Below are 50,678 nucleotides of genomic sequence, written 5' to 3'. Positions count from 1 at the left end.
ACCGGTGAGCCGACCGCGGACGGCCACCCCCCGGCGGTGCACCGACCAGGAACAGCCACCCCCCAGCGGCACGAGTCCCCGGGCTGGCGAAACCCCACCGGTGAGCCGATCGGGGACGGCCACCCCCGGCGGCACGGGTCCCCGGGCTGGCGAAATCCCACCGGCGACCCGGAGCGGTGGCTCCTCGGTCAGGGTTCCTCGTCGAGGGTGCCCTCGCGGCTGGCGAGGAGACGGCGCAGCGACCCCACGCGGTCGGCGTCCAGGCGGCCCGCGCCCAGGGCGGCGGTGATCGCGCAGTCCTCCTCCTCGGGCTGGTGAGTGCAGCCCGGTGGGCAGTCGCGCGCGACATCGTCGATGTCGGCGAAGCCCGCCACGATGTCGTCGGGTTCGATGTGCGCGAGACCGAAGCTGCGGACCCCCGGGGTGTCGATGAGCCAGCCGCCCTCGAAGGGCAGCGCGACGGCGGAGGTCGACGTGTGGCGTCCGCGGCCGGTCACGGCGTTCACGTGACCCACCGCCCGGTCGGTTCCCGGGATCAGGCGGTTGACGAGCGTCGACTTCCCGACGCCGGACGAGCCGACGAACACGCTGGTCCTGTTGGTCAGGCGGGATCTGAGCCGGGTCAGGTCCCCTTCGGGGCTGAGCACCTCGTAGGGCAGCCCGAGGGGCTCGTAGACCCGGACCAGGTCGTCGGGTCCGGCGAGGTCGGCCTTGGTCAGGCACAGCAGCGGTTCGAGGCCGGCGTCGTAGGCCGCCACCAGGCAGCGGTCGACGAAACGGGGCTGAGGCGCAGGGTCGGCCAGGGCGCACACGATCGCGAGCTGGTCGGCGTTGGCGACGATCACCCGCTCAACGGGGTCGGTGTCGTCGGCCGTGCGTCGCAGGACGCTCTCCCGCTGGCGGACGCGGACGACGCGGGCGAGCGTGTCGGGTCGGCCGGACAGGTCACCGACCACGTCGACGCGGTCGCCCACGACGATGGAGCCGCGGCCGAGTTCGCGGGCCTTCATCGCGATGACCGGAACGTCGTCGACCAGACACCGGTAGCGGCCCCGGTCGACGGCGGTGACCAGGCCCTCGGTGGCGTCCTCGTGCTTGGGCCGGTTCCTGGTGCGGGGTCGGGAACCGCCTCGGGCACGCACGCGGATGTCGTCCTCGTCCAGGTGGCGCCCCCCTCCCCGCGTGCGGCTCATGCGAGGGCCTCCGCCCACAGGCCGGGGAAGTCGGGCAGCGTCTTGCGCGTGGTGGCGATGTTCTCCACCTCCACCCCGGGCACCGACAGCCCGATCACGGCCCCGGACGTGGCCATCCGGTGGTCGTCGTAGGAGTGGAACACGCCTCCGTGGAGGGGCCGCGGCCGGATGACCAGGCCGTCCGGCAGCTCCTGGACGTCCCCTCCCAGGTGGTTGATCTCGGCGGCGAGCGCGGCGATGCGGTCGGTCTCGTGGCGGCGCAGGTGCGCGATCCCGGTGAGCCGGGAGGGCGAGTCGGCCAGGGCCGCCACCGCGGCGATGGTCGGTGTGAGCTCGCGACGTCACGCAGGTCGGCCGTGATGCCGTTGATCCCCCCGGTTCCGCGCAGGGTGAGGTCATCGCCTGACCGGGACACCTCGCCGCCCATCCGGGTGAAGAGGGAGCGCAGCTCGTCGCCGGGCTGGGTGGTGTGCTCGGGCCACCCCTCGACGGTGACCTCGCCGCCCGTGATCAGCGCGGCGGCCAGGAACGGCGCTGCGTTGGACAGGTCGGGCTCCACCGTGATCTCCGTGGCCTTGACCGGCCCCGGAGCCACCCTCCAGGAGTTCTCCCCGGTGGTCACGGACACGCCGACGGCGCGGAGCATCTCCACCGTCATGTCCAGGTGCGGCTGGGAGGGCACCGGCGGCCCCTCGTGCCGGACGTGCACGCCCTCGGTGAACCGGGCGCGCTGAGGAGGAGAGCGGACACGAACTGGGACGAACCGGAGGCGTCCAGGGTGACCTCACCGCCGGGAACGGCTCCGGCGCCGTGGATGGTCATGGGCAGGGCGCCGCGTCCGCCGTCGTCGATGTCCGTCCCGAGGGCGCGCAGCGCGTTGAGCAGCTCGTCGACGGGCCGCTCCCGGGCACGCGGGTCCCCGTCGAAGTGGACGTCGCCGGAGGCGAGGGCCGCGAGCGGCGGAACGAAGCGCATGACGGTCCCGGCGTTGCCGACGTCGACGGACGCCGGACCGCGCAGCGCGGCCGGGGCGACCGCGAGGTCCTCGCCCTGCGCGGTGATCCCCACGCCCAGGGCGCGCAGCGCGCCGATCATCAGTTCGCTGTCCCGGCTGGCGAGCGGACGGCGCACGAGGCACGGCGTCTCCGAGAGCGCGGCCAGCACGAGCGCCCGGTTGGTGACCGACTTGGAGCCGGGCAGGGACAGTCGCGCGCTCACCGGGCGCTGGACGGTCGGGGCGGGCCAGTGGGCGGCGGGCTGCGGGGACGCGGTGTCAGGCATGACTCAAGGTTATCGGGGTTGGGGGAGGAGGGGAGGGGGTGGATCGCGGCTGTGGACGACGGTGGCCGCGTATTCTGGGACCGCCATGGTGTATCTGGATCACGCAGCCACGACCGAGGTCCGTGCTGAGGTCGTCGCCGACCTCACGGACGAACTCGGCGCCCTCGGGAACCCGTCCTCCCTGCACGGTCACGGACGGGCCGCGCGCCGCACGGTCGAGGAGTCGCGCGAACGCCTCGCCCGGGCCGTGGGGTGCACCCCGCACGAGGTGGTCTTCACCGGGGGCGGCACCGAGTCGGACAACATCGCGATCAAGGGCCTGTACTGGGCCCGCAACGCGGAGGCGCCCGCGCGTCGGCGGATCCTCGTGAGCGCCGTCGAGCACCACGCGGCGCTGGACCCCGCGCACTGGATGGCGGAGCACCAGGCGCGGTCTTCGAGACGCTCGCCGTGGACGGACTCGGGCGCGTCGATCCGGGGACGCTGCGCGAGGCGATCGAGCGCGACCCCGAGAGCGTCGCCCTCGTCTCGGTCATGTGGGCCAACAACGAGGTCGGCACCGTACAGCCGGTGGCCGAGCTCGCCTCGGTCGCCGCCGAGTACGGCGTCCCCCTGCACACGGACGCCGTGCAGGCGGTGGGCGCCGAGCCGGTCGACTTCGCCGCCAGCGGCGTCAGCGCCCTCACGGTCAGCGGCCACAAGCTCGGCGGCCCGGTCGGCGCGGGCGCTTTGGTCGTCGCGCGGGGTCTGATCCCCGTGCCGGTCCTCCACGGTGGCGGGCAGGAGCGCGACATCCGCTCCGGCAGCCTGTCCACTCCGCTCCTGCGCGGCCTGGCCACAGCGGTCGATCTCGCCGCGGCCGAACGAGAGGAGCACGTCAAGCACCTGACGGCGCTGCGGGACGAGTTGGAGGAGCGCGTGCGCGCCGCGGTCCCGGACGTCGTGGTCAACGGCGACCCGGACGGGCGCCTGCCCGGCATCTCCCACCTGTCGTTCCCCGGCTGCGAGGGTGACGCCCTGCTCATGCTGCTGGACGCGAAGGGCATCTCGTGCTCGACCGGATCCGCCTGTTCGGCGGGGGTCGCCCAGCCCAGCCACGTCCTGCTGGCGATGGGGGCCGACCCGGACACCGCGCTGAGCAGCCTGCGGCTGTCGCTGGGGCGGGCCTCCACACCGGAGGACGTCGCGGCCCTGGCCGAGGCGATCGGGCCGGCCGTGGAGCGGGCCCGGGCCGCGCGGGCCAAGCGCCGACGCTGAACGCTCAGTCCCCGGCGCGCTGGATCGTGACGGTCCGCAGCGTCACGTCCTCCGCCGGACGGTCGCCCTGGTCGGTCGCGACCTGGGAGATCGCCTCCACGACCGCGTACGATTCCTCGTCCGCCACCTGGCCGAAGATCGTGTGGCGGTCGTCGAGGTGCTCGGTCGGCGCCACCGTGATGAAGAACTGGGAGCCGTTGGTGTCCGGGCCCGAGTTGGCCATGGCGAGGACACCCGGCTCCGCGAACGTGCGACCGGACCCGAACTCGTCCTCGAACGTGTATCCGGGGCCGCCACGGCCGGTTCCGTCGGGGTCGCCGCCCTGGATCATGAACCCGTCGATCACCCGGTGGAAGACTGTCCCGTCGTAGTACGCGGCCTCGCCGGTCACCGGGTTGGGCGCCCCCTCGCCCTCGGCGAGCCCGACGAAGTTGGCCACGGTCAGCGGGGCGTCCTCCGGGAAGAGGTCCACCTCGACGTCGCCCTCGCTGGTGCTCAGGATGGCGCCCTCCACGTCCGAGACGTCGATGTCGGCGGGACCGCCGGACGCCTCGGGGCTGGAGGTCGGGTCGCGCCCGCGGCGGTCTCTCGATCCGTCTCCTGTGCCGACGCCTGGCCGGTGTCGCTCTGACACGCGGTCGTGGCGAGCAGGACGGTGGAGGCCAGCAGGGCGGTCGCCGACAGGGTAGAGCGCTTCATCGGTTCACTTCCGAGGTGAGGTTCGCGGCTTGGCGGCACTCAGCGTACTGGGGTCGGACGGCTTACCCCACCTTGGGGCGGCCTGAAGGTGTCCCTGGTCACAAGCGTGTCGGGTCATGGGACGGCATGGTCAGTCCTTGTACGGACTTATCACCGATCGCCGCACCCGCCCGGTCGCTTGACCAGCCGCCCCGCCCCGGGAGAGGGTCGGATGGAGGGGGCGGGGAGTCGACTGGAGAGAGCGGCCCGCCCAGACCGGTGACGGGAGAGGAATCGGGAGTGAACACTGCGTTGCCTTCTGCGATGTGGCTCCCCTTCGGCGCGCGGGTGCTGCGCGCCAGGTCCGACAAGGGGCTCTCACGCGCCGAGCTGGCCAGGACCGTCGGAGTGACCGACGACAAGCTCCGCGAGGTGGAGTACGCGCACTGTCGACCGGCCCGGACGTTGGTCGAGAGGGTGGACACCGCGCTGGGAGCCGACCACCAGTTGGTCGACGCGTGGGCGATCACTCTCCAGGCCGAGGCGTTCCCCAACGAGTTCGGCGACATGCGGGAGGTCGGCGCGCACGCGGCCCGCCTCTGGGAGCACCAACCCATGGCCGTGCCCACGTACCTGCGCACCCGGGAGTACTCCAGGGCCATCCTGGGGCCCGCCCATCCCGACCTCGACGGGGACCAGGTCGAGGCGATGGTCGACGAGGAGATGGCGCACCGGGCGGCGATGACCGGTCCGGACGGCCCCGGTCTGCGGGTGGTGCTCAACGAACCCGCCCTGACGCGTCCCCAGGGGGGTGCGGCCGTGATCGACGCCCAGCGCGGATTCCTGGCCGACCTCATCGAGGCGGGCATCGTCACGATGGGCGTGATCCCCGAGCAGACGCCGCGCCACCCGGGTCTGGGCGGCGCGTTCCGTCTCATGGAGTTCGAGGACCGGCCGAGCATGGTGTACGCGTTCGCGACCCAGGGCGGGGAGCTCACGGCCGACCCCGCTCAGGTCAAGCGCTGCACGATGGTACGCGACGCCATCGAGCACGCCGCTGTCGAGCTGACGCCGAAGTCGCGGATCCTGACCTCGCGGTGGCCGGGGCGTTGATCTCAGACGCGGCGCCGAGCGCTTGGGGAACACCGGGGGTATGGGCTAGGTTGCCCGCCATGGATATCGCGATCACTTCCGGATACGTCGTCCCCGTCGACGGCGACCCCATCGACGGCGGCACGGTCCTCATCTCCGACGGCGCCATCGCGGCGGTCGGCGCGGACGCGGACGTCGCCGTTCCCGCGGGAGCCACGGTCATCGACGCGTCCGGCAGGTGGGTGCTCCCCGGATTCGTCGAGGCGCACGGCCACATCGGCATCGATGAGGAGGGCGTCGGCTGGGCCGGCGACGACACGAACGAGATGACCGACCCCAACGGTGCGCGCATGCGCGCCCTGGACGCGATCAACCCCGCCGACCGGGGGTTCGTCGACGCCCTGTCGGGCGGGGTGACCAGCTCCGTGGTCAAGCCGGGTTCCGGCAACCCGATCGGCGGCCAGACCGTCGCCGTCAAGTGCTGGGGACGCAGCATGGAGGACCGGCTGATCAAGCAGCCGACCAGTGTCAAGAGCGCGCTGGGGGAGAACCCCAAGCGCGTGTACGGGGAGAAGAAGCAGCTGCCCTCGACCCGGCAGGGCGTGGCGGCGGTGATCCGCGACGCGTTCACGAAGGCGCAGGACTACAAGGCCAAGCGCGACCACGCCGCCTCCGAGGGCACGCCGTTCGACCGGGACAACACGCTGGAGGTCCTGGTCAGGGTCCTGGACGGCGAACTGCCCTGGTGCCAGCACGTTCACCGCGCCGACGACATGCACACGGCGATGCGACTGGCCGACGAGTTCGGGTACCGACTGATCATCAACCACTGCACCGAGGGCCACCTGCTGGCCGACGAGATCGCGGAGCGCGCAATCCCGGTGATCACGGGGCCGCTGATGGTCGGCCGGTCCAAGGTCGAGGTCAAGAACAAGACGCTGGCCAACCCGGGCATCCTCGACCGTGCGGGCGTGAAGGTCGCGCTCACCACCGACCACCCGGTCGTGCCCATCGAGTTCCTGGTCCACCAGGCCACCCTGTGCGTGAAGGAGGGGTTGGACCGGGACAGCGCGATTCGGGCGATCACGCTCAATCCGGCCGAGATCATGGGGATCGACGACCGGGTGGGGGCGCTGCGCCCCGGTCTGGACGCCGACGTGGTGGTGTGGTCGGGCGACCCGCTGGACGTGATGAGCCGCGCGTTGCGCGTGTTCGTCGGCGGGCGCGAGGTGTACACCTACGACGAGGAGCGGCGTGAGGGCGTGGTCGCGGACGCCTACTACCGGGAGTCCTAGGGCGTGTCCGGTGGACGCCGTGTGTCGCGCGGCGGGGCGCCCGTCCGCTCGACGAGTCCTGGACGGACCCGCGCCCCGGTGGCGCGTTCCTCAGGAGGTCTCCGCGGCGCCTTAGTCGGCGCCTCCCGGTCCGCGGCGCGTGCCGGGGCCCGGAAATACGACGGATCTCCCATGGTGGGGGTTGCCTCCTTAGCGCGAGTCTGGTGGCGGTCGGGACGTTCGGTCCCGCCCCACCGGACTCACGGGAGGACGCCATGCACCCCGATCTGCACGCCCAGGCCGCCGATCTCTACCGCGCCGAGCGGGAGCGGGAGGCGCGTGACGCCAGGTTGGCGCGTGCGGCCCGCAAGGCGGCCAAGGAGCGCGCGGCCCGCAAGGCGGCCAAGGAGCGCGCGGCCCGCAAGGCGGCCAAGGAGCGCGCGGCCCGCAAGGCCGACGCCGATGGCGGATCAAACCAGGAGGCGCGTCCCCGCGGCCGCCGTGACACCGCTCCCAGCCAGGTCGAGGACGGCGGTGGCGCCTTCCGCCTTCAGGCGTGAGAGCAGGTCCGGCACGTCGCCGGGCCCGCCCTCGGCGAGGATGACGGGGGCGCCCGCGGCCACCGGCGCCAGCAGGGCCGAGGCGTCGTCGCCGAGCACGGAGAGCGGGGTGCCGGGGCCGAGCACGATCGCCACGCGGTCCTTCGCGGTCAGCGCCCACTCCCCGGCCCGGCGGCGGGCGGCGGCCACCAGTTCCGTGCCGGTCCACTCGCGGGTCGTGGCGTACGCGACGGCGTCGGCGTCGACCGCGTAGGGGGAGAAGTGGTCGCCGTGAGCCCGTGCCTCGGTGGTGTAGTCGAGGACCATCGGGGGCAGGTCGCGCAGAGGCAGTCCGAGCGGGTGCAGCGAGGCGCCCACGACCTCGTCCGCGCCGCTGTCGAGCGCCGCCTCCAGCCGGTCGGCGTCGGCCACCGCGATCTGCGCGCCGCCGGGGAACGCGTCGCCGTCGACGGGGACGGCCACCGCCCCGACCGACCAGGCCGACAACAACCAGACGAGCGACTGCCAGTGGAGCGCAAGAGCGATCGCGACCCGGTCGTCCGGCTGCGTCCCGAACCCGTCCACCATCAGGTTCGCGGTCTTGGACACCCAGTTGTCGAGGGTGGCGGGGGAGAGCTCGACCCGCCCTCCCGACGCGTCGTAGGAGGTCACGAACGGGCGGGCGGGGGCGCTGGCGACCAGGTCACGCCACAGCTGTGCTGGAGTCTGGGACATGCCGCCACTCTACGGCGCTCTCCCGGTCCCCGACCTGGCCGGTCGGAGCGGTACCGTCCCCGGTCGCCACGGCCACCGGCCGTCGACGAGGCTGGGGCGTGGCCCCGTCCCCCGAACTCCGTCCCCGTCCGCGAGCCAAGCGGGCCAATCCGTGCGGCGCCACATCCTCACCGGCGCCCTCGACGCGCTCCGGCGGGCGGTGAGCCGTCAGTGGTCCCCGTACTGACCGCGCACCTGGACAATCCCGTCCGACCCGCGCTCCCCGCGGACCCGAGATGTGCGCCACGTGGCGCGAGCTGCCACAGTGTCCCCATGCGCTTGCCTCCCGTGCCTCCCGGACGGCTCCTCGCCCGCGTCACCGCGCTCCCCGCCATCGCCGTCTCGGCCTGGCTCCTGGTGGCCTTCCCCCTCCTGGCCCTCGGCGTCCTCACACCCGTGGCCGGTCTCCTCGTCGGCGTTCCGGCGGTGTTCGCGGCATGCCTTCTGGTGGCGCGGCTCGTTCCGGACCCCGAAGAGGACGTGCCCTGGTGGCCGGTCGTCCTGGTGCTGCTGATCGTCGTGGCGTTCGCCGCGGTGCAGATCGCCTACCACGCGGAGGCACTGGTCATCCGGCGCGACCCGGCCTCCTACGCGATGTACACGGTCTGGATCGCGGAGAACGGGTCCCTTCCGATCCCCCTGCGCACCGACCTCATCGCCGGCGACGACCCCTCCCTCAGCTACCAGAGCCTCGCCCAGTACCAGAGCGGTGACGTCATCTGGCCGCAGTTCATGGCCGGAGCGCCCCTGCTCACGTCGATCGGCTACTGGGCGGGCGGCCTCACCGGCATGCTCGTGGCCACCCCGATCCTGGGCGCGTTGGGCGTGCTGACCCTCGCCGGGCTCACCGCACGCCTCGTCGGAGCCCGCTGGGCCCCGCTGGCGGCCCTGGTGCTGGCCGTGTGCCTGCCCCAGCAGTGGGTCAGCCGGTTCACCTACAGCGAGCCCGCCAGCCAAATCCTCCTGCTCGGCGGACTCGTCCTGGCCTACGACGCTCTCTCCCGGCGTTCGCTCCTGGGCGAGCGCTGGTCCGCCCAGCACGCCCTCGCGGCCGCGGCGGGGCTGTCGTTCGGGCTGGCGCTGGTGGTCCGGATCGACGTCCTGCGCGATCTGCTTCCGGTCGTCGGCTTCGTCGGGCTCCTGCTCCTCGCCCGCCGGGGCCAGGCACTCCCATTGCTGGGCGGCCTGGCCGTCGGAGGAGGGCTCGGACTGTACGCGGGCTACGGACTCTCCGAGCCCTACCTGGACTACCTGTCGGACTCACTGGACCCGCTGCTGATGATCAGCGCCGGGGTCATCGCGCTCACCGTCGTCGTCACGGCCGCGCTGTGGCGGTACGGCGTCCCCCGCGTGGAGCGGGTCCGCTGGCTGCCCGCCACCATGGCGGCGCTGGCGCTGATCGCGATGGTCGGCTTCGCGGTCCGGCCGCTGTTGTGGCCCGACTACGGCCACGGCAGCGACTTCACCGACCACTGGGTGGCGGCCGTCCAGGAGCGGGAGGGGCTCCCGGTCGAGGGCAGCCGCACCTACTACGACCTCAGTCTCTACTGGGTGGGGTGGTACGTGGGCCTGAGCACGGTCCTGTTCGCCGGGCTCGGTCTCGCCCTGGTCCTGCGCCGGATCGTCCAACGCCGCGAACCCCAGTGGGTCCTGCCCGCCATGTTGCTGGTGTGGACGGTGGGAACCACGCTCCTGCGCCCCGCCATCACCCCCGACCACCCGTGGGCCAGCAGACGCCTGATCGCCCTGGTGATCCCCGCGTTCATCCTCTTCGCCGTCTGGTTCGCGGCCTGGTTGACCCGCTACTGCGAGACCGCCGTCCGTGCCCGGGGCCACGGCCCCGTCGCGCGCTCCCTGCCCGTGGCGGTGGCCGGGGGCGCCGCCCTGGCGATGGTCGTGCCGACCGCGGCCACCGCGGCCGACGGCGTCATGGGCTACCGGCAGGACGTGGGCACGGTCGCGGCCACCGAGAACCTGTGCGCCCACCTGCCGGCAGACGGGTCGGTGATCGTCGTCGACCGGGGGATGGCCGGGAACTACATGCCGCTGTTCCGCAACGTCTGCGGCCTGCCCACCGCGGCGATGGACGATCCCACGCCGCAGGACGTGGAACGGGTGGTCGCAAGGATCCACGAGCGCGGCCGCGACGCCGTCCTCGCCGCGCCGGGCCGGGTCGCGCTGGACGCGTTGACCGGCGGGGACGCCGAGCCCGTCCGGCCCTTCCACGTCGTCGCCGACATGGACCCCAGTACGCTCATGGAACCGCCCACCGGCCACTGGACCTTCCGCGGGAACGTCTGGGTGGCCGTCATCCCCGCCTGACCGACCAGCCCCGACCGCCCCGACCAGCCCCGACCACACAGACGGAACACAGACGGACGCATGAGCGAGACCCCCGACCACACCCAGGACCGCAGCGCCGACGACCCGCCGGTGCGGGTCACCATCGTGCTCCCGTGCTACAACGAGCAGGACCACGTCCTCGACGAGGTCAAGCGGATCAGCTCGGCCATGGACGCCTCCGGGTACGGCTACGAACTGCTGGCCGTGGACGACGCCTCCACCGACGACACCCTCGCCCGGCTGCGCGACGCCGAGGTCCTGTACCCCCACCTGCGGGTGATCGCCTTCGGCCACAACGGCGGCTCCGGCACGGTGCGCCGGATCGGCAGCCAGCGGGCGCGCGGCGAGTTCGTCGTGTGGACCGACGCCGACATGAGCTACCCGAACGAGCGCATCCCGGAGCTGGTCGCCATGCTCGACCAGGACCCCGAGACCGACCAGGTCGTGGGGGCGCGCACCCAGGAGATGGGGTCGCACAAGGCGCTGCGGGTCCCCGCCAAGTGGGCGATCCGCAAGATCGCCGAACGCCTCACCGGAACCCGCATCCCGGACCTCAACTCCGGGCTGCGCGTGTTCCGCCGCGACGTCGCCCGCCCCTACCTGCGTCTCCTGCCCCCTGGCTTCTCCTGCGTCACGACGATCACCCTGGCCTTCCTGTCCAACCACCATCCGGTCCGGTACGTGCCGATCGAGTACGCCACGCGGGCGGGCACGTCGAAGTTCCACTTCGTCAAGGACGCCTACCGCTACATCCTCCAGGTGCTGCGGATGGTCATGTACTTCAACCCGCTCAAGGTGCTCATGCCGCCCGCGCTGGCCCTGCTGGGGATCGGCGCCGCCAAGTTCGTCTTCGACCAGGTGCGCAACCCGCTGTACATCCCCAACAACACGGTCATGATCCTCATGACCGGGCTGATCATCGCGGCCATCGCGCTCCTGGCCGACCTCATCGTCCGCTCGCGGGAGAGTGCGTGAGCGGCGGACCGGGCCCGGACGGCGGCCCCACCCGGGTCGCCCTGGTGGGGCCCGCCCATCCCTACAAGGGCGGCGGCGCCCGGCACACCACCGAACTGGCGCACCGGTTGCGCGCGCTCGGCCACCCGACGGTGATCGAGTCGTGGCGCGCGCAGTACCCCTCGGCCCTGTACCCGGGACGGCAGACCATCACCGACCCGGAGGGCGAGCCCTACCCGGGCACGCGCCGCGCCCTGGCCTGGTACCGGCCGGACGGCTGGTGGCACACCGGGCGCCGCCTCGCGGGCGAGGCCGACCTCGTGGTGCTCACGCTGTTCTCCCCGGTCCAGATCCCCGCCTACCTCGGCGTCCTCGCGGGCGTGCGGTCGCGGCGGGCGGGGACACGGGTGGTCGCGCTGTGCCACAACGTGCTGCCGCACGAGCGCGGTGCGGTGGACGTGTCCCTGACCCGGGCGCTGCTGAGGCGGGTCGACGGCGTGCTCACCCACGCGCCCGACCAGGCGCTCCTCGCCGAGGGGCTGCGTGCGCAGCGGGGGTCGCGGCCGGTGGTCGCGGAGATGCCGCCGCACCTGCCGGAGACGGGCGGCGCCCGGCCCGCCGTGCCCGGCGAGCGGCGGCGCCTGCTGTTCCTGGGCATCGTCCGCCCCTACAAGGGGGTGGACGTGCTGCTGCGGGCCCTGGCGGACGGGGCTCCGCGCGACGTCGCGCTCACCGTCGCCGGCGAGTTCTGGGGCGGGCCCGGCGAGCTGTCGGAGCTGGCGACGGAGCTGGGGATCGCCCACCGGGTCCGGTTCCGGGAGGGGTACGTGCCCGCTCCCGACCTGCCCGCGCTGTTCGCGGCGGCCGACGCTGTCGTCCTGCCGTACCGGACGGCGACGGCCAGCCAGAACGTGTGGCTCGCCCATGAGCACGGCGTGCCCGTGGTCGCCACTTCGGCCGGGACGCTGGCGGACCACGTCCGCGACGGCGTCGACGGTCTGCTGTGCGCGCCGGGCGACCCCGAGGACCTGGCACGGGCGCTGAAGCGGTTCTACGCCCCGGGTGAGCCCGAACGGCTGCGCGCCGGGGTCCGCCCGGTGGACGCGGAACCGTACTGGACGGCCTACACCGGGCGGTTGCTGGAGGCGTGAGAGCGCCGCTCCGCCCCGTCCCCGGAGCGGAGCGGTGGCGCTCCGCGTGACGTCACCCGCCGTAGGGATCCTGGACGTCGGGCCAGGCGTCGTTCCACTCGGAGGTCTGGTAGAGCCTGTAGTGCACCACGTCGCCGGGCCGGGCCCAGTCGGCCTCCCACTCCGGGGCCTCGACCACGATCCGCTCGACGGACCGGAGCAGACCGGTTCCGGGGTCGAAGAGGATCCGCTCCTCGTACCGTCCGTCCCCCAGCCCGTCGACGTCGTAGGCGACGCCCACGGCGGGCCGCCCGGACCGGTCCTCGGTCACCCCCTCGGCCTCCCGGACGCCGGGCAGGCCGGCCATGACCTCGTAGACGGCAGCCCTGACTTCCGGCGGAAGGGGGAGGCCCAGGTTGCCGGTGACGGCCACGATCGACGGTTCGTCCACGGACGGGAATCCCACCTCGGCCGTGTCGCCCTCGTATCCCTCATCCCCGTTGTCCTCGTCTCCCTCTAGCCGCAGCATCTCCCGCAGCCGATCCGGGTCGGAGGGCAGGTCCTGAAGGTCCTGGGGGTTCAGTGAGTCGCCGCCGATCGTGTAGGCCACCGAGTCCGTGGCAAACGGAACCACGTCGTTCACCTGGGCGGGGATCTCCAGTCGCCCGGTCTCCTCCGGCCAGAACGTGGGGGAGCCGTCGCGCTGCCACGCCTCCCGCACACGGTCGGTGACCAGCGACCAGTCCGTCGACACGCGCGCGTAGGCGGCCCGCCCGGTTTCGATGTCCGTCCACTCCCGCAACTCGTGGATGCCGTACACCCCGTACCGGTCGCCCTCGGGGCCCACGCCCCAGGCGTCGGCGGACGTGTAGCTCTTCTGCCAGACGGCGCCGTCGACCGGCTGGGACCGGGCGGCCTCGGCGATCGGGGCCATGACCTCCATCGCGCTTCCGTCGTTTCGGGCTCCTTCCGACGACGGGGAGAGCGGGTCCACAGCGACCGAGTCGGAGGCCAGGAATCCTCCCGGGCCCAGTGCCAGGAACGTGAACACGGCCGCGGCCACGAGCACGGCGGCACCGGAGAGGACCAGGGGGAGCCGTCCGGTCGCGCGGACGCGGCGAACGGGCCTTGCCCCTCCGGGGCGCCAGCCCGTGCGCACGGCCAGTACCTCCGCGGTGGGCTCGGGGACGTCCGCGCGTAGCCGGCTCAGGTGGTCGATCTCGTTCACTGGGAGTTCCCCTTCACGGCGGCGGCGGAGGTCAGGGCGGCGCGCACGCGGGTGCGGGCGCGGTGGAGTCGGGACCGGACGGTCCCCATCGGGACTCCGAGCACTCGGGCGGTCTCCTCGTAGGTCAGCCCTCCCCAGGCGATGAGCAGCAGCGTGTCCCGGTCGCCCCGGGACAGGCGCGCCAGGGCCGAGGCCAGGTCGCCGGAGAGGGCGGTCGCGTCCACGCGCTCGACGGCCCGTTCGGCGAAGCCTCCATGACCGGGTCCGTGCCGGTCCGGGCCAGGGCCCTGTACGCACGCGTCTCCGACCGGTGGCGGCGGCGCACCAGGTTGGTGGCGATCCGCCACAGCCACGGGCGGGAGTCGGGACGGTCGGCGTCGTACCGGTGGCGCTCGCGGAACGCGATGTGGAAGGCCTCGGCGACGATGTCGTCGGCGTCGGCCGTGCCCAGGCGCCGGGCGACGTACCGGTGCAACGCGGGCGCGTGGCGGCGGAAGATCTCGCCGAACACCGCGGGGTCGGCCAGGGAGCGTTGGACGACGACCGCGTCGGACTCCGCTCCGCCGAGTGCGGAGCCCCTGGGGACGGTCTCGGGCATGAGGGATCCGATCAGGTCGATGGACGGTGGTCTCACACCCGTGATAGCCCGGTCCCGGCGTCGCTGTTCGCGGTCAGCGAGCCTCCTGGCGTGTGACGGTCCTCACCTCGCGCCGGGCGGACCGGGACAGCGGGACGGACAATCCCGCCCACGCCGCGTCCGCGACCGTCATGACCAGACGGGAGAGCACCGCGACCACCAGCGCCGCTCCCGCGTCGACGACCGGGGCCAGTGCCACCACCAGCACCGCCTCACGTACTCCCAGACCGGCGGGCGCAAACACCACCAGCAGCCCCAGCGTCCACGCCAGGGCGTACGCGCCCACGGCCGGTCCGATCGAGCGCACCGGGTCGCCGCCCACCGCCCACGTCAACAGCCACACGTGCGCGCCCAACGGGGCCCACGCCAGCAGGGTCCACGCGACCGAAACGGCCATCGCACGCCCCGGCAGCCGGAGCGGGCCCGCCTCGGCCACCTCCCGGAACCGCGCGAACGGACGGGCGGCGATCCGTACGCCCAGCCCCACCACGCGCGGGTGCAGGACGGCCAGGAGCAGTGGCGCCAGGGCCAGGGCCCACCACCAGCGCCGGGCCGCCTCGGCGGAGGAAAGCGGGAGCGCGACCGCCGCGACGCACAGGCTCACCGCGACCGTCACCCCGACTGCGAGCAGGGTCGCGGCGGCCCCGCGCACGCGCGGCACCCGCCAGTCCCGCGCCAGCTCCACCTGGGCGACGAACGCCCACACCGACCCGGGCAGGTACTTGCCGAGTTGGCCGACGAACATCACGCGTGCCGCGACCACGCGCGGCAGCGGTGACCCGAGCCCCGTGAGCAGCGCCCGCCAGGCCATCATCTGCGCCGTCAGCCCCGCCATCCCCGACAGAACCGCCGTCGGAAGAACCCACAACGGCAGCGCCAGGGCGGCGTCCCGGGCCTGGTCCCAGTGCGCCCGCACCGCCAGGCCCGCACACGCCAGGAGCGCCAGCAGGACCGCCAGCCGCACCCACGGGTTGTCGCGCAGCCGACTCACCACGAGCCCTCCCTCCGCACGGCGCGATCCACCGATGATCGCAGATCACCTGGCCGGACTCCCGCGCCCCGGTCACTCCCGTCTCGTCCTCACAGCCGACTCCCGCGACACGGCGCCGACCCGCGCATCGTAGGGTGCGTCCATGAGTGGTGTGAACGACCTGGGAACCGACGCCTCCCCGACCCCCTCCGCGATGCGCCGCGCGCTGGCCCGCGCCCGCGACGGAAAGACCCTCGACGTCACCGAGGCCGAGATCCTCCTCCACGCCCGCGGCGACGACCTGGAGACCCTCCTCGGCCACGCCGGACGGGTCCGCGACGCCGGGCTGGAGGCCGCCGGGCGGCCCGGGGTGATCACCTACAGCCGCAAGGTCTTCATCCCGTTGACCCGGCTGTGCCGCGACCGCTGCCACTACTGCACGTTCGCCACCGTGCCGGGCCGCCTGGAGTCGCCCTTCCTCACGCCCGACGAGGTCCTGGAGATCGCGCGCCAGGGCGCGGCGCTCGGGTGCAAGGAGGCCCTGTTCACCCTCGGCGACCGCCCCGAGGACCGCTGGACGGCGGCGGCCGAGTGGCTGGACGCCCACGGCTACGACGACACCCTGTCGTACGTGCGCGCCATGGCCGTCATGGTGCTGGAGGAGACCGGTCTCCTGCCGCACCTCAACCCGGGTGTGCTCACCTGGTCGGATCTCCAACGGCTCAAGCCCGTCGCCCCGTCCATGGGCATGATGCTGGAGACCACCTCCACGCGCCTGTTCACGGAGAGGGGCCAGGCCCACTACGGCAGCCCGGACAAGGATCCGGCGGTGCGGCTGCGGGTCCTGGAGGACGCGGGGCGGTCCAGCGTCCCGTTCACCACCGGCATCCTGCTGGGGATCGGCGAGAACCACCGCGAACGGGCCGAGTCGGTCTTCGCCATGCGCGCCGTGGCCCGCCGCTACGGCGGGGTCCAGGAGGTGATCGTCCAGAACTTCCGCGCCAAACCGGCGACCGCGATGATGCACCGGCCCGACGCCGAGCGCGAGGAGATGGCCGCCGCGATCGCCGTCACCCGCCTCGTCATGGGGCCGAAGGCGCACGTGCAGGCGCCGCCCAACCTCATCGGCGCCGAGAACGGGGGCGTGGACGAGTACGCGCTCATGGTCCGCGCGGGCATCGACGACTGGGGCGGCGTCTCCCCGCTCACCCCCGACCACGTCAATCCCGAGCGCCCGTGGCCGCAGATCGACGACCTGGCCGCGCGCACCGCAGCCCTCGGCTTCACCCTGCGCGAACGGCTCACCGTCTACCCGGAGTACGTCCGGATGGGCGAACCGTGGCTCGACCCGAGGGTGGCCGGGCACGTGGCCGCGCTCGCCGATCCGGAGACCGGGTTGGCCCGCGAGGACGCGCCGGTCGTGGGCCGTCCGTGGCAGGAGCCCGATGCCGTGCTGGTCTCCTCGGGCCGCACCGACCTGCACACCGAGATCGACGCGCGGGGTCGGAGCGAGGACCGCCGCGGCGACTTCGACTCGGTCTACGGCGACTGGGACGAGCTGCGGGCCGGAGTCGACCGGGAGGGGGCCGTGCCGCGCCGGTTCGACCCGGAGATCGCCGCCGCCCTGCGCAGCGCCGAGTCCGACCCCGCCGGACTCTCCGACGACGAGGCGCTCGCCCTGCTGCACGCCGACGGTCCCGAACTGGAGGCGCTGGCCGGCCTGGCGGACCGGGTCCGGCGCGACGCCGTCGGTGACGAGGTCACGTTCGTGGTCACCAGGAACATCAACTTCACCAACGTCTGCTACACCGGCTGCCGGTTCTGCGCCTTCGCCCAGCGCCGGACCGACGCCGACGCCTACACCCTCTCCCTCGACCAGGTCGCCGACCGCGCCGAGGAGGCGTGGAACGCGGGGGCCACGGAGGTGTGCATGCAGGGCGGGATCCACCCAGACCTGCCCGGAACCGCCTACTTCGACATCGCCGCGGCCGTCCGTGACCGGGTGCCGGACATGCACGTCCACGCGTTCAGCCCGATGGAGGTGGTCAACGGGGCGTCGCGCACCGACCTGCCGATCCGCGAGTGGCTGACGCGTGCGCGCGAGTCGGGGCTCGGCTCGATCCCCGGAACCGCCGCGGAGATCCTCGACGACGAGGTCCGCTGGATCCTCACCAAGGGCAAGCTGCCCGCCAGCGCGTGGGTCGAGGTGATCACGACCGCGCACGACCTGGGCATCCCCACCACGTCCACGATGATGTACGGGCACGTGGACTCACCGCACCACTGGGTCGCCCACCTCAGACTCCTGCGGTCGCTCCAGGAACGCTCCGAGGAACGCAACGGCCGCCCGGGCTTCACCGAGTTCGTGCCGCTGCCGTTCGTGCACACCAACGCCCCGATCTATTTGGCGGGCCTGGCCAGGACGGGGCCGACGGTTCGCGAGAACCGGGCGGTGCACGCCCTGGCCCGGCTGCTGTTGCACGGCAGCATCGACAACATCCAGTGCTCGTGGGTCAAGCTCGCCGAGGACACGTGCCGCCAGTTGCTGGCGGGCGGGGTCAACGACGTGGGCGGCACGCTCATGGAGGAGACGATCAGCCGGATGGCGGGCTCGGGGCAGGGGTCGTACAAGACGATCAGCGACATCCGCGCCCTGGTCGCGCCGACGGGCCGCCCCGTGCGCCAGAGGACGACGCTTTACGGGGAGGTCGCGAAGGACCGGCGCCGGGTGGCGGAGGCCAGCGACGGGGTCGCCCCCAGCGTCCGGCGGACGTCCCTGCCGCTCGTGTGAACCCGGCCCCGCGGGATGCCGGGACCAGGGCGACGCTCGACGCACTGGAAGCCGAGGTCGCTGAAGCCTCGGAGAGGACTGAGCGCACACCGCGCCGAACACACGCGAACGGCCGGCGCCCCGCCCCTCGGAGCACCGGCCGTCGGTCGCCCACCGCGTCACCTCACGGTGACGAAGTCCTCCGGATCGCGTGGCGGTCGCTCCCTCGGAGGGGCGGCCGCGTGGCCGACCGCCACCGCTCCCATCGGCTGCCAGTCCTCGGGCACGTCGAGCACCTCGCGCACGACGTCGGGGCAGAACATGGTCGAGGAGATCCAGGCCGAACCCAGCCCCTCCATCGCCAGCCCCACCAGCAGGCTCTGCACCCCCGCGCCCATGGCGACCAGGAACATCGACCGCTCGGCGTCCGCACGGCGCCGATCCGGGTAGGGGTGCGCGCCCTCGGCGACCAGGAACGGGACCACCAGGTACGGTGCGTCACGCAGCACGTCGCCCCGCCGGGTCCGCCGCGCGATCGCCTCCTCGGAGAAGCCGTCGCCGCGCAGGTCGGCCACCCACGCGTTCACCATGGCGTCCAGCAGCCGTTTGCGGGTGCGCTCCGACTCCACCAGGACGTACCGCCACGGGGTCGTGTGGTGGGGCGCGGGCGCGGTCAGCGCCGTGCCCACCGCGCGCCGCACCGCGGCCGGGTCCACCGGTGCGTCGGTGAACGCGCGCACCGTGCGCCGGGCCGGCACGACGTCACGCGATCCGTAGCGGAACAGGTCGGCGTCGGCTGGGCGTACGAGCGCGGACGCCCCGGGGCCGTCCTCCTCGGTGACCAGGGCGCTCAGACCGCTGACCACGGCGACCGGCACGCCGTCGGCCTTGCCCTTGACCAACTCGCCCGCGCCCGCGACCTCGTCGGCGACCGCGTTCACGGTCACCTCCATGACGTTGCCGTGGGTGTCCGTGCCGCCCCGCAGGTCCTGGAGCACAGACAGTCCCGCCGCGCCGATCGCCACGTCCGTCTGGCCCACCCGCCACGGGCGGCCGAAGGTGTCGGAGACGACCACGGCCACGTCCACGCCCAGACGCTCTCGCAGCCCCGCGCGCAGGGCACGGGCGGAGGCGTCGGGGTCCTCGGGCAGCAGGAGGACCGTCCCGGGCTCGACGTTCGAGGCGTCCACCCCGGCGGCGGCCATGACCAGTCCGTGCCGCGTCTGCACGATCCGCGTACGCCCGGCCCGCGCCACCACGCGCACGGTCTCGGCGTCGATCGCCGCGTCGCGGCCCATCCTCCTGGCACGGCCCTCGGCCTTGCTGACGATCTTCGAGGTCACCACGAGCACGTCGCCGTCGACCAGGGGCGTGCCCGAGGCGGTCACGGCGTCGTCGACCAGGGCCGCGAGGTCGTCGCCCGGCCGCACTTCGGGCATTCCGGCGAGCCCGCGCACACGCACGTCGTCGGTCATCGCCGCTCCTTCGACAACTCGACCGCCAGGTCCACCGCCGCGCGGGCGATCGCCTCGGTCGCCGCGGGGTCGCTCATGTACAGCGGCCGGGAGCGCACCTCGATCCCCTCGACCCTCGTGTCCGCGTCGGCCTCGTCCACCAGCCAGCCGTCCAGCAGGTCCGCTCCCAGGTGCTCGGCGACTGCGGCGGCGCTGGTCTGCACGCCGATCGCGGTCAGGCAGGCGTCGGCCATCCCGCGCACGGGCGCGCCGCCGATGATCGGCGAGACGCCGACCACGGTCTTGTCGACCAAGGCCTCACGGATGCCGGGCACCCCCAGCACGGACCCGACGCTGACGACCGGGTTGGACGGCGGCAGGATCACGGCGTCCGCCTCGGCGATGGCGTCCAGGACGCCCGGCGCGGGCTTGGCCGACTCGACGCCCACGCTGACGATCCGCTCGGCGGGCAGTGCCGCGCGGTGGCGGATCCACCACTCCTGGAAGTGGATCGCGCGACGTCCGTCGCCGTCGTCGACCACCACGTGCGTCTCCACCTGGTCGTCGGTCATGGGCAGCAGGCGTACGCCGGGCCTCCAGCGTTCGCACAGCGCCTCGGTGACCGCCGAGAGGGGGTACCCGGCGGCGAGCATCTGCGCGCGGACGATGTGCGTGGCGGTGTCCCGGTCGCCCAGTCCGAACCACGTGGGCCGCATCCCGTAGGCGGCGAGCTCCTCCTTGACGGTGAAGGTCTCGTCGGCCCTGCCCCAGCCCTGTTCCTCGTTGATGCCCCCGCCCAGGGTGTACATCACGGTGTCCAGATCCGGACAGATCCGGAGGCCGAACAGGGTGATGTCGTCGCCGGTGTTGCCGATGACGGTGATGGCGCTGTCTGTGGTCTGGTCTCCGGGGGTGGGAGCGTCGGTCCCGAGCGCCGCCCTCAGGCCGCGAAGGAACCGTGCTCCGCCGACACCGCCGGCCGGTACGACTATCCGCATGCGTCCAAGTCTGGCAGGCTGGGGGCGTGTATGAGTCGTCTGCCCCTCCGTGGGGCATGACCGCGGCGTGATCGCGCTCTGACAGGGATCGTCGAAACCCCGGGACCGCGTGCGCCGTCTCACCGGTCGGCTGTGTCCGATGTCCCCATTCCCCGTCGGGGCGCGGCCGACACCCGACGAAATGCCAGCCCTCCCCCGTCTCGGTGGGGGAACCAGCGGAGGGGATCCTCTCTTGAACAACGAATCACTCGAACGCCTGCGCCCACTGGGGGCCTGGGTGCTCCTCGGGGCCGTGGGGGCTTCCCTGCTGTCCGAGCTGATCCGTCTGATCGTGGTGGCCAGCGACTTCAGCGGGGGTTTCGCCGCGGAGGTGGAGTCGGCCGCGTCCGGCTTCTTCGGTCCGTGGAACGTCGTCCTCCTGGTGGCGGCCGTCGCCTGGTGCTCACGAGCCCGCGTGCGCGTGCGGTCGCGGCGCCGATCGTCGTCACCGCGATGATCATGGTCGGCGTTGGCTTGCTGTTCGCCGTGATCTCGCTCATCACCGGGTTCGTCGACGCCGGGAACGTCGGGCTCGGCTTCGCTCGCTTCTTCACCACGCTCGCCGAGGGCACGGTGCTCGGCGTGGCGGGCTTCGCCTTCCTCAAGTTCTACAACGACCCCGTCCTGGTGCCGCGCGCGACCCCGCAGGCCCAGTACAACCCGCAGCCGGGGTACGGCGCCGGCCAGGCCTACGGCCAGCCCGGGTACCCGGCCGCCGACCCGTCGCAGACCGGTTCCGGGCAGGTGTACGGGCAGGACCCGACCCAGACGGCGTCGGGCCAGCACCCCGCGTACGGGCAGGCGTACGGGCAGGACGCCGTGGGGGGCGCCTCCGGCCAGCAGCAGGCCTACTCCCAGTACGGGCAGGACGCCCAGGCCTACGATGCCGCCGCGCAGCAGCAGGCCGCGTACGGTAGTGGGGCCCAGCCGGCCTATGACGCCTCGGCCCAGCAGGCGTCGGGTTACGGCACGGGGGCCCAGCAGGCCTACGGACAGTACGGTGACGCGGCGGCCCAGCAGCAGGGGTACGCCTACGGCACGGGGGCCCAGCAGCCCTACGACCCCGCGCGGTACGCCCAGCAGTACGGCCAGCAGTACGCCCAGCAGCAGGACGCGGCCGCCCAGCACCAGGACGCCCCCCAGGCCTACGACCCCGCACAGTACGCGCCGCAGTCCTACGACCCCCAGCAGGCCGCCCAGCAGGCGGCGTCCACGGGCGAGCAGGCGGCCCAGGACGCCATCCAGTACGGGTGGTACCAGGGTGCCGAGCAGGGCCAGCAGACGCGGGACACACCGTCCGGTGACGGAGTTGACCCTTTCTTTAACTCCGGTGAGCAGGCTGGTACGGACACGACCGGCCAGGGCGGCGCCTCGTACGGAAGCCAGTATGAGGGTGGCTCCACCTACGGCTCTGACCAGCAGGGACAGGGCAACAGCGGTGGCCAGCAGGGCTGGTACGGCGGGGAGGACCAGCGCTGATCGCGCCTGGCGCCTCCGCGCCCCCGCCGCCCGGGTAGGTCGTGAATTGCGTGGTAATTCACAGATCGGACATGGCACGATCGTCGTTGGCGGTTCGTTACATGATATTCAGTGGATTACCACGTAGGGCGCTTGACTCCTGGTCACGGGCCCGCGTGTAATTTCAAGGTGGGATTCCACCCGGCCTTGGGGGACGAAAAGGGCTGGGACATCTATGGGGGGCAACAGGAGGTGCGCATGAGCGAGGTGATCCCGCTGGCGCACGGCTCGGACGAGGATCTGGGCTGGCAGGAACGTGCCTTGTGCGCGCAGACCGACCCGGAGGCGTTCTTCCCCGAGAAGGGCGGCTCGACCCGGGAGGCGAAGAAGGTCTGCCAGTCGTGCGAGGTGCGTGCGGAGTGTCTGGAATACGCGCTGGAGCACGACGAGCGCTTCGGCATCTGGGGTGGACTCTCCGAGCGTGAGCGCCGGAGGCTGAAGAAGGCCGCCGGAGGGGATTTCGATTTCCTGGCGGAGATGCTGTAGAGCGCACGCGCGAGGCGCGTCCGGACCACGAGTCCGGGCGCGCCTTTTTCATGTTTCATCCTGTTTGGGACTTTGGTGAGGATTGCACGACACATCCGTGCTGGTGGTGAATGCGGTTATTCTCCGTGTCGTCGTCGACGGGGACGAACAGCCCCGCGTCGCGCCGAGGTGGCGTATGGTGATGACCCGCGCCCACCGTGCCGGACCGGCCACGCCGGGCCTACCGTGCCGAAGTGGGCCCGGACGGGGCACACCGGCACCCGGCGCACACACGCGTTCGGCGGCGGGGCACCGTCCCCGCGACCCGGGCCCGCCCCTCTCCCGGAAGAGAACACACCACAGCCGTGCTCGACCACGACCCCGCCCGACACGTCGTCACCGCGGTCATCGTCTCCCACGACGGCGCGCGTTGGCTGCCGGAGACCCTCGCCGCCGTCCGCGGCCAGTCCCGGCCCGTCCAGCGCGTCGTCGCCGCCGACACCGGAAGCACCGACGGCAGCGCCGAGCTGCTCACCGAGTACCTTCCCGACGACGCCGTCCTCGACCTCCCGGCCACCACCGGCTACGGCGACGCCGTCCGCGGCGCGCTCGGACTCCCCCGCTCCACCGCCCCCGTTCCCCGCCACGCGGGAGGCACGGAGTGGATCTGGCTGATCCACGACGACCTCACCCCCGAGCGCGACGCCCTCGAACGCCTGCTCGCCGCCGCCGACCAGGACCCCCGTGCCGCCGTGCTCGGACCCAAGCTCCGCGACTGGTTCGACCGCCGACGCCTCGTCGAGGCGGGCGTCACCATCGACGGGGCGGGACGCCGTGAGACCGGCCTCGAACAGCGCGAGTTCGACCACGGACAGCACGACGGCACCCGCCAGGTCCTCGCCGTCTCCAGCGCGGGCATGCTCGTGCGCCGCGACGTGTGGGACCGGCTCGGCGGATTCGACCCCGCGCTCCCCCTCTTCCGCGACGACATCGACTTCTGCTGGCGTGTGGGCGGCGCCGGGCTCCGCGCGGTCCTGGTCACGGACGCGGTCGCCTACCACGCCGAGGCCTCGGCCCGCCGACGCCGCCGCATCACCGCGACGCGCAACCACCCGCGCCGGATCGACCGCAGGCACGCCGTGTTCGTCCTCCTGGCGAACCTGCCCGCGGGCGGCATGGTGGCCGCGCTCGTGCGCAACTCCGTCGCCTCGCTGCTGCGCGTGCTGACGTACCTGCTCATCAAGCAGCCAGGCAACGCCCTGGACGAGGCCGCGGCCATCACGCTCGTGTACCTGAGACCGCTCCGCCTGGCCCGGGCCAGGTTCCGGCGGCGTCGCGACCGGCGCCGCACCTACAGCGCGATCCGCCCGTTCCTCGCCCGGGGCGTGGCCCTGCGCCAGTTCGCCGACACCCTCACCGGCATCCTGAGCGGCGAGCCCGTGCTCAACACCCCCGGCCGCCACCAGGCGGTCACCGTCGCGCCCAGCCCCGACGACGAGGCCGCCGCGCTCGCCGACCAGACCAGCTTCCTGCGCCGGGTCGTCCTCCGCCCCGGCGTCCTGCTCGTCCTGGGCCTGACCGTCGTCGCCGTCGTCGCCGAGCGCTCCCTGCTGTTCGGCGACCTCCTCGCGGGCGGGGCACTGCTCCCGGTCACGGGCTCGGCGGCCGACCTGTGGTCGCTCTACCTGGCCGCGTGGCCCGAAACCGGGCTGGGGTCGAACGCGCCCGTCGCACCCTACGTCGGCTTCCTGGCGCTGGCTTCCACGCTCACTCTGGGCCAGCCGTGGATCGCCGTCTGCGTCGTCCTCCTCGGCTGCGTGCCGCTGTCCGGGCTGACCGCCTTCCTGCTCGCCCGCGAGGTGGTCGGTCCCCGTCCGGTCCGCCTGTGGACGGCCGCCGTCTACGCCCTGCTGCCGGTGGCCACCGGCGCGGTCGCCCAGGGACGGCTGGGGACGGCCCTCGTCCACGTCCTCATGCCCGTCATGGGGCTGCTCCTGGTCCGTCTCGTCACGCTGCCGCCCCGACGGTCCCGCCGCGCGGCGTGGGGGCTCGGCCTGGTCCTTGCGGCGGCCACCGCGTTCGTCCCCCTTGTGTGGGCGCTCGCCCTCTTCACGGGAATGCTGGTCGCTGCGGCGTTCGGGCACCTGGGGCGGCGGCTGTACGTGAGCGTCGCGCTGAGCCTGACCGTTCCCATCGTCCTGCTGCTGCCGTGGTCGCTCGAACTCCTGCGTCACCCCACGCTGTGGCTGCTGGAGGCCGGCCTGCGCCCGCCGACGACCGGCGCCACCGCCGCCCAGCTGCTCCTGCTGTCCCCCGGCGGCCCGGGGACCCCTCCGGCCTGGGTCACGGCCGGGTTCGCGGCCGCCGCGCTGTGCTCGCTCCTGCTCCTGCGCGACCGGAAGATCGTCGCGGCGGGGTGGACCCTCGCCCTGGTCGGGCTGCTCGTCGCCGTCGTGACCAGTCGCCTGGTCGTCGAACCCTACCCCGGCGGGCCCCCGATCCAGATCTGGCCCGGCACGGCCCTGTCCTTCGCCGCCACCGCCGTGCTGCTCTCCGCCGCCACCGGCGCGCGGTCGCTCGGCCCCATGCTGCGCCTCGGCGGGCTCCGCCGGGTGTTCGCGGTCGCCGTGTCCGCCCTCGCGCTGGTCACACCCCTGTCCGCCGCGGCCGTGTGGGTGGCGGGGGGCGTGGACGGGCCGCTCACCGGCCGGGCCGACATGGCGGTGTCCCGCGCGCTGGCGGTCATCGACGGGGGCGGCACCCGGCCCCGCACGCTGGTCGTCACCCCGGGCGAAGGCGGCGTCGACTACGCCGTCCTGCGCGGCGAGCAACCCCGGCTCGGGGACGAGGGCGTCCTGCCGACCGCTCCGACCAGGGAGGTCATGGACCGCGCGGTCGCCGAGTTGGTCGCCGGTCAGGGCGGAGAGCACCTGCACACCCTCGCCGACTTCGGCGTGCAGTACGTGCTCTACCCGCGCCCGGAGGTCGACGGCGCGCACGACACCTCGATGCTCACGACCCTGGACGGCACACCCGGACTGCTGCGGATGTCGCTGTCCGACCGTTACGGGCTCTGGCGCGTGGGCGAGTCCACCGGAGCGCTGCGCGTGGTCGAGGGGGCCGTCACCGGGGCCGACGAGATCGAGGCTGAGGTCCTCGCGGTCGGCGACGACCTGCCAGACGGGGAGGCCGGACGGCTGCTGTTCCTGGCCGAACCCGCCGACGACGGGTGGCGCGCGACACTCGACGGGGCCGCGCTGACCCCCGTCGACACGGAGACCGGAGTCCAGGCGTGGGAGCTGCCGGCGCGGGGCGGCGCGCTGGACGTCCGCCACGTCGACCCCGTCCACACCGCCTGGCTGGCCACCCAGGGAGTGGCGTTCCTGGCGGTCGCCGTCCTCGCCGTTCCCGGGGCGCGGACCGAGGAGGAGACCCGCCTGATCGAGGCGACGCCGACACCCCGACCCCGCCGACCGCGGTGGACCGGCCGCCGCTCCCGCAGGGGCGGGCGGCGGCGGGCGGTCCGGGGCACGACCACGGCCAAGGGGGAATGATGCGGCTCATCGTGCGGAACCGGTTCGCGCTGTTCGGCCTCGTGGCGGTGGCGCTGACGGCGCTGTTCGGCGCCGCCCTCGTCCCCGCGACGGAACCCCTGGGCGCCACCGATCCGGGCACGGTCCGGCCCGACCGCGCGGTTCGGGTGTGCCCGGCCCCGTACGACGGGTCGGACGGCGTCCTGGCCGCCTACGCGCCGCGGGTCGGCCGCGACGACGTCGGCGGGCTGTCGGCCGACGTCGGGGACGAGATCACCGAGCCCGGCAGTGTCTGGTTGGCCGAGACCGGAGGTTCGGACGACCCCGCCGTCCTGCGCGCCGAGGGCAGCCTGGCCTCCGGGCTCGACTCGGCGCAGACCACCGTGACGGACGACGGCGTGACCGAGGTACGCTGCGCGGCCCCCTCGACCAGCACCTGGTTCGCCCTCCCCGGCGGCAGCGAGCAGGGCGCGAGCGGTGAGCGGAACCCGCACCCGATGGACGCGGGGCAGACCGCGGAGGACTGGGTCGGGACCGAGACGCTCACCGTGCACCTCACCAATCCCGCCCAGACCGCGGCGACGGTGAGCGTGGACGTGTACACCGCGGGCGGACTGTCCTTCTCCGCCGACAGCCGCGGAATCTCGGTGCCCGCCGGGCGGTCGACCGAGCTCGACCTGACCGAGCTGATCCAGCAGTCAGCCGCCCTCGGCGTCCACGTCCGCACCAGCACCGGCCGGGTGGCCGCCGCGCTGCTCGCCGAGCACGCGGGCGGCGCCACGGGGTGGGTACCGCCCACGCGTGTCCCCGACGCACGGCACGTCATCCCCGGCGTGCCCGCCGGCGAGGGCGCGCGGCGGCTGTTCGTCACCGTTCCCGGAGACGAGTACACCGAGGTCCGGGTGCGGGTGCTGCCCGCCGAGGACGATCCCGAGGAGGAACTGGTCCTCGACGTGCCACCGTCCGCCTCCGGATGGGTCACCCTGACCCCGGCCCTGGCGGGTCGGGCGGGCACGGTCGTCGTGGAGGCCGACGCGCCCGTGGTCGCGGGCGTCCTCGCTGCGGACTCCGACACCGCCTACCCCGCCGCCGCGGAGCCGCTCGCCAGCCCCCTGGACACCAGCGCCGTCCTGCCGTTCGTTCCCGCCGACATTGACGTGGAGGTGGTGATGAGCGCCCTCGACGGCGACGCCCAGGTGGTGGTGACGCCGATCGGCGCGGACGGGACCCAGGGCGACGCCGCCCACGTCGACCTGCCCGCCGGGACCACGCGCGTGGTCGGGCAGGACTGGAACCTGCCGTCGGAGGAGGGGAACTCGTTCCGACTGGAGCTGCTGGAGGACTCCGGTCCGGTGCACGCCGCACGGATCCTCAGCACGCGGAACGGATGGAGCGTGCTCCCGTTGCCCCCGGCGCCCGTGGAAGTACGGCTGCCGGCGCGCGGGGGTCGATGCTCGGGATCGTCCCCTGAGACGTGTCCGCCTCGGGGCACGCACTCACCGGGCCTGCCCGCCGCCCGCGAAGGACACCGGCGACGCGGTCTGGCCCCGGGTGCCCCGGCGCGCCCGACCGTCCGGACGGAGGCCCCTCACGCCTCGGGATCGACGGACTCCGGCTCCACGCCCAGCAGGTTGGCGACCTCCTCGACGACCGCCTCGTGGACCAGCAGCGCCGTCTCCTCGGGATCCTTGGTCCGGATCTCCACGGGACGCCGGTAGACCACGATGCGGGCCTTGCCGTCGGGGTCGGTCTCCAGACGGGAGAACGGGATCGACTCCGTCAGGGGGCCGTGGGGCGGGATCGGGGGGACGTCCTCGACGAGGAAGTCCACGTTCGCCAGTTCGCGCGCCCACAGACGCTCCAACCGTTCGACGGCGTCCAACACGAGGTCGTCGAACGCCTGCGCTCGGCTACGGAAAACCGGCAGGTCGGCGGGCACGAGAGGACCGCGGACACCTCGGCCGCGGCGGTCCCGGCGCCGCACTCGGTCTGGTTGGCCACTGGAAAGGCGCACTCGTCGCACACTTCGAGACTAAGCCATCATTCGCCCCGCGCGTAGTCCCGATCGACCTGAACCCGGGCGCGCGAGACCCGCTGCGGCGACGGTCGTGGGACGATGCTGGCGTGTCCTCCGGTAAAGGCATACAGTCAAACGCTGTGAGCCATGTTCGACGCTGCTCCCGTACCGCGTGCAGGCAGCCCGCCGTCTTCACGCTCACGTACGTGTACGCCGACTCCACCGCCGTCCTGGGGCCGCTCGCCGCCTACGTGGAACCGCACTGCTACGACCTGTGCGCCGTCCACGCGGACCGGCTGACGGCCCCGCGCGGCTGGGATGTCGTGCGGCTTCCGGTCGAGACGTCGGGCGGCGGGCCCGGCAGCGACGACCTGGAGGCGCTCGCCGACGCGGTGCGTGAGGCGGCGCGTCCGCCGTCGCGCGCGGTTCCTCCCGACGCTGTCGGCGAGGGGACCGAGACCCTGCGCCGCGGCCACCTGCGCGTGGTCCGTTCCGACCCCGGTCGGGGAGACCAGGATTCCCGGCCCCGGGGCTGACGCCGAAGCGGAGGCGCCGCACGGAGCCGGGGCCGATCGCCGTCACCCTCCGTCTGGGGCGCCTCCACCCCGGGCGCCGCCGGAGGTCCTCTGCCGCTTGCTACGTTGGTACGGCGCGGACCCCGCGCCGCAGAACCCAGGAGCAGGACCGACTGGCCGGAGAAGACGTGGCTGACCTCGGAAGCATCTTCAAGGCATACGACGTGCGCGGTGTGATCCCGGACACCTTCGACGCCGACGTCGCCCGCGCGATCGGTACGGCCTTCGCCCGCGTGGTCGGCGGGTCGGCGGTCGTGGTCGCGCACGACATGCGCCCCTCCTCACCCGAACTCGCGACGGCCTTCGCCGACGGCGTCACCTCCCAGGGCCTCGACGTCGTGTTCGCCGGACTCGGCTCCACCGACCTCCTCTACTACGGTTCGGGCCACCTTGACCTGCCCGGTGCCATGTTCACCGCCAGCCACAACCCCGCCGAGTACAACGGCATCAAGATGTGCCGGGCCGGAGCGGCCCCCATCAGTGGTGAGACCGGCCTGGACGAGATCAGACGCCTGGCCGAGGAGAGCATGACCGGGCCGAAGGCCTCCGTTGAGGGTGGTAGCCCGTCCCGGCGCGGAGCGCCCTCGACGGGCGATGGCGGGCGACGCGTGGGCCGCGAGCACGACGGACCCGCGGGTACCGTCACCGAGCGGGAGCTGCTGCCGGGCTACGCCGCCTACCTGCGCGACCTGGTGGACCTGTCGGGGATCCGTCCGCTGAGGGTGGCCGTCGACGCGGGCAACGGGATGGGCGGGTACACGGTCCCGGCCGTCCTGGAGCAGGGTTTGCCGTTGGAGATCATCCCCCTGTACTTCGAGCTGGACGGCACCTTCCCCAACCACCCGGCCAATCCGCTGGACGAGGCCAACCTGGTCGACCTCCGGGCGAAGGTCCGCGAGGTCGGCGCGGACATCGGGCTGGCCTTCGACGGTGACGCCGACCGGTGCTTCGTCGTCGACGAGCGCGGCGAGCCCGTCCCCCCGTCCGCCATCACCGCACTGGTCGCCGCCCAGGAACTCGCCCGGGAGCCAGGCGCGACGATCATCCACAACCTCATCACCTCCAACGCCGTCCCCGAGATCGTGCGGGAACGGGGCGCGTCCCCGTCCGCACCCGGGTCGGTCACTCCTTCATCAAGGCCACCATGGCCGAGACCGGCGCGATCTTCGGCGGGGAGCACTCCGCCCACTACTACTTCCGGGACTTCTGGCGGGCCGACACGGGTATGCTCGCGGCGATGCACGTCCTGCGGGTCCTGGGCTCGGACGACCGTCCGCTCTCCCGGATCGCCGAGGAGTACTCGCGCTACGCGTCGTCCGGGGAGGTCAACTCCACGGTGGCCGACGCACCCTCCCAGATGGCACGGGTCCGCGCGGCCTTCGCCGGCAGGGACGGCGTCACCGTCGACGAACTCGACGGCCTGACCGTCCAGTTGCCGGACGGATCCTGGTTCAACCTGCGCGCCTCCAACACCGAGCCGCTCGTGCGGCTCAACGTCGAGGCGTCCGACGAGGGAACCGTGGCCAAGGTGCGCGACGAAGTCCTGGCCATCGTCCGGGCCTGACCTGGCGACGGGAGGTTCCGCGCCGGGCCAGGGGATCCGCACGGCGCGGACGTGCCACGGCGTGGTCGCGCCACGGGCACACGACATCACGAGGAACGAGAACATGAGCACGAAGATCGACGGGTGGCTGCTGGACATCCTGGCCTGCCCGCAGAGCCAGGCGCCGCTGCGCCACGACCCCGAGACCGACGAACTGGTCTGCGACGAGAGCGGCCTGGCCTATCCCATCCGGGACGGCATCCCGGTGCTGCTCGTCGACGAGGCGCGAAAAATCGGTTGAGTCGGGACGGAACGTTCTGGCCGTTTCAGCAGTCGAAACGACTGAGGACGGGGTGTGAGCCGCGGCCCGTCGACGTGCCCGTCCACGACGCGGTGTTCGCCAGACCCCATACCCTGATTCTGCGCGCCCCGCACGAAAGCCCTGGAGGACACTGATGCCCGGTCAACCGCTACAGCCGAGCGACCCCCCAGCGTTCGGCGCGTACCGGGTGACCGGCCGCCTGGGCAAGGGCGGGCAGGGCGTGGTCTACCTCGCGGAGGACGCCGAGGGCGACCAGGTCGCGGTCAAGGTCCTCAACGACCAGTGGGCGGGCGACGGCGACCTGCGCCGGCGGTTCGCCAAGGAGGTCCGGGCGGCGCAGAAGGTCGCGTCCTTCTGCACGGCCGCGATCCTGGACGCCCAACTCGACGAGGACCCGCCCTACGTGGTCAGCGAGTTCGTGCCGGGCAGCGATCTCCAGAACACCGTTGCCAAGGGCGCCCCCCTGCGGGGGCCCAAGCTCCAGCGCCTCGCCGTGTCCACGGCCACGGCCCTGGTCGCGATCCACCGTGCGGGCATCGTCCACCGTGACTTCAAGCCAGGAAACGTCCTGCTGGGTCCGGACGGGCCCCGGGTGATCGACTTCGGCATCGCTCGCATGGACGACGGGACGGCCACCATGACCAACTCGATCGTCGGGACGCCGTCCTACATGGCGCCCGAGCAGATCGAGGGGCGCGGGGTCACCGACAAGTGCGACATATTCGCCTGGGGCTGCGTGATCGCGTTCGCCTCCACCGGCCACGCCCCGTTCGGGTCCGACACCGTCCCGGCGGTGGTGCACCGGGTGATCAGCGCACCGCCCGAGCTGGACGGGGTGGACGAGGTGCTGCGGCCGGTCGTCGAGTCCTGCCTGGACAAGAACCCCGACAACCGGCCCAGCGCGCAGGCCCTGCTCATGCGTCTGCTGGGCCACGAGGGGGCCGAGGACAACGGTTCCACCGACGACGCGTTCCAGCGGGGCGAGCGGATCGCCCAGGCCGGGGGCGCGTTCACCGGCGGACAGGTTCCGCCGATGGGGCACCACGCGCCGCCGCGCACCGGTCCCCAACAGGGTTTCGGAGGCTACCCGCCGCACGTGTCCGATCCGCGCGCGGGTCAGAACCCGGGCACGTCCAACCCGCGCCCCATGGGCCAGCCGATGGGCACGGGGCCGGGTCCGGCCTACGGCGCGCACCCCGGCGCCGTGAACCCCCACCCCGGCATACCGGGGGGCTACCCGCAACCCCAGCGGCGGCCGATGCCGCCCGCCGGGCCGCCCGGGGCCAACCAGATGGCCACCGGCGCCAACCCGAACCAGACCTACGCGCGTCCCGCGGCGGGGCGGCCGATGCCCCGCCCGGTGGAGCAGAACTCGGTGCTCCAGCAGAGCTGGGTGATCCCGGCCGTGCTGATGACCATCGTCATCCTCATCCTGTTCCTGGTGCTGCTCGCCGTGAGCTGACCGGCGGCGGGCCGTCCGGCGGCCGTCCCCCGCTCGTCCCGCCGGGGCGGCGCGCCGACCGCGGCCTCCTGACGGCGGTCCGGACGACACCCTGGGTTCCGCTGTCGTCGGGCCACGGGCGTGGGACCCTTATGTCCCCTGGGCGTTCGAGCGGCCCGAGCCAGGAGTGCCCGCGGGTCCCGGCGCGGGAGAGGCGATGAGCACGCCCCTGACTTCCGGGGGAGGGCGCTCACACCCGGGTGAGTACGTTCATCGCCCGTGAGACGGCCTCGTCCACCAGTTCGCGGATCTGCGGCCAGCGGTCGTCCACGCAGTCCGACGGCATCACGGTGACGCTCTCGGCGCCGGACATGTCCAGAGCGTCGCGCGCCCCCTCCGGTGTGGTGAGCCACGCGTCGGCGGTGACCGCGAGCACGCCGGTGGTCGGGCAGCCGACCTCCTGCACGACCACGAACAGGGTCAGGGACGCGTCGCCCACCACCAGTTCCAGCGCCGTCCACCAGTGCGCGGCTCCCGGGGTGAGGACCGTGCGGGAGGCCGGTGCGGGGGCGGCGGTCTCCTCCGGTGCGGCGTCGGACCCGCCCGTGCGCACGACCGTTCTCGCCCGCGGGTCCAGGGCCTGGAGGATGAGCGCCAGGGAGGCCCGGCGCGACCGCACGTAGTCCTGGACTCTGCGGCACGTCACCGACGCCAGGGGGGAGATGTGCGCCCGCGGAGGCGGCACGCGCGCGGGCGCCCAGCACAGTTCGTCCCGCAGTGCGCTGGTGACCAGGCGCGCGAAGTGGTGGACCAGCTCGGCGAAGCGTGCGGCGGGGTCCCGCTCCTCGGAGGGCGGCGGGAAGTAGCGCGGGTCCGGGAGCAGGGGCGGGTGGTCGGCGCGCTGGAGCACCAGGGAGGCGAGGATCCACGGCAGGGCCCACGGCGGGTCGTCGGCGGGGGCGTCCGAGGGCCCCGCCCCGGGACCGTCCGTGTCGGAGGCCCCGAGGTCGCGCAGCACCTCGACGCACCCGGCGTACACGTGCGCGGATCGGACGACGGGATGCGCGTGCGCGGCGGCGGCCCGGCCAGCCGGTCGGCCTGGGCGGTTCTCAGGGGGCCGGGGGAGCGGTGGCGGCAGTCGGAGGGCAGGTCGGCCGAGCGGCGGGCGAGGTCCTCGACGTAGTCCGCGGTGAGCGGTTGGCCGGACATCCCGTCCTCGGAGGTGGAAACGACCAGCTCCTCCAGGGCGGGTCCACCGCCCCAGTCGCGGACCCGGCGTCGGATCAGCGCGCGCAGGGCGGCCGCGCGCGCGTCCTGCGGCTGGCCGTGGCGGTACCGGGTCCAGATGGCATGGAGCCGGTCGACGTCGGTGAGCTCGTCGCGCACGTGGACCGGGAGACGGTTCAGGGTCGCGCCGCTGCTAAGGGTATCCACGTCAGGATCCGTAGCCCGTGGACTCGCCGCCAAAACCTGTTGGGGCGCAGGGTCTGTGGCCGTGACCGGTCGCGCACGTGTGTCAACCCACGGTGGGGGTGGGCGTCCTCGGTCAGGGCCGACGGTGGTGGAGCAGGCGCATCGCCTTCTCCTTCTCGAAGTCCATGGCCCGCGCGGGGGCGGCGGTCAGCCTGCCCAACCGCTCGCCGTGCGCGCGCACCCGCGCCAGCACCTCCGGCTCGGCCAGCACGCGCAGCGCGAACGCCAGCGCGGCGGGCGGGATGTCGAACTCGCGCTCCATCTCCAGGCCGACCGTGATCGTGCGCAGATCCTCCTCGGTGAAGCGGCGGTGGCGGTGCCCGCGTCCGGTCGGGCGTTCCTGGGTGCGGGGCAGCAGGCCCAGAGCCTCGCGGTAGCGCAGCATGCGGGCCGTCGTGCCCACCCGTTCGGCCGCCGCCGAGATCGGCACGGGACCGGTCGGCACGGAGAGCCGGTCGGGTGCGGGAGGGGCGTCGTCGAGGGCGGCCATGGAGGCGAGCCTAACCCACTTTCCACGTGAGTCGAAGTAAATCTGACAGCTGATTGTCAGAAAAACGCCGCGCGGGCGGGAGCGCCCCTAGAATCAGGGTCGCCACCACGATCACGAGTGAGGAACGCATGGCTTTCGACTTCAAGGTCGCCGATCTTTCCCTGGCCGAGTTCGGCCGTGACGAGATCCGGCTCGCCGAGCACGAGATGCCCGGCCTCATGGCCACTCGCGCGGAGTACGGCGACAGCAAGCCCCTGCGGGGCGCCCGCATCATGGGCTCCCTGCACATGACCGTGCAGACCGCTGTTCTGATCGAGACCCTGGTCGCCCTCGGCGCCGAGGTGCGCTGGGTCAGCTGCAACATCTTCTCCACCCAGGACCACGCGGCCGCGGCCGTGGCCGTCGGCCCCGACGGAACCGTCGACGAACCCCGGGGCGTCCCGGTGTTCGCCTGGAAGGGCGAGACGCTGGAGGAGTACTGGTGGTGCACTGAGCAGGCGCTCACGTGGCCGGGCGCCGAGGGCCCCAACATGATCCTCGACGACGGCGGCGACGCCACCATGCTCGTGCACAAGGGGGCTGAGTACGAGCGGGTCGGCGCGGTCCCCGACCCCGACACGGCCGACAGCGAGGAGTTCGGCGTCGTCCTGCGACTCCTGCGCGAGAGCCTGGCCAAGGACCCGCAGAAGTGGACGAAGATCGCCGCGGGCATCAGGGGCGTCACGGAGGAGACCACGACCGGCGTCCACCGCCTGTACGAGATGCAGCGCGACGGCAGCCTCGCCTTCCCCGCTATCAACGTCAACGACTCCGTCACCAAGAGCAAGTTCGACAACAAGTACGGCATCCGCCACTCGCTGCCCGACGGCATCATGCGCGCCACCGACGTCCTCATCGGCGGCAAGGTGGCCGTGGTGTGCGGCTACGGCGACGTCGGCAAGGGCTCCGCCGAGGCGCTGCGCGGCCAGGCGCCCGGGTGGTCGTCACCGAGATCGACCCGATCAACGCCCTCCAGGCCGCCATGGACGGCTTCCAGGTCACCACCCTGGAGGACGTGGTGGAGACCGGTGACATCTTCATCACCACCACCGGCAACCTCAACGTGATCATGGCCGACCAGATCGCCCGCATGAAGCACCAGGCGATCATCGGCAACGTCGGCCACTTCGACAACGAGATCGACATGGTGGGTCTGGCGAAGCTCCCCGGGATCGCCAAGAAGGAGATCAAGCCGCAGGTCCACGAGTGGACCTTCGCCGACGGCACGTCCGTTCTGGTGCTGTCCGAGGGCCGACTGCTCAACCTGGGCAACGCCACCGGCCACCCGAGCTTCGTGATGTCCAACAGCTTCACCAACCAGGTCATCGCTCAGATCGAGCTCTTCACCAAGCCGGACGAGTACCCGACCAACGTGTACACGCTGCCGAAGGTCCTGGACGAGAAGGTGGCGCGACTGCACCTGGACGCGCTCGGCGTCCGGCTGACCACGCTCACCAAGGAGCAGGCCGCCTACATCGGCGTGGACGTCGAGGGCCCGTACAAGCCCGACCACTACCGCTACTAGAGGCCAGGGGCGGGCCGGAGCCGGGTACGCCACCCGACTCCGGTCCGGTTCCACGAGACACGGACACGGGTGAGCTGATGACTGGCCCCTCGCACGAGGTGGCGGACCTCGGACTGGCCGAGGCCGGGGTACGCCGGGTGGACTGGGCCGAGCGCTCCATGCCCGTGCTGCGCAGCGTGCGTGAGCGGTTCGCGCGGGAACGGCCGCTCGACGGCACGCGCGTCGCCGCGTGCCTGCACGTGACGGCCGAGACGGCCAACCTGCTGCGCGCCCTGCGCGCGGGCGGCGCGGAGGTCTGGCTGGCCGCCTCCAACCCGCTGTCCACCCAGGACGACACCGCCGCGGCCCTGGTCGCCGAGTACGGAGTGGCCGTGCACGCGTGGGCGGGCATGGACCAGGCCGCCTACGACCGCAACCTGGTCACCGTCCTGGAGGCCCGCCCCGATGTGCTGCTCGACGACGGCTGCGACCTGGTGAACACGGTCCACTCGCTGCGCCCCGACCTCATGGACGGGGTGCTGGGCGGCTGCGAGCAGACCACCACCGGGGTGATCCGACTGCGGCGGATGAGCGCGGCGGGCGAGCTGCGACTGCCGATGGTCGCGGTCAACGACACCGCCACCAAGCGCATGTTCGACAACCGGTACGGGACCGGACAGTCGACGATAGACGGCATTCTGCGCGCCACCAACGCGATGCTCGCCGGGCGCACGATCGTCGTGGCCGGGTTCGGCTACTGCGGCCGCGGCCTGGCCGAGCGCGCCCGGGGGATGGGCGCACGCGTGGTCGTCACCGAGGTGGACCCCGTCAAGGCCCTGGACGCGGTCATGCAGGGCTACACGGTCACGACCATGGACGAGGCGGCGCCGCTCGGGGACGTGTTCGTCACCGTGACCGGCAACCGGGACGTCGTCCGGGCCGAGCACCTGGAACGGATGCGGGACGGCGCGATCCTGGCCAATTCGGGCCACTTCGATCTGGAGATCGACCTCGTCGCGCTGGACCGGATGGCGGTCGAGGTCAACCGCGGGGTGCGCGAGCAGGCGGACGAGTACGTGTTCGCCGACGGGCGCCGGGTCCTGCTGCTCTCCGAGGGGCGGCTGGTCAACCTGGGCGCGGCGGAGGGACACCCGGCCGCGGTGATGGACATGTCCTTCGCCGTGCAGGCCCTGACCACCGAGTGGCTCGCCCGGCACCACGCCGAGTTGGAACCGGGCGTGGTCGAGGTGCCGGAGGAGACCGACACCGAGGTGGCCCGCCTCGGACTGGCGGCGCTCGGAGTGCGGATCGACGCCCTCACCCCCGACCAGGACGCGTACCTGCGCTCGTGGCACCCCTGAGGGAGGTCAGGAACGGCCGTACGCGGGTCCCGTGGGGCCGTCGCGCCAGGCGTTCACCGCGTGCCGGCGGCGGCGTTCGGCGAGCACGGCGGCCAGGAAGTGCGGCGGGGCCGTCCCCGGCGGCGGGGGCGGGCTGATCTGGGCGGCCACCGCGTCGGCCAGGCGTACGCCCATCTCGTGGCGGGTGTGCTCGGCCAGCTCCGTGTACCGCACGACGTACTGGCGGGCGGCCGCGGCCGTCTCGGGGGTGAGACGGGACAGTTCGGCTCCGGCGGCCCACTGCGCCAGGTGCGGGGGCATCGCGACGAACTCCTCACGTCGCGCCCGGTGCGCTCCTCGACGACCATCGTGCCCGCGATGAAGTCGCCCACGCGCCGTCCGTCGCGGTTGATCATCGACGTGAACAGGGCGATCACCCCGGTCGCCAGCCAGATCTCCACGAAGCCCGCGAGCGCGCGGGCCAGGGCCTGGCGGAAACGGACGGGGGAGCCGTCGGTGCCGACCACCCGCAGCCCCAGCGCCAGCTTGCCGAGTGATCGGCCTCGGGAGACGGTCTCGAACGCGGTGGGGTATCCGACGATGATGAGGACCATCGCCGCCGTGAAGAAGGCCATCGTGGCGGCCAGGTCGACGCCCGTGCCGATCCAGGTGGCGGCCACGCCCAGGGCGGCCAGGAGGATGAGCTGGAGGATGACGTCCAGAGCGATGGCCGCGGCCCTGGTGGCGAAGCCCGCCGGGCGCAGATCGAGGACCACCGCGTCGCCCGTGACCAGCGGAGCCGTGCCGTACACGTCCTCGCGGGCCTCGCCGCCGGAGTGGTTCACCCGCTCACGCTCCCTCGAAGTCCGTACCGTACCCTCCGACACTACCGCCACCTGCGCTTCCGGGAGTCAGCGGGCGGGGCACGGAACGGGCACGACGACCCAGTAGGGTCTCACACGTGGATATCGACGTGTTCGCGGCGGCGCACGCCAAGGAGTGGGATCGCCTGGATCGCCTGGTGGGCAGGCGCCGACGGCTGTCCGGCGAGGAGATCGACGAGTTGGTCGAGCTCTACCAGAGGGTGTCCACGCACCTGTCGGTGGTGCGCTCCTCGGGGCAGGACCCGGCGCTGGTGGGACGGCTCTCGGCGCTGGTGGCGCGCGCGCGTTCGGCGGTGACCGGGGCGCACTCCTCGGCCTGGCGGGACGTCGCGGGGTTCTTCACGCGGGTGTTTCCGGCCGTGCTGTACCGGTTGCGGTGGTGGTGGCTCGCGGTGACCCTGGGCATGGTGCTGGTGTCCACGGCGACGGCCGCGTGGCTCGTGAACACCCCGGAGGCGCTGTACGCGCTCGGTTCGCCGGAGGACATGGCGCGGTACGTCGAGCACGACTTCGCCAACTACTACGTGGAGAACCCGGCGGGTTCGTTCGCCGCCCGCGTGTGGACGAACAACGCGTGGATCGCGGCGGTGGCGATCATCTCCGGGGCGTTCCTCGGGCTGCCGACCCTGTACGTGCTGGCGACCAACGGGGTGGCGTTGGGCCAGGTGGCGGCGATGATGATCGCCAACGACCGGGCGGGCGTGTTCTTCGGGCTGATCCTGCCGCACGGGCTGCTGGAGCTGACGGCGGTGTTCGTGGCGGGCGGCGTGGGCCTCAAGCTCGGGTGGACGATCATCTCCCCGGGCGACCGGACACGGCTGCGGGCGCTGGGCGAGGAGGGCCGGGCCGCCGTCGCGGTGGCGCTGGGGCTCGTGGTGGTGCTGTTCATCTCCGGGCTCATCGAGGGCTTCGTGACCGGGTGGGTCGACGCGGTGTGGCTGCGGATCGGGATCGGCGCGGTCGCGGAGGCGCTGTTCTTCGTGTACGTGTACACGCTCGGCAGGTGGGCGTACCACGAGGGCGAGACCGGGGACCTGGAGAACGCGCCGGCGGCCGTGCCGGTCGCCTGAAACCGCGGCGGCGCGGGGGTTCCTGTGGCAGCATCGGCCCCATGGACGAACAGACCCCCCGTTGGTTCAAGAGCAGCCACAGCGACGCGGCCGACGGCGGGTGTGTGGAGGCGGCGCTGTCGGAGCGGCACTGGGCCAAGAGCTCCCATAGCGACGCCTGCGCGCACTGTGTGGAGGTCGCTTTCTCAGGACCTACCGTCATGCTGGTGCGCGACACCCGGAACCGCGCTGGCGCGGTGCTGGGCGTAGGAGCATCGGATTGGGTGCGGCTCGTCCGCCTGATCTCCGGCGAGGTGTAGTGGTTCAGGCTCCCCTGAGCTGCCGCACGGTCTTCTCCCGCCACTCGCGTGCCTGTTCGGTGAGGCGGTGGTCCTCACCGAGCACGGCCGCTCGGTTCAGAGCCACGTGGTGGAAACTCCGCATCGCGGAGGCGTGATCTCCGCGCTCGTAGGCGACCAAGGCCAGGTGGAAATCGACGGCCAGTGTGTCCGGATGTTCCTCACCCAGGTCACGTATACGCACCTCGCGGATGCTGCGGAGGCTCGCCTCGGCGGCGTCGAAGTTGCCCCGACGCCGTTGCACGTGCGCCAGGTTGCCCAGAGCGAACAGGGCGTTCGAGCTTTCCTCCGCGCCGAGGCTGACGTGGATCTTCCACACGGCGCGCAGCCCTTCCTCGGCGGCGTCGAGGTCGTCCCGCAGGTACGCCATGAGTGCGACTTGGTGGCGGCTGCTCAGGGTGTCGGTGTGGTGGGGGCCCAAGGCAACCGCGCGGTCGTCGGTGACGGCACGGTACATGTCCTCGGCGCTCTCGAACTGGTCCTGGGCCCGGACGGCGTCAGCCAACGTGTGCCGTGCGGCCAGGGTCTCCGGGTGTGCGTCGCCCAGCGACGCCCGGGCGTTGGTGACGAGCTCCCGGAGGTGTCGCTCAGCGTCTTCCGGGTTTCCTGCGAGTGTCATGGCACGGTAGGACTTCGTCATCCTCCTGATCTCCACGGATCCGACCAAGCCCGTGGCGCGACTGCCGGTTCTCCCGACTTCCGCGTAGGCGACCGCCTCCAGAGCGGGGTCTCGGCCACGTCTCCCATCCAGCAATGACTCGGCCACGTCGAGGAGGTGGGCCTCCTTGTCACCAAACCCGGCGCGGACGCTCTCGGACACGAGCGGATGGAGGCTGAGGACCGTTTCTTCCCGCTTGCTGGTCGCGGAGACGAGGCCGTGGATGATGAGGGCGTTGATCGCCCGTGCCATGGCGGTCTCATCCATGCCCTCGAACAGCCCATCTGCCAATTCGGAGACGGGGAGTCTGCGGAGGGGAACATCGAGGGCCTCGGTTCCCAGTACCGCGAGCAGACGCAGCAGACGGGGCGCGTACGCGTCCTTCTCCGCGAGCAACCGAAGGGACAGATCCCAAACCCCCGACAGCAGCCTGCGGTCCGTGTCGCCACCCGTGACCAGCGGGGCTGCCAGCTGGTCCAGCTTGCCGAGGTTCTGGTCGAGTCGGTCCAACAGTGCGTGTGCGTTGGGGAACAGCACCCTGTGCGTGGCCAGGATGCGGCCGGCGAGAGAGACAGCCAGAGGCACGCGACCGAGGCGTTCGGCCAAAATGTCGGCTCCGGGCAGGTCGGGCATTCCCGCGTGATCGGTGAGCGCCGCGGTGGCGGAAAGGGCATCCAGCTCACTGATGCGGTGGACCTTCGCCGGGGCCCACAACACGGGGTCGTCGACCCGACTCGTCACCAGGACGAACCCACCGGGACTGGCGCGCATCCAGCCCAGCTGGTCGCCCACGCGATTGTCGGGGTCCAGTTCTTCCGGCCGATCCGCGTTGTCGATGACCAGCAGCCACGGCCTGGGCGCTTTGTCGAGGTGCCGCCAAACCCATCGTGCCGCCTGATGCCGGGCTGGCCGTACCCGCTCGGCCTCTTCCCGCGAACCCCCCAACTCGACGGCGACTTCCACCATGCTGGCCGCGACATTGCCTGGTCGCACCCAGAACACCGTCCACCGGTCGGAACGCGCGCGCTCGGCGAGTGCGGCGGCCACCGTGGTCTTCCCGAACCCGCCCGGACCTGTCAAGACATGTGGCACGGGCGCACCGGCCGTCATCGCCTCACCGAGCGTGCCCAGCAGATCATCGCGCCCGCGTACGGCGGTCGCGAGTCGGGGAGGGTCCAGGGACACGTCCGCCAAGGGCGCGGGCAGCGCGGTCGGCACGTTGATCGTCACACCGCCGTGGATGTCCCTTGCCTGGACCATCTGACCGTACACGGCTCCGTGGGAGGAGTTCTCGTGGGCGTTGGGGGGAGAAGCCATGCCCCCATACTGCCTGCGATGCCGCCTGGGAGGATGGTCGATCTGATGCTTATGTGCCGTATGTCCAGATATTGACCATTGGCACTTTTATGAACCGGTATCTGGGGTTAGGTCCGCTCCGGATCGCCTGAGCACGGAGGTGTGTCAATGGACAGTGGAACGGACGACACCGGACGTCGGTGGCGCAAGTCGTCGTGCAGCAGTGAGGAGACCGCCAACTGCGTGGAGATCGCCGAGGCCCGTGGCCGCGTTGATGTCCGGGACTCGCGGAACATCGGTCTCGGCCTCCTCTGCTTCCCCGAGCGCGAGTGGCGCGCTTTCCTGGGGTCGGCTGCGGGGCGTTGAGCTGAACGTCGCTCATCGGTGTACCGGGCGCTATCTTGCGGTGCTCCACAGCGCGGCCATCGATGACGGAGGAGCCGTACTCAACCGCATGCTGTTGACCGCGCTGGCCGAGCATGCGCAAGTAGTGCAATCGACCGTCGGTGACGTCGGTGCCTACGGGAACGTGGAGGTCGTCGCACTCGCCGGAGATGGACTTCCCCTGGGGGTGGACGATCGCCGAACCGTACTCAAGGACGTGCACGGCGCGGACAACCTGAAGCCATGGGTCTGCCCTCGGATCCCCACTACTTCGACGCGGTGATCGGATCCGGGTGGGCCTCCGGTCGTGAGGCCGTGTTGCTGCGAGACGTCCTCTACCCTTCGGCGATCGCCGTCAACGCTTTGCGCATGGACGCGACCGGTCTGGGCAAGGTGCTGGGTCAACAAGCACTGGGCAGCGTTGTGACGGGCATTCACAGGCGAGTCCTCAGCAGGTCCGACCTGGTGCTTGCCGTGGGCCCCGAGCTGGCGTGTGACGCCCGCAAGCTGATCCTGGAGGCGCGCTCCGGAGCTGATCCGCTCATCCACGAACCGATCCCGGGCGTCACCGTCGCGTCTTCGGCACCCGGTTTCGCCTGGAGCGGTGGGAAGTTCGACCTCCTCATGCTCTGCCGGGCCGAGGACCGGAACAAGGGCGTGCTCGACGTGGCGCTGGCGGTCCGGGACCTCCGCTCTCGCGGCCCCAACGGACGTCTGACCACCGTGTTCCGGCACGACCGCCGCCCCTACAACCGACCCTGGGCCTTGAGGTTGATGTAGGCGTCTGCGAGCGCCGGGGCGATGTGCTCCGGGTCGGCGTCCACGACCTCCACCCCCATCCTGCGCAGCTCCGCTGTGACCCGCCGCCGCTCGCTCAGCGTCCGCTCCGCCGCGGCCGCCCGGTACAGCGCGTCCGCGCTCGCGCGCTCGGCCGCCATCGCGCCCACCGCCGGATCGGCGACCGCCGCGACCATCACCATGTGCCGCGAGGTCAGCGCGGGCAGCTTCGGCAGCAGCCCCTCCTCCAGCGCCGCCGCGTTGAGGTCGGTCAGCAGCACCACCAGGCGCCGCGCCCTCCCCTGCGTCCCCAGGACGGTCGACACCATCCCCGCCGGGTCCGACTCCACCAGCTCCGCCTCCAGCGGGGCCATGGCCTCCACGATCCGGCTCACCTGGCTGCCCTTGCCCGACGCGCGCACCTGCGCCCGCGTCCGCCGGTCGTAGGCCAGGAAGTCCACCCGGTCGCCCGCCTTGCCCGCCAGCGCCGCGAGCAGCAGCGCCGCGTCCATCGAGTGGTCCAGCCTGGGGGTGTCGCCGACCCGACCCGCCGACGTGCGCCCGGTGTCGAGCACGATGAGGATCCGGCGGTCGCGCTCCGGCCGCCACGTCCGCACCACCACGCCGTCGCCCCGCGCCGTCGCCCGCCAGTCGATCGACCGCACGTCGTCGCCGGGCACGTAGTCGCGCAGCGAGTCGAACTCACTGCCCTGCCCGCGCACCATCGCCGTGTGCTGACCCTCCAGCTCCCGCAGCCGCGACAGCTTTCCGGGCAGGTGGCGGCGGCTGTGGAACGGCGGCAGCGTCCGCACCGTCCACTCCGCCGACAGCGTCCGCTGGCGCCCCGCCAGCCCCATCGGTCCGATGCTGCGCACCGTCACCCCGGCCGCCCGCGCGTCGCCGCGGCGGGTCGGTGTCAGCGTCGTGGTGATCCGGCGCCGCTCGCCCGCCGGCACCTGCACCGGAACCCTCGGGCCCGCGTCCGCGCTCGGCGGCCAGGCGTCGCGCACCCACCCCCGCAGCGGGCGCCGGGTCGGATTGGCCAGGGTCAGGTGCAACGTCGCCGAGTCGCCCAGGCGCAGCGTGACGTCCCCCTCCCGGGCCAGGCGCAGCGCCCTCGGGCTCGCGGCCAACAGCACGTCCGCCGCGACCAGCACGACCAGGACGCCCAGCGCGACCACGCTCGCCCACGCGCCCACGGCCCCCGAGATCGCCACGGCGGCCACCGCGAGGAACCCGGCGAGGACCGCCCGCCCGGTGACCGCCATCAGCGGGGCACCGGGACGGAGGCGAGCACACCGTCCAGGATTCCGTCGGTCGTCGCGCCCTCCAGCTCGGCCTCCGGACGCAGCGAGACGCGGTGCCGCAGCGTCCCCTTGGCCAGTGCCTTCACGTCGTCCGGCGTCACGTAGTCGCGACCGGTCAGCCACGCCCACGCCCGGCTGGTCCGCAGCAGCGCCGTCGCGCCGCGCGGGGAGGCGCCCAGTTGGAGCGAGGGCGACTGGCGGGTCGCCCGGCACAGGTCCACGACGTAGCCCAGCACCTCGGGCGCCACGCGGACCCCCTCCACGGCGAGCCGGGCGGCCCGCAGTTCGGCGGCCCCGGCCACGGGGGTCACCCCGGCGGCGGCCAGGTCGCCCGGGTCGAACCCGGCGGCGTGGCGGCCCAGCATCTCGACCTCGGCCGCGCGCTCGGGCAGCGGGACGGTCACCTTCAGCAGGAACCGGTCCAGCTGGGCCTCGGGCAGCGGGTAGGTGCCCTCGTACTCGACCGGGTTCTGCGTCGCTGCGACCATGAACGGGTCCGGCAGCGCCACCGGGCTGCCCTCGACCGTCACCTGTCGCTCCTCCATGGCCTCCAGCAGGGAGGCCTGCGTCTTGGGCGGGGTCCGGTTGATCTCGTCGGCCAGCAGCAGATGGGTGAAGACCGGGCCCTTGAGGAACTCGAACTTCGCGGTGTGCTGGTCGTAGACGAGTGAACCCGTCACGTCCCCGGGCATCAGGTCCGGGGTGAACTGCACCCGCTTGTGGTCCAGCGACAGAGCCGCCGACACGGTGCGCACCAACAGCGTCTTGGCGACGCCCGGCACACCCTCCATCAACACGTGGCCGCGGCACAGCAGTGCCACGACCAGCCCGGTCACCGTCTCGTCCTGGCCCACGACCGCCTTGCCGACCTCATGGCGCAGGGCGGTCAACGCCGCCCGCGCCTCGTCGGCGGAGGGCAGTGCCTCGGGTGTGAAGGCGCTCACGTGCCGTCTACCTCTCTCGATACCTCGGTGGTCAGTCGCGGGTCCCGGGCCGCCGGGGTCACCGCAGTCTCCTGGAGCACTCGTCCAGCCCGTCGGCGAGCCGGACCAGGGACCGGTCGTCGGCGGTGAACGGGTCGGACCGGTCGCCGTAGACCAGGGTCCGCAGCCGCGCGTGGTCGTCGCCGGTCCGCTCGGCCACGGCGGCCACGACGGCCTCGGGGGTGGCGTCCGGGGCGAGTCCGAGCTTGGGCGCCGTCTGTTCACGGAACCCCCGCCGCAGCGCGTCGGCGGCCCGGTCCCGCGCCCGGCGGGACTGGTACAGCCCGGCATGGCCCTCGGTGGTCTCCGACGCGCGCACCGCGACCGGCAGTGCCTCGGGCACGAGCGCGCCCATCCGGCGCCCGCGCCACAGCGCGAGTAGTCCCAGTGCCGCCACGAGCGGCAGCACGGACCACCTCAGCCCCGCCGGAAGCAGGTCCCACATCGAGGAGCCGCCGCCCACCTGGGCCGGGTCGGGGCGCAGCCACACGACCTGGTCCGCCCCCAACAGGTTGAGCGCCAGCGCCGCGTTGCCGCGCGCGGAGAGCGCCGCGTTCGTCAGCGGGTGGCCCGTGCCGAGGACGGTGGTCGTCGACCCGTCCCCGGTGACTTGGACCAGCGCGTCCCCCGTCGCGGACGGGTAGCAGCCCACGGCCGCGGAGTCCGGGGCGGCGGTGTACAACTCTCCGCCGACCCCGGCCTCGCCAGCGGCGACGGCGGCGGGCAGGGCGCACTCGGGCGTCAGAGCGTCGCCCGTGTCGATCCGACCCGTGACGTCGAGTCCAGGCGCGAACGCCGACAGCGCGAGCACGGAGGGCTGGACCAGGACCGTGTCGACGTCCAGTTCGGCCAGATCCGTCAGCTCTTCGGGCAGCAGCCGGTGGTCGAGCGAGACGAGCAGGACGGTGTCCTCCCCGGCATCGGCGACGGCTTGCCGGGCCTCGGCCGACGACCGCGCGACGTCGACGTCGCCGTCCTGCTCCAACAGTCGGACCAGGGCCCGCGTCCCGTCGGGCGAGACGCTCTCGGGCTCCAGGACGCCCTCCGGGAAGCGCTCGGCTCCGAGCGAGAGCAGGACCGCCACCACGGCGAGCGCGGTGAACAGGACGAGGGGTGCGCGGATCGCGCGCCAGGTGCGGGCGATGGGGCCGCCGGCCGGCTCGAAGGCCTCCGGAACGGGCGGCGGGGCGGTGGGCGCGGGCGGGGTCACCGGGCCTCCTCCTGGGCCGCCACCGGGCGGGCGGACTCCAGCCGTAGGTCCAGTTCGCGCAGGATTCGGGCGGACTCGGCGGTGGCCGGACGGTCGCCGTAGGCCACGTCGTTGAAGATCCGGGCGCCCTCGGACAGGCCGCCCGCCTCGCCCGGCAGCACGACCGAGGCCTCCTGGGCCAGTTCGGTGGCGGTGCGCCCGAGGCGGGGCGTGAGCACGGCGCGCTCCTCCAGCGCGACGCTGATGGCGCGCAACCGCTCGGTGACGGCCGCGGCGTACTCCTCGGCGGCCTCGTGCCGCTCGGCGGCGGCCCGGTGGTCGGCCACGGACAGCGGAGCCTCCGCGTGGACGGCCGCGCCGCGGCGGCGGCCCGACGACGGACGGAGGTAGACGACCAACCACACCAGCAGGACCGCGAGCACCGCCAGGAGGGGGCCGAGCACGGCCCAGCCGCCGACGACACCGGAGCCGGCCTCGATCAGCCCGGCGAGGAGGTCGAAGACCCACTCGCGGATCCGGTCGAGGAGTGAGGGCGTCCGTTCGCCGTAGAGGGGGTCGGACAGCTCCTCGACCGCGCGTCTGCGACCCTCCTCGCGGGTCACCTCCGCGACGCCCGTCGCAGTCACGCGCGCCACTCCGGAAGGTAGATCTCCGGGCCCGCCTCGCGGCCCGCCCGGGCGACCTCGTGCAGCCGCAGGTCGAGGCCCTCGCGCCGCATGCGCAGGTCGATGTAGAGCAGAGTGGTCACGCCCACGGTGAACGGGGTGGTGATCGCGCTGATGACGACGGTGCCGACGTAGACGATCGCGCCCGAGACGACGGGCATCCACGCCTCCATCGGGAAGGCGATCACCAGCACGACCGCCGTGCCGCTGAACGGCGCGGTGAGTATTCCGCCGATGACCTGGACGAGGAGCGTCGTCAGCAGGATGACGCCGAAGACCCGCCACCAGCTGCCCCTGGTCAGGTTCCAGGACCGGGCCAGGGCGGCGAACACGCCCACCCGTTCCAGGACGACGACCGGCATGGCGAACAGGATGCGCACGGCGATCCACACGAACACCGCGAACGCCGCGAGCCCGGCCGCCACACCGAGGACGAGGATGACGATGCCCAGACCGGCCGGCCCGGAGGCCAGGACGGCGACGCCGACGAGAACGCCGACGACCGTGACCGCGACCGCGGCGAGCGTCAGTCCGAGGAAGATGAAGAGCTGCGTCAGGGCCAGCCGCACAACCGCCCACATCCGGTCGCGGACGGCGGCCCACGCCTGGCCGGGTGTGAGCGTGCGGCCCAGGACGGCGAGTCCGACGACCGCCGTCAGCAGTCCGGTGACCAGGATGATCCCGGCCTGGGACAGGAGCGCCCCGGAGTAGCTGGCCACCAGCGACCAGACCGACACCGGCATCGGGTTGTCGGGATCGATGGAAGTCGGATCGTTGAACGCCTGGTCGACGAAGACCCCGTAGTCGGCCATGGTCCCGCCGAAGCCGATGGCGCTGACGACGCTCGTGACCGCGACGACGATCATCGCCAGGCCCACGGTGGTCCTCGGGTTGTTCCGGATGAGGGCGAACGAGCCGTTGAACAGGTCGCCGACGGTCATCGGGCGCAGTGGCACGACACCGGGCTTGGGCGCGGCCGGACGACCCGTCGCGGGGTGCTGGTACCCGTGGCCCGCGGGCGGATGGGCGTGGCCGGGTGCCGCGTAGCCCGGCGGCGCGTAACCCGGCGCCGCGTAACCCGGTGGCGGGTAACCCGGTGGCGGGTAGGCGGGGGGCGGGTACCCGGGTGCGCCGCCCGCGTGCTCGTACCCGGACGCGTTTCGGGCTGCCCGTATCCGGGAGCCGTTCCGGGTGGCGCGAACCGGGGCGCCGCGTACCCCCGGGCGGGTTCGGGGCCCGGCGCCGGGGCGGCCCCGCCCTTCGCGCCCGACGCCGGACCCCGTCCGGGGGCGGACCAGCCGCCGTCCGACTCGGGGGTTCCGGAAGCGGAGGGACGTCGGGGCTCCGAACCTTCCGGGGCGGTTCCCGGAGAGTCGCGGTGGTCGTCCTCCTGGCTCATCTGGCCCAGCCCTCCGTGACTTTCGGCTACGCTGCGTGAACGAAATCCCTGGTGGATCGCGCTTCCTCCCCAACCTACCGGCCAGTCGCACCGCACTTAGGCGGCACCGTGGCCGTGACCCACGCAACCTAGGCACTTCATTCCTTTTGTATGCTTTCTGTTATCAACCGGTTCAACGGTGACCGCTCCCGGTGCAGCTCAACCGGGTCGCCGCCGCCGGTGGCCGAAACCGGCCCGCAGGGCCAGATAACGTCGACAGCTCTTCCAACGTGGTCCGAAGGTGGCAAAGTTGGGGGACGACTGCGGTTCCCCGCGCACAGGGGAACCCGGGCACCGCCCACATCCGACGCTCAAGATGTTCCAGGAGAGAGGAGTAGGCGCCGCGAGGTTCCGCCCGCCAGGGGCGCCCGCGCCCGGCGCCGGACGCACCTATGAAGGGACGTGTACTGGTCGTCGACGACGACCTCGCCCTCGCCGAGATGCTCGGCATCGTGCTGCGGGGAGAGGGCTTCGAGCCGTCGTTCGTCCACGACGGGGACAAGGCCCTGGAGGCCTTCCGCGAGACCAAACCCGACCTGGTGCTCCTTGACCTGATGCTGCCCGGCGCCGACGGCATCGACGTCTGCCGTCAGATCCGCGCCGAGTCCGGCGTCCCGATCGTGATGCTCACCGCCAAGAGCGACACCATCGACGTCGTCCTCGGCCTGGAGTCCGGCGCTGACGACTACATCGTCAAGCCCTTCAAGCCCAAGGAGCTGGTGGCCCGCGTGCGCGTGCGTCTGCGCCGCACCGAGGAACCCGCTCCCGAGGTCCTCCAGATCGGGGACATCACCATCGACGTCGCCGGGCACGCCGTGCGCCGCGACGGGGAGCAGATCAGCCTGACCCCGCTGGAGTTCGACCTGCTGGTCGCCCTGGCCCGCAAGCCGCGCCAGGTGTTCACCCGCGAGGTCCTGCTCGAACAGGTCTGGGGGTACCGCCACGCCGCCGACACCCGTCTGGTCAACGTCCACGTGCAGCGGCTGCGGGCCAAGATCGAGAAGGACCCCGAGCACCCCGAGGTCGTCGTGACCGTCCGCGGTGTCGGTTACAAGGCCGGTACCGCCTGATCCGCGCCCACCCGCACATGACGCCAGCCGTACCCGAGGACGACCGGGGGGCCGACCCCGGGGAGGGCCGGGCCGCCCCGGCCACGGGAACGCCCGCGGGCGAGTCAGGCGATCCGGGAAGCAGCCTGACCAGGACCTACGCCTTCGCCCAGCGGGCCGCCCGAGCGTTGGTGCGCGGTGTTCAGACCAACTGGCGCCGCTCCCTGCACCTGCGGGTGATCTCCACGACCCTGGTGCTGTCCCTCGTCGTGATGGTGGGGTTGGGCTACGTCCTGGTCAGCCAGGTGCGCGGCGGCCTCCTGGAGGCCAAGATCTCCACCGCCGTCAACGACCACCGGGCGGGGCTCAACCTCGCGCTCACCGAACTCCGGGAGAACGAGGTCGGGGACCGCAACCGGCTCCTGTACAACATCACGAGCGAACTGCACAGCCGCAGTGGGGACACCGGGCTGTACGGTGTCGTGATCCGACCGTCGGTCAACGGTGAGAACGGGTGGGCGACCGACGAGAACAGCTCCCCCCAGCGGCTGGAGGAGAGCGTCCCCGAGCGGCTCGTCAACGAGGTCCGGCGGTCCGAGTCCACCGAGCAGCAGTACCACACGTACACGAGCATCGAACGGGACGGAACCACCGAGCCCGCCCTCGTGGTCGGCGCCCAGCTGACCTACGCCTACGAGCTCTACTACGTCTTCCCGCTCCAGCACGAGCAGGAGATCCTCGACCTGGTCCAACGCACCGTCGCGCTCGTCGGCGGGCTGTTGGTGGTGCTCCTGGGCCTGATCGCCTTCGTCATCACCCGCCAGGTGGTCAGCCCGGTCCGGTCCGCGGCGCGCTCGGCTGAGCGGCTCGCCGCGGGCGACCTCGCCGAACGCATGACCGTGCAGGGCGAGGACGATCTCGCACGGCTGGCGGTCTCGTTCAACGACATGGCGGGCACCCTCCAGGAGAAGATCCAGGAGCTGGAGGAGCTGTCCAAGCTCCAGCGCCAGTTCGTCTCCGACGTCTCCCACGAACTGCGCACCCCGCTGACCACCATCAAGATGGCGGGCGACCTGTTGTTCGACGACCGCGAGGAGTTCGAACCCACGCAACGGCGGTCGGTCGAGCTGCTCCAGAGCCAGGTGGAGCGGTTCGAGGAGCTGTTGGGCGACCTGCTGGAGATCAGCCGCCACGACGCGGGCGCGCCACCCTCGGCACCGAGTCGGCGGACATCCGCGACGCCGTGATGAAGGCAGTCGGCGACGCCGAGCAGATCGCCGAGCGCCGTGGGATCAAGGTGGTCCTGCGGCTGCCCGCCGAACCCTGCGTGGCCGAGTTCGACACCCGGCGGATCAACCGGATCCTGCGCAACCTCATCGTCAACGCCATCGAGCACAGCGAGGGCCGTGACGTCGTCGTCGCGGCGGCGGGCGACCGCGACTCGGTGGCGGTGGCCGTCCGCGACTTCGGGGTCGGGCTCAAGGAGGGGGAGGAGCACCTGTGCTTCGACCGCTTCTGGCGGGCCGACCCGGCGCGCGTGCGCACCACCGGCGGCACCGGACTCGGTCTGGCCATCGCCAAGGAGGACGCGCAGCTGCACGGCGGTTGGCTCCAGGCCTGGGGCATGCCGGGGCAGGGATCACAGTTCCGGCTCTCCCTTCCGCGCAGGTCGGGGGCCGAACTGCGCGGCTCCCCGCTTCCCCTGGTTCCTCCGGAGATCGCCCTCGGCCGCAACTTCGCCGCCTACG

General features: G+C 72.7%; 38 protein-coding genes and 8 pseudogenes (1 of these 46 cut by a window edge). 26 read left to right on the top strand and 20 right to left on the bottom strand.

Annotated features, from left to right (window positions below; genetic code table 11):
• Positions 1-188: 188 nt before the first annotated feature.
• The gene (gene rsgA, locus BJF83_RS11440) at positions 189-1,193 is read right to left on the bottom strand and encodes a ribosome small subunit-dependent GTPase A (RefSeq protein ID WP_075926255.1); all 1,005 of its coding nucleotides are present in this window, start codon (positions 1,191-1,193) and stop codon (positions 189-191) included.
• Positions 1,190-2,474, bottom strand: a pseudogene (gene aroA, locus BJF83_RS11435) (3-phosphoshikimate 1-carboxyvinyltransferase). The gene rsgA and the pseudogene aroA overlap by 4 nt, the downstream one beginning before the upstream one ends.
• A gap of 85 nt (positions 2,475-2,559) precedes the next feature.
• Here aroA and BJF83_RS11430 point away from each other — a divergent pair.
• Positions 2,560-3,731: pseudogene (locus tag BJF83_RS11430) on the top strand (cysteine desulfurase family protein).
• 4 nt (positions 3,732-3,735) lie between these two features.
• Here BJF83_RS11430 and BJF83_RS11425 read toward each other — a convergent pair.
• Positions 3,736-4,430, bottom strand: a pseudogene (locus BJF83_RS11425) (peptidylprolyl isomerase).
• A gap of 279 nt (positions 4,431-4,709) precedes the next feature.
• On the opposite strand from BJF83_RS11425, the gene BJF83_RS11420 reads away from it, so the two are divergent.
• The 3 genes from BJF83_RS11420 (at position 4,710) to BJF83_RS27880 (ending at position 7,335) form a co-directional block, all read left to right on the top strand.
• Positions 4,710-5,522, top strand: a complete 813-nt coding sequence (locus BJF83_RS11420; RefSeq protein ID WP_075926254.1) for a helix-turn-helix transcriptional regulator — start codon at positions 4,710-4,712, stop codon at positions 5,520-5,522.
• Between the two features lie 59 nt (positions 5,523-5,581).
• Positions 5,582-6,796: an amidohydrolase gene (locus tag BJF83_RS11415; RefSeq protein WP_075926253.1), complete on the top strand. Its 1,215-nt coding sequence runs from the start codon at positions 5,582-5,584 to the stop codon at positions 6,794-6,796.
• 203 nt (positions 6,797-6,999) lie between these two features.
• The gene (locus BJF83_RS27880) at positions 7,000-7,335 is read left to right on the top strand and encodes a hypothetical protein (RefSeq protein ID WP_075926252.1); all 336 of its coding nucleotides are present in this window, start codon (positions 7,000-7,002) and stop codon (positions 7,333-7,335) included.
• Here the strand turns inward: BJF83_RS27880 and BJF83_RS11405 are convergent.
• The gene (locus tag BJF83_RS11405; RefSeq protein WP_075926251.1) at positions 7,246-8,049 is read right to left on the bottom strand and encodes a TIGR03089 family protein; all 804 of its coding nucleotides are present in this window, start codon (positions 8,047-8,049) and stop codon (positions 7,246-7,248) included. The genes BJF83_RS27880 and BJF83_RS11405 overlap by 90 nt on opposite strands.
• Before the next feature lie 312 nt (positions 8,050-8,361).
• Here BJF83_RS11405 and BJF83_RS11400 point away from each other — a divergent pair, with 312 nt between their 5' ends.
• From BJF83_RS11400 to BJF83_RS11390, 3 genes are read left to right on the top strand one after another with little or no spacing between them, the layout of a single operon-like run.
• Positions 8,362-10,410: a hypothetical protein gene (locus BJF83_RS11400; protein WP_075926250.1), complete on the top strand. Its 2,049-nt coding sequence runs from the start codon at positions 8,362-8,364 to the stop codon at positions 10,408-10,410.
• A gap of 60 nt (positions 10,411-10,470) precedes the next feature.
• On the top strand, positions 10,471-11,406 hold the full coding sequence (locus BJF83_RS11395; protein WP_075926249.1) for a glycosyltransferase family 2 protein: 936 nt from the start codon (positions 10,471-10,473) through the stop codon (positions 11,404-11,406).
• Positions 11,403-12,536, top strand: coding sequence for a glycosyltransferase family 4 protein (locus BJF83_RS11390; protein ID WP_075926248.1), 1,134 nt, complete (start codon positions 11,403-11,405; stop codon positions 12,534-12,536). The genes BJF83_RS11395 and BJF83_RS11390 overlap by 4 nt, the downstream gene beginning before the upstream one ends.
• A 52-nt stretch (positions 12,537-12,588) precedes the next feature.
• Here the strand turns inward: BJF83_RS11390 and BJF83_RS11385 are convergent, their stop codons facing one another.
• From BJF83_RS11385 to BJF83_RS11375, 4 genes are read right to left on the bottom strand one after another with little or no spacing between them, the layout of a single operon-like run.
• A complete protein-coding gene (locus BJF83_RS11385; RefSeq protein WP_075926247.1) occupies positions 12,589-13,743 on the bottom strand; it encodes a CU044_5270 family protein in 1,155 nt (384 codons plus the stop codon).
• Positions 13,740-13,967 (bottom strand): sigma factor-like helix-turn-helix DNA-binding protein, encoded by a 228-nt coding sequence (locus BJF83_RS30485; protein WP_316042256.1) that lies wholly within the window; start codon positions 13,965-13,967, stop codon positions 13,740-13,742. The genes BJF83_RS11385 and BJF83_RS30485 overlap by 4 nt, the downstream gene beginning before the upstream one ends.
• Positions 13,868-14,377 carry an RNA polymerase sigma factor gene (locus BJF83_RS11380; RefSeq protein WP_316042255.1) on the bottom strand — a complete coding sequence of 170 codons (510 nt, stop codon included), beginning with the start codon at positions 14,375-14,377 and terminating at the stop codon, positions 13,868-13,870. The genes BJF83_RS30485 and BJF83_RS11380 overlap by 100 nt, the downstream gene beginning before the upstream one ends.
• A gap of 37 nt (positions 14,378-14,414) precedes the next feature.
• Complete coding sequence (locus BJF83_RS11375; protein ID WP_075926246.1) at positions 14,415-15,374, bottom strand: lysylphosphatidylglycerol synthase domain-containing protein; 960 nt, start codon at positions 15,372-15,374, stop codon at positions 14,415-14,417.
• Positions 15,375-15,513: 139 nt separating this feature from the next.
• On the opposite strand from BJF83_RS11375, the gene BJF83_RS11370 reads away from it, so the two are divergent.
• Entirely contained in the window at positions 15,514-18,141 is a 2,628-nt protein-coding gene (locus BJF83_RS11370; RefSeq protein ID WP_075926245.1) for a bifunctional FO biosynthesis protein CofGH, read from the top strand.
• 158 nt (positions 18,142-18,299) lie between these two features.
• Here BJF83_RS11370 and BJF83_RS11365 read toward each other — a convergent pair whose 3' ends face one another.
• Both BJF83_RS11365 and cofD read right to left on the bottom strand, forming a co-directional pair.
• Entirely contained in the window at positions 18,300-19,595 is a 1,296-nt protein-coding gene (locus BJF83_RS11365; RefSeq protein ID WP_075926244.1) for a coenzyme F420-0:L-glutamate ligase, read from the bottom strand.
• Positions 19,592-20,572 (bottom strand): 2-phospho-L-lactate transferase, encoded by a 981-nt coding sequence (gene cofD / locus BJF83_RS11360; protein WP_075926243.1) that lies wholly within the window; start codon positions 20,570-20,572, stop codon positions 19,592-19,594. Before cofD ends, BJF83_RS11365 begins: the two co-directional genes overlap by 4 nt.
• Before the next feature lie 232 nt (positions 20,573-20,804).
• On the opposite strand from cofD, the gene BJF83_RS28950 reads away from it, so the two are divergent.
• From BJF83_RS28950 to BJF83_RS26720, 5 genes and pseudogenes are all read left to right on the top strand, one after another.
• Positions 20,805-21,068 (top strand): hypothetical protein, encoded by a 264-nt coding sequence (locus tag BJF83_RS28950; protein ID WP_262391470.1) that lies wholly within the window; start codon positions 20,805-20,807, stop codon positions 21,066-21,068.
• The gene (locus tag BJF83_RS11355) at positions 21,011-22,090 is read left to right on the top strand and encodes a hypothetical protein (protein WP_262391469.1); all 1,080 of its coding nucleotides are present in this window, start codon (positions 21,011-21,013) and stop codon (positions 22,088-22,090) included. Before BJF83_RS28950 ends, BJF83_RS11355 begins: the two co-directional genes overlap by 58 nt.
• 237 nt (positions 22,091-22,327) lie before the next feature.
• Entirely contained in the window at positions 22,328-22,615 is a 288-nt protein-coding gene (locus BJF83_RS11350; protein WP_013154770.1) for a WhiB family transcriptional regulator, read from the top strand.
• Between the two features lie 344 nt (positions 22,616-22,959).
• Positions 22,960-26,148 (top strand): glycosyltransferase family 2 protein, encoded by a 3,189-nt coding sequence (locus tag BJF83_RS11345; protein ID WP_143831850.1) that lies wholly within the window; start codon positions 22,960-22,962, stop codon positions 26,146-26,148.
• Positions 26,145-27,347: pseudogene (locus tag BJF83_RS26720) on the top strand (DUF5719 family protein); the annotation flags it as partial. The gene BJF83_RS11345 and the pseudogene BJF83_RS26720, both read left to right, overlap by 4 nt.
• 368 nt (positions 27,348-27,715) lie before the next feature.
• Here BJF83_RS26720 and BJF83_RS11335 read toward each other — a convergent pair.
• Positions 27,716-28,111 (bottom strand): metallopeptidase family protein, encoded by a 396-nt coding sequence (locus tag BJF83_RS11335; protein ID WP_075926242.1) that lies wholly within the window; start codon positions 28,109-28,111, stop codon positions 27,716-27,718.
• A 173-nt stretch (positions 28,112-28,284) separates the two neighbouring features.
• Here BJF83_RS11335 and BJF83_RS11330 point away from each other — a divergent pair, with 173 nt between their 5' ends.
• The 4 genes and pseudogenes from BJF83_RS11330 to BJF83_RS11315 all read left to right on the top strand — a co-directional run bounded on the left by BJF83_RS11330 (position 28,285) and on the right by BJF83_RS11315 (position 32,046).
• On the top strand, positions 28,285-28,680 hold the full coding sequence (locus BJF83_RS11330) for a DUF3499 domain-containing protein (RefSeq protein WP_075926241.1): 396 nt from the start codon (positions 28,285-28,287) through the stop codon (positions 28,678-28,680).
• Positions 28,681-28,847: 167 nt separating this feature from the next.
• A pseudogene (locus BJF83_RS11325) lies at positions 28,848-30,283 on the top strand (phosphomannomutase/phosphoglucomutase).
• Between the two features lie 103 nt (positions 30,284-30,386).
• Positions 30,387-30,563 (top strand): Trm112 family protein, encoded by a 177-nt coding sequence (locus BJF83_RS11320; RefSeq protein WP_075926271.1) that lies wholly within the window; start codon positions 30,387-30,389, stop codon positions 30,561-30,563.
• Between the two features lie 154 nt (positions 30,564-30,717).
• Entirely contained in the window at positions 30,718-32,046 is a 1,329-nt protein-coding gene (locus tag BJF83_RS11315) for a serine/threonine-protein kinase (RefSeq protein ID WP_075926240.1), read from the top strand.
• Positions 32,047-32,275: 229 nt separating this feature from the next.
• Here BJF83_RS11315 and BJF83_RS11310 read toward each other — a convergent pair whose 3' ends face one another.
• A complete protein-coding gene (locus BJF83_RS11310; RefSeq protein ID WP_316042254.1) occupies positions 32,276-33,064 on the bottom strand; it encodes a hypothetical protein in 789 nt (262 codons plus the stop codon).
• A 507-nt stretch (positions 33,065-33,571) separates the two neighbouring features.
• Positions 33,572-33,988 (bottom strand): MerR family transcriptional regulator, encoded by a 417-nt coding sequence (locus BJF83_RS11305; protein ID WP_075926239.1) that lies wholly within the window; start codon positions 33,986-33,988, stop codon positions 33,572-33,574.
• A 128-nt stretch (positions 33,989-34,116) separates the two neighbouring features.
• On the opposite strand from BJF83_RS11305, the pseudogene ahcY (BJF83_RS11300) reads away from it, so the two are divergent.
• A pseudogene (gene ahcY, locus BJF83_RS11300) lies at positions 34,117-35,552 on the top strand (adenosylhomocysteinase).
• Positions 35,553-35,629: 77 nt separating this feature from the next.
• Positions 35,630-36,892 carry an adenosylhomocysteinase gene (gene ahcY, locus BJF83_RS11295; protein ID WP_075926238.1) on the top strand — a complete coding sequence of 421 codons (1,263 nt, stop codon included), beginning with the start codon at positions 35,630-35,632 and terminating at the stop codon, positions 36,890-36,892.
• A 6-nt stretch (positions 36,893-36,898) separates the two neighbouring features.
• Here the strand turns inward: ahcY (BJF83_RS11295) and BJF83_RS11290 are convergent.
• A pseudogene (locus BJF83_RS11290) lies at positions 36,899-37,716 on the bottom strand (RDD family protein).
• 116 nt (positions 37,717-37,832) lie between these two features.
• Between BJF83_RS11290 and BJF83_RS11285 the strand changes: the two are divergent.
• Together BJF83_RS11285 and BJF83_RS11280 are read left to right on the top strand one after the other, a co-directional pair.
• Entirely contained in the window at positions 37,833-38,825 is a 993-nt protein-coding gene (locus BJF83_RS11285) for a stage II sporulation protein M (RefSeq protein ID WP_075926237.1), read from the top strand.
• A gap of 41 nt (positions 38,826-38,866) precedes the next feature.
• Positions 38,867-39,124, top strand: coding sequence for a DUF397 domain-containing protein (locus tag BJF83_RS11280; RefSeq protein WP_075926236.1), 258 nt, complete (start codon positions 38,867-38,869; stop codon positions 39,122-39,124).
• A 4-nt stretch (positions 39,125-39,128) separates the two neighbouring features.
• On the opposite strand, the gene BJF83_RS11275 is transcribed toward BJF83_RS11280, so the two are convergent.
• Positions 39,129-41,138 (bottom strand): tetratricopeptide repeat protein, encoded by a 2,010-nt coding sequence (locus tag BJF83_RS11275; protein WP_075926235.1) that lies wholly within the window; start codon positions 41,136-41,138, stop codon positions 39,129-39,131.
• A gap of 147 nt (positions 41,139-41,285) precedes the next feature.
• Between BJF83_RS11275 and BJF83_RS11270 the strand changes: the two genes are divergently transcribed.
• The 3 genes from BJF83_RS11270 to BJF83_RS11265 are packed head-to-tail and all read left to right on the top strand — an operon-like array spanning position 41,286 to position 42,281.
• A complete protein-coding gene (locus BJF83_RS11270) occupies positions 41,286-41,483 on the top strand; it encodes a DUF397 domain-containing protein (protein WP_075926234.1) in 198 nt (65 codons plus the stop codon).
• 40 nt (positions 41,484-41,523) lie between these two features.
• On the top strand, positions 41,524-41,784 hold the full coding sequence (locus BJF83_RS27450; RefSeq protein WP_158070356.1) for a hypothetical protein: 261 nt from the start codon (positions 41,524-41,526) through the stop codon (positions 41,782-41,784).
• A complete protein-coding gene (locus tag BJF83_RS11265) occupies positions 41,745-42,281 on the top strand; it encodes a hypothetical protein (RefSeq protein WP_075926233.1) in 537 nt (178 codons plus the stop codon). The genes BJF83_RS27450 and BJF83_RS11265 overlap by 40 nt, the downstream gene beginning before the upstream one ends.
• Here BJF83_RS11265 and BJF83_RS11260 read toward each other — a convergent pair.
• The 5 genes from BJF83_RS11260 to BJF83_RS11240 are packed head-to-tail and all read right to left on the bottom strand — an operon-like array spanning position 42,248 to position 47,399.
• Complete coding sequence (locus tag BJF83_RS11260) at positions 42,248-43,546, bottom strand: DUF58 domain-containing protein (RefSeq protein WP_075926232.1); 1,299 nt, start codon at positions 43,544-43,546, stop codon at positions 42,248-42,250. The genes BJF83_RS11265 and BJF83_RS11260 overlap by 34 nt on opposite strands.
• Positions 43,546-44,529 (bottom strand): MoxR family ATPase, encoded by a 984-nt coding sequence (locus BJF83_RS11255; protein WP_075926231.1) that lies wholly within the window; start codon positions 44,527-44,529, stop codon positions 43,546-43,548. The genes BJF83_RS11260 and BJF83_RS11255 overlap by 1 nt, the downstream gene beginning before the upstream one ends.
• Before the next feature lie 58 nt (positions 44,530-44,587).
• On the bottom strand, positions 44,588-45,778 hold the full coding sequence (locus BJF83_RS11250; protein WP_075926230.1) for a DUF4350 domain-containing protein: 1,191 nt from the start codon (positions 45,776-45,778) through the stop codon (positions 44,588-44,590).
• Positions 45,775-46,404: a DUF4129 domain-containing protein gene (locus BJF83_RS11245; protein WP_075926270.1), complete on the bottom strand. Its 630-nt coding sequence runs from the start codon at positions 46,402-46,404 to the stop codon at positions 45,775-45,777. Before BJF83_RS11245 ends, BJF83_RS11250 begins: the two co-directional genes overlap by 4 nt.
• The gene (locus BJF83_RS11240) at positions 46,401-47,399 is read right to left on the bottom strand and encodes a glycerophosphoryl diester phosphodiesterase membrane domain-containing protein (RefSeq protein ID WP_262391468.1); all 999 of its coding nucleotides are present in this window, start codon (positions 47,397-47,399) and stop codon (positions 46,401-46,403) included. Before BJF83_RS11240 ends, BJF83_RS11245 begins: the two co-directional genes overlap by 4 nt.
• Positions 47,400-48,273: 874 nt before the next feature.
• On the opposite strand from BJF83_RS11240, the gene mtrA reads away from it, so the two are divergent.
• Both mtrA and mtrB read left to right on the top strand, forming a co-directional pair.
• Positions 48,274-48,951: an MtrAB system response regulator MtrA gene (gene mtrA / locus BJF83_RS11235; protein WP_017570965.1), complete on the top strand. Its 678-nt coding sequence runs from the start codon at positions 48,274-48,276 to the stop codon at positions 48,949-48,951.
• A 17-nt stretch (positions 48,952-48,968) separates the two neighbouring features.
• Positions 48,969-50,678 (top strand): annotated as a pseudogene (gene mtrB / locus BJF83_RS11230) (MtrAB system histidine kinase MtrB) (it continues 89 nt past the right edge of the window).

The sequence above is a fragment of the Nocardiopsis sp. CNR-923 genome (assembly GCF_001942255.1).
Lineage (GTDB): Bacteria > Actinomycetota > Actinomycetes > Streptosporangiales > Streptosporangiaceae > Nocardiopsis.
Note: the sequence above shows the minus strand (reverse complement) of the source record. Positions and strands in the feature narration are given on the sequence as shown.

Coding starts and splice junctions, on each gene's coding strand:
- rsgA (WP_075926255.1), bottom strand. CDS start 1,193: ATGAGCCGCACGCGGGGAGGGGGGCGCCACCTGGACGAGGACGACATC.
- BJF83_RS11415 (WP_075926253.1), top strand. CDS start 5,582: ATGGATATCGCGATCACTTCCGGATACGTCGTCCCCGTCGACGGCGAC.
- BJF83_RS11405 (WP_075926251.1), bottom strand. CDS start 8,049: ATGTCCCAGACTCCAGCACAGCTGTGGCGTGACCTGGTCGCCAGCGCC.
- BJF83_RS11400 (WP_075926250.1), top strand. CDS start 8,362: ATGCGCTTGCCTCCCGTGCCTCCCGGACGGCTCCTCGCCCGCGTCACC.
- BJF83_RS11395 (WP_075926249.1), top strand. CDS start 10,471: ATGAGCGAGACCCCCGACCACACCCAGGACCGCAGCGCCGACGACCCG.
- BJF83_RS11370 (WP_075926245.1), top strand. CDS start 15,514: ATGAGTGGTGTGAACGACCTGGGAACCGACGCCTCCCCGACCCCCTCC.
- BJF83_RS11365 (WP_075926244.1), bottom strand. CDS start 19,595: ATGACCGACGACGTGCGTGTGCGCGGGCTCGCCGGAATGCCCGAAGTG.
- cofD (WP_075926243.1), bottom strand. CDS start 20,572: ATGCGGATAGTCGTACCGGCCGGCGGTGTCGGCGGAGCACGGTTCCTT.
- BJF83_RS11350 (WP_013154770.1), top strand. CDS start 22,328: ATGAGCGAGGTGATCCCGCTGGCGCACGGCTCGGACGAGGATCTGGGC.
- BJF83_RS11320 (WP_075926271.1), top strand. CDS start 30,387: ATGAGCACGAAGATCGACGGGTGGCTGCTGGACATCCTGGCCTGCCCG.
- BJF83_RS11315 (WP_075926240.1), top strand. CDS start 30,718: ATGCCCGGTCAACCGCTACAGCCGAGCGACCCCCCAGCGTTCGGCGCG.
- BJF83_RS11305 (WP_075926239.1), bottom strand. CDS start 33,988: ATGGCCGCCCTCGACGACGCCCCTCCCGCACCCGACCGGCTCTCCGTG.
- ahcY (WP_075926238.1), top strand. CDS start 35,630: ATGACTGGCCCCTCGCACGAGGTGGCGGACCTCGGACTGGCCGAGGCC.
- BJF83_RS11280 (WP_075926236.1), top strand. CDS start 38,867: ATGGACGAACAGACCCCCCGTTGGTTCAAGAGCAGCCACAGCGACGCG.
- BJF83_RS11275 (WP_075926235.1), bottom strand. CDS start 41,138: ATGGCTTCTCCCCCCAACGCCCACGAGAACTCCTCCCACGGAGCCGTG.
- BJF83_RS11270 (WP_075926234.1), top strand. CDS start 41,286: ATGGACAGTGGAACGGACGACACCGGACGTCGGTGGCGCAAGTCGTCG.
- BJF83_RS11265 (WP_075926233.1), top strand. CDS start 41,745: ATGGGTCTGCCCTCGGATCCCCACTACTTCGACGCGGTGATCGGATCC.
- BJF83_RS11260 (WP_075926232.1), bottom strand. CDS start 43,546: ATGGCGGTCACCGGGCGGGCGGTCCTCGCCGGGTTCCTCGCGGTGGCC.
- mtrA (WP_017570965.1), top strand. CDS start 48,274: ATGAAGGGACGTGTACTGGTCGTCGACGACGACCTCGCCCTCGCCGAG.